The sequence below is a fragment of the Pseudodesulfovibrio sp. genome (assembly GCF_028692895.1).
GTDB lineage: Bacteria > Desulfobacterota > Desulfovibrionia > Desulfovibrionales > Desulfovibrionaceae > Pseudodesulfovibrio.
In genome coordinates this window covers 1-44673 of the sequence record NZ_JAQUWN010000008.1, presented here as the reverse complement: position 1 = coordinate 44673, position 44673 = coordinate 1, and the positions used below count along the sequence as shown (strand labels likewise).

General features: G+C 68.2%; 30 protein-coding genes. 15 read left to right on the top strand and 15 right to left on the bottom strand.

The genetic code is table 11. The features are described from left to right. The first annotated feature begins 7 nt into the window (after nucleotides 1-7). Both PHP91_RS03505 and PHP91_RS03500 read left to right on the top strand, forming a co-directional pair. Complete coding sequence (locus tag PHP91_RS03505) at nucleotides 8-5170, top strand: cadherin-like domain-containing protein (RefSeq protein WP_300136934.1); 5163 nt, start codon at nucleotides 8-10, stop codon at nucleotides 5168-5170. 109 nt (nucleotides 5171-5279) lie between these two features. Next, nucleotides 5280-6632, top strand: a complete 1353-nt coding sequence (locus PHP91_RS03500; protein ID WP_300136931.1) for a TolC family outer membrane protein — start codon at nucleotides 5280-5282, stop codon at nucleotides 6630-6632. Nucleotides 6633-6735: 103 nt separating this feature from the next. Here the strand turns inward: PHP91_RS03500 and PHP91_RS03495 are convergent, their stop codons facing one another. The 9 genes from PHP91_RS03495 to PHP91_RS03455 all read right to left on the bottom strand — a co-directional run bounded on the left by PHP91_RS03495 (nucleotide 6736) and on the right by PHP91_RS03455 (nucleotide 22576). After that, nucleotides 6736-8112 (bottom strand): MATE family efflux transporter, encoded by a 1377-nt coding sequence (locus PHP91_RS03495; protein ID WP_300136928.1) that lies wholly within the window; start codon nucleotides 8110-8112, stop codon nucleotides 6736-6738. A 250-nt stretch (nucleotides 8113-8362) separates the two neighbouring features. Further along, on the bottom strand, nucleotides 8363-10447 hold the full coding sequence (locus PHP91_RS03490) for an HD domain-containing phosphohydrolase (protein ID WP_300136925.1): 2085 nt from the start codon (nucleotides 10445-10447) through the stop codon (nucleotides 8363-8365). A 49-nt stretch (nucleotides 10448-10496) separates the two neighbouring features. After that, the gene (locus PHP91_RS03485) at nucleotides 10497-11213 is read right to left on the bottom strand and encodes a transglutaminase-like cysteine peptidase (RefSeq protein ID WP_300136923.1); all 717 of its coding nucleotides are present in this window, start codon (nucleotides 11211-11213) and stop codon (nucleotides 10497-10499) included. A gap of 13 nt (nucleotides 11214-11226) precedes the next feature. Continuing rightward, a complete protein-coding gene (locus PHP91_RS03480) occupies nucleotides 11227-12555 on the bottom strand; it encodes an HlyD family type I secretion periplasmic adaptor subunit (RefSeq protein WP_300136920.1) in 1329 nt (442 codons plus the stop codon). Nucleotides 12556-12562: 7 nt separating this feature from the next. Then, complete coding sequence (locus tag PHP91_RS03475) at nucleotides 12563-14710, bottom strand: type I secretion system permease/ATPase (protein WP_300137024.1); 2148 nt, start codon at nucleotides 14708-14710, stop codon at nucleotides 12563-12565. Between the two features lie 619 nt (nucleotides 14711-15329). Further along, nucleotides 15330-16325, bottom strand: a complete 996-nt coding sequence (locus PHP91_RS03470; RefSeq protein ID WP_300136917.1) for a zinc-binding dehydrogenase — start codon at nucleotides 16323-16325, stop codon at nucleotides 15330-15332. 81 nt (nucleotides 16326-16406) lie between these two features. Beyond that, entirely contained in the window at nucleotides 16407-17540 is a 1134-nt protein-coding gene (locus tag PHP91_RS03465; RefSeq protein WP_300136915.1) for an ABC transporter substrate-binding protein, read from the bottom strand. Then, entirely contained in the window at nucleotides 17537-20395 is a 2859-nt protein-coding gene (locus tag PHP91_RS03460; protein ID WP_300136912.1) for an NHLP bacteriocin export ABC transporter permease/ATPase subunit, read from the bottom strand. Before PHP91_RS03460 ends, PHP91_RS03465 begins: the two co-directional genes overlap by 4 nt. After that, nucleotides 20396-22576, bottom strand: coding sequence for an NHLP family bacteriocin export ABC transporter peptidase/permease/ATPase subunit (locus PHP91_RS03455; protein WP_300136909.1), 2181 nt, complete (start codon nucleotides 22574-22576; stop codon nucleotides 20396-20398). Nucleotides 22577-22755: 179 nt separating this feature from the next. Between PHP91_RS03455 and PHP91_RS03450 the strand changes: the two genes are divergently transcribed. Then, entirely contained in the window at nucleotides 22756-23025 is a 270-nt protein-coding gene (locus PHP91_RS03450) for a hypothetical protein (RefSeq protein ID WP_300136906.1), read from the top strand. Between the two features lie 172 nt (nucleotides 23026-23197). On the opposite strand, the gene PHP91_RS03445 is transcribed toward PHP91_RS03450, so the two are convergent. Further along, nucleotides 23198-23722 (bottom strand): RNA polymerase sigma factor, encoded by a 525-nt coding sequence (locus PHP91_RS03445; protein WP_300136903.1) that lies wholly within the window; start codon nucleotides 23720-23722, stop codon nucleotides 23198-23200. Continuing rightward, nucleotides 23719-24969, bottom strand: a complete 1251-nt coding sequence (locus PHP91_RS03440; RefSeq protein ID WP_300136900.1) for an NHLP bacteriocin system secretion protein — start codon at nucleotides 24967-24969, stop codon at nucleotides 23719-23721. The genes PHP91_RS03445 and PHP91_RS03440 overlap by 4 nt, the downstream gene beginning before the upstream one ends. A 200-nt stretch (nucleotides 24970-25169) precedes the next feature. Here PHP91_RS03440 and PHP91_RS03435 point away from each other — a divergent pair, with 200 nt between their 5' ends. The 6 genes from PHP91_RS03435 to PHP91_RS03410 all read left to right on the top strand — a co-directional run bounded on the left by PHP91_RS03435 (nucleotide 25170) and on the right by PHP91_RS03410 (nucleotide 30574). Beyond that, nucleotides 25170-25508 (top strand): MGMT family protein, encoded by a 339-nt coding sequence (locus PHP91_RS03435; RefSeq protein ID WP_300136897.1) that lies wholly within the window; start codon nucleotides 25170-25172, stop codon nucleotides 25506-25508. 591 nt (nucleotides 25509-26099) lie between these two features. Beyond that, complete coding sequence (proV, locus tag PHP91_RS03430; RefSeq protein ID WP_300136893.1) at nucleotides 26100-27320, top strand: glycine betaine/L-proline ABC transporter ATP-binding protein ProV; 1221 nt, start codon at nucleotides 26100-26102, stop codon at nucleotides 27318-27320. Next, on the top strand, nucleotides 27320-28150 hold the full coding sequence (locus PHP91_RS03425) for a proline/glycine betaine ABC transporter permease (protein WP_300136890.1): 831 nt from the start codon (nucleotides 27320-27322) through the stop codon (nucleotides 28148-28150). Before proV ends, PHP91_RS03425 begins: the two co-directional genes overlap by 1 nt. Nucleotides 28151-28171: 21 nt before the next feature. Continuing rightward, nucleotides 28172-29206 carry a glycine betaine/L-proline ABC transporter substrate-binding protein ProX gene (gene proX / locus PHP91_RS03420; protein WP_300136887.1) on the top strand — a complete coding sequence of 345 codons (1035 nt, stop codon included), beginning with the start codon at nucleotides 28172-28174 and terminating at the stop codon, nucleotides 29204-29206. Between the two features lie 140 nt (nucleotides 29207-29346). Continuing rightward, nucleotides 29347-30117, top strand: coding sequence for a hypothetical protein (locus PHP91_RS03415; protein WP_300136884.1), 771 nt, complete (start codon nucleotides 29347-29349; stop codon nucleotides 30115-30117). A 139-nt stretch (nucleotides 30118-30256) separates the two neighbouring features. Further along, entirely contained in the window at nucleotides 30257-30574 is a 318-nt protein-coding gene (locus PHP91_RS03410) for a hypothetical protein (RefSeq protein WP_300136881.1), read from the top strand. A 42-nt stretch (nucleotides 30575-30616) separates the two neighbouring features. On the opposite strand, the gene PHP91_RS03405 is transcribed toward PHP91_RS03410, so the two are convergent. Genes PHP91_RS03405 through PHP91_RS03390 form a run of 4 tightly spaced genes read right to left on the bottom strand, consistent with a single transcriptional unit; the run spans nucleotide 30617 to nucleotide 36731 of the window. Next, nucleotides 30617-30829, bottom strand: coding sequence for a hypothetical protein (locus PHP91_RS03405; RefSeq protein WP_300136878.1), 213 nt, complete (start codon nucleotides 30827-30829; stop codon nucleotides 30617-30619). Further along, nucleotides 30826-33987 carry an efflux RND transporter permease subunit gene (locus PHP91_RS03400; protein WP_300136875.1) on the bottom strand — a complete coding sequence of 1054 codons (3162 nt, stop codon included), beginning with the start codon at nucleotides 33985-33987 and terminating at the stop codon, nucleotides 30826-30828. Before PHP91_RS03400 ends, PHP91_RS03405 begins: the two co-directional genes overlap by 4 nt. Then, the gene (locus tag PHP91_RS03395; RefSeq protein ID WP_300136872.1) at nucleotides 33977-35242 is read right to left on the bottom strand and encodes an efflux RND transporter periplasmic adaptor subunit; all 1266 of its coding nucleotides are present in this window, start codon (nucleotides 35240-35242) and stop codon (nucleotides 33977-33979) included. Before PHP91_RS03395 ends, PHP91_RS03400 begins: the two co-directional genes overlap by 11 nt. A 4-nt stretch (nucleotides 35243-35246) precedes the next feature. After that, a complete protein-coding gene (locus PHP91_RS03390) occupies nucleotides 35247-36731 on the bottom strand; it encodes an efflux transporter outer membrane subunit (protein ID WP_300136869.1) in 1485 nt (494 codons plus the stop codon). Nucleotides 36732-36860: 129 nt separating this feature from the next. On the opposite strand from PHP91_RS03390, the gene PHP91_RS03385 reads away from it, so the two are divergent. The 6 genes from PHP91_RS03385 to speB all read left to right on the top strand — a co-directional run bounded on the left by PHP91_RS03385 (nucleotide 36861) and on the right by speB (nucleotide 44311). Beyond that, complete coding sequence (locus PHP91_RS03385; RefSeq protein ID WP_300136866.1) at nucleotides 36861-37565, top strand: response regulator transcription factor; 705 nt, start codon at nucleotides 36861-36863, stop codon at nucleotides 37563-37565. Beyond that, nucleotides 37565-38932 (top strand): HAMP domain-containing sensor histidine kinase, encoded by a 1368-nt coding sequence (locus PHP91_RS03380; protein WP_300136863.1) that lies wholly within the window; start codon nucleotides 37565-37567, stop codon nucleotides 38930-38932. The genes PHP91_RS03385 and PHP91_RS03380 overlap by 1 nt, the downstream gene beginning before the upstream one ends. A gap of 195 nt (nucleotides 38933-39127) precedes the next feature. Continuing rightward, nucleotides 39128-41041 carry a biosynthetic arginine decarboxylase gene (gene speA, locus PHP91_RS03375; protein ID WP_300136860.1) on the top strand — a complete coding sequence of 638 codons (1914 nt, stop codon included), beginning with the start codon at nucleotides 39128-39130 and terminating at the stop codon, nucleotides 41039-41041. Nucleotides 41042-41083: 42 nt separating this feature from the next. After that, nucleotides 41084-42274, top strand: a complete 1191-nt coding sequence (locus PHP91_RS03370; RefSeq protein ID WP_300136857.1) for a saccharopine dehydrogenase family protein — start codon at nucleotides 41084-41086, stop codon at nucleotides 42272-42274. Continuing rightward, a complete protein-coding gene (gene nspC / locus PHP91_RS03365) occupies nucleotides 42274-43443 on the top strand; it encodes a carboxynorspermidine decarboxylase (protein WP_300136854.1) in 1170 nt (389 codons plus the stop codon). Before PHP91_RS03370 ends, nspC begins: the two co-directional genes overlap by 1 nt. A 13-nt stretch (nucleotides 43444-43456) precedes the next feature. Then, nucleotides 43457-44311: an agmatinase gene (speB, locus tag PHP91_RS03360; protein WP_300136851.1), complete on the top strand. Its 855-nt coding sequence runs from the start codon at nucleotides 43457-43459 to the stop codon at nucleotides 44309-44311. The last annotated feature ends 362 nt before the right edge of the window (nucleotides 44312-44673 follow it).

Below are 44673 nucleotides of genomic sequence, written 5' to 3'. Positions count from 1 at the left end.
GTTCTCCATGGACGGCGACAAGGTGGTGGCCGCCGCCGGGCTCGACTACGAGACCGCCGGCCAGTACCACATCAGCGTCACCGCCTCGGACGGCGTCCACGACAGCAACACCGTCGAATTCGACGTGGACGTGGACAACCTCAACGACAACGCGCCCACGGTCGGCGACGCCCTCGTCCTCACCGGAACGAACGAGGACACCCCCATCACCATCCACGCCGCCGACCTCCTGGAGGGAGCCTCTGACGCGGATCATGACGGGCTGTCCGTGACCAACCTGGCCGTCAGCGCCGAGCAGGGCGCCCTGCACGACAACGGCGACGGGTCCTGGACCTTCACCCCGGCCGCCGACTTCAACGGCGACGCCACGTTCACCTACTCCGTAAGCGACGGCGAGCACGCCACGCCGCAGAGCGCCACCCTGGCCGTGGCCGCGGTCAACGACGCGCCCGCCCTCGACCTGGACGGCGGCAGCCACCTGCAGGTCACCTTCGCCGGGGAAAGCGCCGCCTACAACAACATCATGGGCGTCTACGTCGTGGACGCGGACGGCAACAACGCCTCCGACCCGCAGATAATCGTCTACAACCAGAACGCGGGCATCGCGGAAGGCACCGTCCTGACCACGCTGGCGGAAGGCGAGCACTACGAGTACTTCATCATTGCGAACGGCGCGAACACCTACGACGCTCTCACCGACAGCCAGCTCTCGTTCTCCCATGCGGGAGACGGCACCCTGATCCTGAACGTCGACGGCTCCCCGTCCACGGCCCATGTCTACTTCTCGCAGTCGGAGAATGATCCGGACAACCTCGAGGGCGGCCACTTCATCATCACCGAGAACGCGGACGGCTCCACGACCGTCAGCGTCGAGGACCTCTGGAACGGCGGGGACAAGGACTTCGCCGACGTGGTCCTGAACATCCAGCCCGTTGACGGCTCCGAAGGCACCGGCTACGCGGCCACCTTCGTCGAAGGGACGAGCGGCGCGCACGTCGCGTCCGCCGGCGTCACCATCACCGACGCCGAAGGCCCCATCTCCGAAGCGACCGTCACCCTGACCAACGCGCAGGACGGCGACATCCTGAACGTCGGCAACCTGCCCGACGGCATCACCGCCAGCTCGGCGACCAACCCCGTCACCGGCGCGATCACCGTCACCCTGACGGCGACCGGCGGCTCCGCCTCCCCGGCGGACTTCGAGACCGCCATCCAGGCCGTGACCTTCGCCAACACCTCGGATGACCCGGACACCACGCCGCGCGACATCGCCGTGACCGTCACGGACGACGGCGGCCTGAGCGCCAGCGCCCAGACCTCCATCACCGTCGTGTCGGTCAACGACAGCCCGGTGGCCGTTAACGACCAGTTCGCCGTCACCGAGGACACCGCCAGGGTCTTCACCTTCGCCGAACTGCTGGGCAACGACAGCGACCCCGAGGACTCCATCGGCGACCTGAAGATCATCACCGCGGCCACTGACGAGAACACCCACGGCACCGTGGTCGTCGACGAAGCCGCGCGGACTGTGACCTTCACCCCCGACGCTGACTACTCGGGCCCCGCCGCCTTCGTCTACGGCGTGCAGGACACCGATGGCGGTTACAGCAGCGCCACCGTCAGCCTGACCGTGGAATCCGTCAACGACGCCCCCACCATCGACGGCGCAGTGACCTTGGAGGCCACCGACGAGGACACCGCCATCGTCATCACCGCCGGCCAGCTCCTGGCCGGAGCCTCGGACGTGGACGGCGACGCCCTGTCCGTGACCAACCTGACCGTCAGCGCCGACCAGGGCTCCCTGGAGGACAACGGCGACGGCACCTGGACCTTCACCCCGGCCGAGAACTTCAACGGCACCGCCGAGTTCTCCTACTCCGTGAGCGACGGCTCCGCCTCGGTCAGCCAGTCCGCCGCCATGACCGTCAACGCGGTCAACAACGCCCCCACGGCCGGCGACGATGTGCTCGGATCGACGGCCTACACCCCGAGCGAAACCATCGCCGCCACCACCGACGCGACCATAACCAACGTCAACCAGGTGGCCGCCGACTGGGCGGCCGAGGGCATCACGGTCCGCGCCATGGTCGGCAACGGGCTGAACTCCAGCACCTGGCAGGATTCGGTGCTGAGCAGCAAGAACGTCTCCTTCACCGAGGCGGGCACGCAATACGCGTACTCCGGGTTCGGCGTCCACGCCGCCAACGGCATCGACGGCGGTGAGATCGACACCATCAACGGCAACGAGAACTACACGGAATTCGTGAACCTGACGTTTGATCGGCCCATGAGCTCCGTGACCGTCACCCTCTCCGCCCTGTTTGACGGCGTGCAGGACCTGACCACCCTCGAGGACGACGCCGGTCCCTATGATATCGGCTACATCGAGACGGCGCGGCTGGCGGCCTACAGCGCCAACGGCGAACTGATCGGCTACGTGGACGTGTCGGGCACCCCCAACGGCCTGGTCACGGTCACCCTCGACGCCGATTCGCTGCACTCCAGCACGCCCATCGCCGAGGTGGTCGTCATGCCGCTCGACGACGGCGCGCACAACTCGGGCAACAACAGCGACTTCCTGGTCAACAGCGTCACCGGCGAGACCTCGGCGCAGGTCGACGGCGTCTACTTCGAGGACCAGGCCATCGACATCAACCCGACGGTTCTGCTGTCCAACGACAGCGACAGCGACGGCGGCGCCTTGACCATCACCGCGGTGAGCGACGCCCAGCACGGCACGGTCACCATGGACGCGTCCGGCATCCACTTCGTGCCCGATGCCGAATACAACGGCCAGGCCAGCTTCGCCTACACGGTGAGCGACGGCCAGGGCGGCACGGCCACGGCCACCGTCACCCTGAACATCACCGCCGTCGACGATGCGCCCGTCGCGGGCAATGTCGACCTGACCGTGGTTGAGGACGGCACCCTGACCATCTCCCAAAGCGACATCACTTCCCACGTGACGGAGGTCGACGGCGACGCGCTGACCGTCACCGACCTGACCGTCAGCGGCGGCGCCCTGGAGGACAACGGCAACGGCACATGGACCTTCACCCCGGACGCCGACTGGAACGGCGACCTGAACCTGAGCTACACCGTGACCGACGGCACAACCTCGGTCACGGGTTCCGGCACCATCGCGGTCACTGCGGACAACGATGCGCCGGTCCTGGGCATCGACGGCTCCGAAACCACCTACGACACCGCCTACACGGTGGGCGGCTCCGAGGTCTCCATCGCGGGCGACATCCACATCACCGACATCGACTCCGACATGCTCGGCAAGGCCGTCATCACCCTGGCCAACACCCAGGAAGGCGACGTCCTGAACACCGACGGCATCTCCGGCGGCCTGTTCGTGCAGGTGGACCACAACGGCGACGACACGATCATCACCCTGAGCGGCGACGCCACGGCCTCGGAATACGAGAGCGCCATCAAGGCGATCACCTTCTCCACCACCGGCGACGCGGGCGTGAACCGTGTCGTCACCGTGCAGGTGACCGACGCCGAGGGCACGCAGTCCGACGCCAGCAACACCGCGACCACCGTCATCGCCGTGGCCCACCCCACCGACGATCCCGTGATCGACATGGACGTCCACGGCCAGGAGGTCAGCATCGAGGGGCGCAACGCGAGCTACGCCAACATGCTCGGCGTCTACACCGTGGACGACCAGGGCGACCCGAGCAACCCGGAGATCATCCTGGCCAACGCGGACAGCGTGAAGCTGAACGAGGTCCTCAAGGTCTTCGCCGAGGACGAGCAGATCCGCTTCTTCCTCATCGCCGACGGCGGCAACAAGGGGCTCGACCTCAACGCCGACATGCACTTCGTCAGGGATAACGGCCAGTGGGCCCTGGCCCTGGCCGGAGCAGGCGGGGTCACAAACCTCGTCGACGTGCGCTTCGACGACGCCACCTACAACCCGAACGGCGAGGAAGCCTCCTTCGAATTCCCGAGGGGCGAGGACGCCGGGGTCACCGTGGGCGGCCGGGGCGAACCCAACGACATCCACATCGGCGTGGACGACCAGCTCGGCTCGCCGAGCGGCCCGAACGGGCATGACCCCGACCCCTACAAGGACAACAAGGGCCAGGACGATGACGACGACTTCAACGACCTGAAGATCGACGTACACTACTCCAACAACGGCGTCTTCCACGGCGGGAACAACAACGACGAGGCCAACGGCGGCGTCGGCAGCGACACCCTCTACGGATACGACGGCAACGACTTCCTGGCCGGAGACAACCACGCGGACGTGCTATACGGCGGCGCGGGCAACGACACCCTGTACGGCGGGAGCGACGCCGACACCCTGTACGGCGACGCCGGACACGACACCATGTACGGCGGGAGCGGGGATGACTCCCTTCACGGCGGCGGCGGCAACGACCTCATGTACGGCGACCTGAACAACGACAACGCCGGCGGCGCGGACCACATGTACGGCGACGCCGGACACGACACCATGTACGGCGGCCAGGGCGACGACAGCATGTACGGCGGCCACGGCGACGACTACATGCAGGGCAACGCGGACAACGACCTGCTGGTCGGCGGCAGCGGCGACGACACCCTGCTCGGCGGCGGCGACTTCATGAACGGCGCCGACGGCGCCAACACCCTGCACGGCGGCCACGGCGACGACCTGCTGGTGGGCGGCGACCACGTCGACCTCTTGACCGGCGGCAGCGGCGACGACACCCTGTACGGCGGCGACGGCCACCACGGCGGCGCGGACGGCAACCGGATGTACGGCGGCGACGGCAACGACCTGCTGGTCGGCGGCGACGGCCACGACACCCTTGTGGCCTCCACCGGGCACGACACCATGTACACCGGCTCCGGCGACGACCACATCTTCATCGACCAGTCCGTCCTCGCCACCAACACCGAAGGCGGCAACGAGCTGTTCGTCGCCGACTTCGACACCGCCCACGACCGGCTCAACCTGGACCCCGGCATGGTGGCCACCATCCTCGACAACACCGACGGCCAGGTGCACCTCGACGTGACCGACGGCTCCCACCACTTGACCGTCATCCTCGAAGGAGCGAACATCTCCTCCTTTGACGTGAACCAGCATGTGGACTACACCGACAACAGCACCGACCAGGTGATCCAGATGATTATCAACGCCAACAACAACAGCGATTACTAGACCTCGCGGGAAACGGCCCGGCTTGACGGCAAGCCGGGCCTTTCCGCGAAGGCCTATTGCATTCCCGAACGGATGCAGATAAGAATGATTGACAATGACGATTTACCCCATGGCAGCTAAACGACACCTCTCCACCCTTCCGGCGCTCCTGGCGCTCTTCGTCCTTTTGCTTTCCGGGCAGGCCCTTGCGGGCACGGACGGGAACACGACCCTCATCGAGTCGGTCAAGAAAGCCGTGGGGCACCACTCCCAGATCAAGGCCATGACCTTCAATCGGGAAGCGGTCAGCCGCGACCTGGCCTCGGCGCTGGGCCGGTTCTTCCCCTCGCTCGACCTTACCAGCGACTACGGCTTCCAGAAATACAACACCAGCAGCGCCCGGGCCCTCGGCAACGAGGACCGGACCCGCACCGCCTCGGACTCCAAGGCCACCCTGACCCAGAACCTCTTTGACGGCATGTACCGGATCAGCGACTACTATGGGTCCAAGGCCCGGCTGACCTCGGCCGAATACCGCCTGCTCGACAACGTGGAGACCGTCGCCCTGGACGCCATCCGCGCCCATGTGGACGTGGTCCGGCTGCGCAAGCTGGTCACCCTGGCCGAGGAGAACGTCACCTCCCACCAGGAGGTCCTGGAATCCATAGCCGAACGCGTGGCGGGCGGCGCGGGCAGCATGGCCGACGAGATGCAGGCCAGGGGCCGCGTGGCCCGGGCCGAGACTACCCTCATTACCTACAAGGGCGACCTGAGCTCCGCCGAGGCCCAGTACTTCCGGGTGGTCGGCAACGAGCCCGGCCCCTTGGAGGCCATCGGATTCCATGAGGAAATGGTCCCCAAGGAACGGACGCCCTACATGGACGTCGTCCTCAGGGAAAACCCCAAGGTCAAGGTCTACCAGGCCGAGGTCGAGGCCAAACGCGAGGACAAGGGCATGACCGGCGCATCCATGATGCCCAACGTGGACGTCCAGGTCAGCAGCCGCTACACCGACCACCTGGACGGCGCCAGCACCTACCTGCGCGACGACCGCGCCATGCTCGCCCTCTCCTGGAACCTGTTCAACGGCACCTCGGACTTTCAGGACATCAAGGCCGCCCAGGCCAGGGTCGACCAGGCCAAGGCCGACCTCCAGGACACCATGGACGAGCTCGGCCGCGAGGCCAGCACCACCTGGACCGACTACCAGACCGCCCTGGGCCAGGTGGGCAAGCACCAGGAGGCCCTGCAGTACAGCATGGAATCCCGGGACATGTACCTCATGCAGTTCAACGTGGGCCAGCGCTCCCTGCTTGACGTGCTCGACGCCATCAACGAGGTGTTCAGCAACAGCGTGCAGCTCGAAACCGCCCTTTCCAACCGCGACTTCACCATCTACAAGTTCCTGGCCCTGGAGGGCAACCTGGTGAAGACCCTCGACATCGCCGAGGCCGCCACCGAAGGCCAGGCATCCGAAAAATAGCCTCCCCCCCAAAAAACAAATGAGGCCGGAAGCGCAACCCGCTTCCGGCCTCTTCTTTTCGTCCCGGCGTCCATCCGGCCGCTCTCCGCAGCCGGCTCCCGGCTCATTCCTCGATCAGCCGGATGGACCGCCACGGCCCACGGCGGAACCGGACCATGAAGCTCACGGCCAGGAATATGACGTAGGAGAGCAGACAGGCCCACGGCGCGTGCAGGGAGGTCACCCCCAGGCGAGTGAGCAGGGTCAGGGGAATGACCACGCAGCCCATGGAGCCGACGGCCATGGTCAGCATGATGAAGCGCGTGTCCCCGGCCCCCTTGAGCCCGCCCATGTAGGTGATGGCCACGGCGTCGAGCAGAGTGAAGGCGGCGATGTAGCGCATCAGCACCACGCCCAGGGAAAGGACCCGGCCGAACTCCGCGCCCGCGTCCCCCCGCGCCCGGAAGAGCTCCATGAGCCACTCCGGAAAGCATATGAAGAGAATGGCCATGCTTCCCATGTAGAGGAGGGCTATGCGCAGCACGCTGCCGGTGGCGTAGGCCGCCCGGTCCGGCTGGCCCGCGCCCATGGCCTGGCCCACCATGATGCTCACGGCGATGTGCATCCCGATCATCGGCAGGAAGGCCAGGGTCTCGATGGAGATGGCCGCGTTGGTGGCGGCCAGCTCGGCCGCGCCGATGCGCCCCACCATGAAGACGAAGAAGGTCACCGCGAACATGTCCACGAAAAACTGGATGCCGCCCGGCAGGCCGAAGCGCAGGAAGCGGCGGAACAGCTCCGGGTCGAACCGCCAGGCCGAGCGCACGCGGAAGACCGCCTCGTTCTCGCGGGTGAAAATGAGCAGGGAGTAGCAGACGCCCGGCAGCACGTAGCCGATGAGGGTGGCGATGCCCGCCCCGACGATGCCCATCTCGGGGAACGGCCCGTAGCCGTTGATCATGCAGTAGTCGAGCGGGATGTTCAGGGCGGTGGCGGCCAACTGGACCACCATGACCGGCTTGGTCAGCCCTCGCCCGGAGAAGAAGCTGGACAGGCAGGCCCCCACCAGGAACGGCCCGCCGCCCACGGTGAGGATGCGGAAATAGGCCACCTCCTGCTCGCGCACGGCTGGCGGATGCCCGGCCAGGTCGAAAAGCGGCCCGGCCAGGAACCAGAGGGCGGCCAGGAACAGCCCGGCGGGCAGGCAGAACCACAGCCCCTGCCACATGGCCGCGCCCACCCGCTCGTGGCGGGCGGCCCCGGTGTACTGGGAGACGAACACCCCCACGTACTCCACCACCCCGAAAAAGAAGGACAGGAACAGGAAGGCGCTGACGTTGGCCGGAAACGACGCGGCCAGAGACTCCAGGGAATAGTGTCCCAGGAAGATGCGGTCGGTGAAGGTCATCACCGTGGAGGAGAGCATGCTGACCACCAGGGGGAACCCGATGACCAGGGACTCCCGGTAGCCGTTTTTCGCTGCCCAGCGCTGAATCTTCATTTTCGTTTCCGTGTCGGCGTTGTTCGGGGGAAGGGGGCTATACGCCACAAGCCCGGTGGTGGCAACCTGCCCTGCCGGACCTGGGGGAAATGACGGGACCGCCGTCCACAGGATCCAGACATAGCCCCGAAAGGCGCAATCCTCAAGCCGTCCGGCCACGCCCCCCCGCCTGGGCCCGGCCCTTGCGGCAGGCGAAAAAAGGGCCCCGGCGATGCGCCGGGGCCCTGTGCAACCGGATGGAGCGCGGCCGCTATTCCCTTGTCTCCACGAGCTTCTCGCCCGCCGGGGTCTTGAGCACCCCGGACAGGGCGCTCACCACTGCGGCGTCGTATCGGACGGCCTCGCCCGCCAGGATTTCCAGGGCCGCCTGCGGCGCCTTGGCCCCCCGGTAGGAGCGGGGGCGGATCATGGCGCAGAACACATTGAGCGCAGAAAGGATGCGGGCGGCCAGGCTGATCTCGTCGTACTTGAGGTGCTTGGGATAGCCCGAGCCGTCGAGGCGCTCGTTCATCTGGTAGATGGCGTTGAGCACGCCCTCGGCGATGTCGATGTCCTTGAGGATGCGATAGGCGTGCTCAACGTGCTGCTCCATGACGCCCATCTCCTCGTCGGTGAGGCGGCCGGGCTTGGTCAGGATCGCGTTGGGCACGAACATCTTGCCGATCTGCGAGAGATTGGCGGCGGTCTCCAGCTCGGCGATGTCGCCGTCGCCCAGGCCCATGGCCTTGCCCACGGCCACGGAGAGGCGGGCCAGGAGCTTGGTGTGGCCGCCCAGGTACGGGTCGGCGGCCTCGATGGTGGAGCCCAGGGCCTCCATGGCGCGCTGGATCAGCCGCCGGTTCTTCTCCTGCACGGCCACGAACTCGGTGATGTCGCGGTAGACCTCGACAATGCCCTCGCAGCCCCCCTCGGCCGTGTGGTACGGGGCCTTTGATATCTGGAACTCGTAGCGCTGCGAGTGCAGGAAGATGGGCTCGTTGATGGTGATCTTGCGGTTCTGGTCGCACACCGCGGCGTCCTTGGCCGACAGGCGCTTGGCCGTGTCGAAGCCGAACACGGCGGCCGCGTCCATGCCGATGAGCTCCTCCTTGTCGCGGCCCACGGCCTTGGCGAAGGCGTCGTTGACGTAGGTGTACCTGCCCTCCATGTCCTTGAGGGTGATGAACTCGTCGATGTTGGCGTTGATGGAGTCGATGAACCGCTTCTGGATGTCGATCTGGGAGGCGAGGTTGCGGAACTCCTCGGCGATGCGCTGGCTCTGCACGCCGGTGAGGACCCACCAGGCCAGCCCGGCCACCAGGAAGGCGGTCAGGATGCCCAGCCCGGCCACGATCCAGACAGTGCGGGTGAAGCTCTCCACCGGCTTCATGGCCGTGGCGTAGTCGGACTCCTGCACCACCCACCAGACCTGCCCCGGCACCTTGACGCCCAGGGAGTAGACCTCGCGGTCGTTCTCGGAGAGTGAAGTCCGGGCGGCGAAGGCCAGGTTGCCGTTGTCGCCGAAATCAAGCTTGGCCGTGACGTCCGTGAACCCCCGGGAGGTCCAGGGCGTGACCTCGCGGAAGCGGTCGCCCTCCTTCTGCATCAGCCGGGTCCGCTCCCCCTTGGCCGAAAGCGAGGAGTTGGACATCAGCTCGGTGATGGTGCCGGTGATCTGCCGGGTCATCATCAGCGCGCCGATGGCCGGATCGCGGTCCTCGCGCGCGTCGGGCGGGAACACGGGCACGAAGACGTCCATCTCCAGCCCCTGCGCGGTTTTGCGCAGCGGCGAGAACGCGGCCTTCCGGGCCTTGATCGCCTCCATGGCCAGGGCCAGTTGGTCATCCTCCATGGGAGGCAGGTGACCGTCGGTGGCGATGTAGACCTCGCCCTTGGCGTTGAGGATGCGGGCGGTGGTGAAGCCGGAGTAGGTGGAGAACTCCCGGAGCATGTTCTGCATCATGGGCAGTTGGGCGGCCAGGGCGGCTCCCTCGTTGCCCGAGTCCACGTCCTCGGGCGAGACCGCGCCGAAGATGGCGGTCAGGTCCCCCTTGAGATCGTTCACCTCGGCGGCATAGAGCCGGAACAGCTCGGACTTGATGAGCCGGTCGCCCTGCCGGGAGAGATTGGTCAGCCAGGCCGAGACCATCTCCGCCCGGCTATGGGAGAGGAGCCCGAGCCGCTTTTCCTGGTTCTCCAGGCTCTCGGTCTCCTTGTTGCCCACCGCCCGGCTGGCCAGGATCAGGATGCCCGCCGAAATGACCAGGACAAAGGCCAGCACCACGCCGATCTTGACGCCCGCCTTGGCCCCTCCGAGGTTCTTCGGCACCTCGTTCGCCTTGTTCTGCTGTGCCATGGTTCACTCCATCTGGTTGTTTTCGGACCGGCGCGAAGACCTCGGCCCGTCATTGCTTCTTGGCGCGCTGGAAGGCCGTGTTCTTGCTCACGGGCACGTGCATCCAGCGGAACTTCTCGTTCACGGAATACTGCGGCATGTAGTGCTTGTACCGGACGTCCGGCAGCACCATGACCGTCTGGTTGTCGAGGATGTAAATGTTGTCGGGCAGATAGACGGCCAGGATCGCATGTCCGATGTTCCGGATCATGTCGCGGACCGCCACGATGCGCATCCTTTCCTCGGAGAAGCCCAGCTCCTTCAGCGCATAGTACTTGGCGATGGCGTAGTCTTCGCAATCACCTGATTTCTTGATGAATTCCTGTGGCGAGGCCCAGTAGTCGCTCTCACCGTAGTTGGCCGCGTCCAGCCGGTAGGGCCACTGGTTGAAGAACTTGTTCACGCCCTTGAGCTTGTCCATTTCCGGCTTGTCCGCAAGCTCGGCCTTGAGCTTCACCCAGGCGTTCCTGGACGGCAGCTTGGCCATGTCCGGGGAGTTGAAGTATCCCTTCCAGATCGCCATCTTCTTGAGCACGCCGGTCCACTTGGGCAGTTTTTCCAGGTTGCCCTTGAACTCCACGGTCCCGAAGAGGCGGGGCCCGGCGGACTTGCCGTCCGCGGGCGGGGCCGGGGCCCCGGCCGACGCCCCCCGAGCCAGGCAAAGGGCCAGCAGCAGCGCGCAGAACGCCCCGGTGACCGCCTGGTGTATGGATGCGGCGCGGGCCATGGACGTCCCCTCGCTAGCGTTCCCGCAGCGCGTTCTGCTTGGCCTTGAGGATGGGTTTGAGCAGGTAGTCGAGCACGGACTTCTTTCCGGTCAGGATGTCCACCTGGGCGGTCATGCCCGGCATGATGGGCAGCCGCTCGCCCCGATAGAGGATGGCGTTGTTCTTGGTGCGCACCTTGACCAGGTAAAAGCTCTCGCCCTTTTCGTTCTGGATGGTGTCCGCGCTGATGTTCTCCACCGTGCCGTCCAGCCCGCCGTAGATGGAGAAGTCGTAGGCCGTGATCTTGACCTTGGCCTTCTGCTGCGGGTGGAGGAAGGCGATGTCCGAGGGCTTGATGTTGGCCTCGACCAGGAGGGAGTCGTCGAGCGGCACCACCTCCATGATGGACTCGCCCGGCTTGACCACGCCGCCCAGGGTGTTGATGAGGATGTGCTTGACCACGCCCTTGACCGGCGAGCGCACGTCGGTGCGGGTCACCCGGTCGCCCCCGGCGGCCAGGGTCTCGTTGATGGAGAGCAGTTCGCGCCGCCGCTCGTTGATCTCCTCCAGGGCCTGGCTCCGGAACTCGGCCTTGCGCTGCTCGATGCGGCCCAGGGCCTCCTTGGCCGCCCGCCGGGTCCGGGGCAGCCCCAGGGTCAGGGCGTCCACGTCGCCCTTGAGCTCCAGCACCTTCTGCTCCAGGGCCAGGTAGTCCAGCTCGGAGTGGATGTGCTTCTCCACCAGGGGCTTTGCGATGTCGCGCTGCTTCTGGGCCACCTCCAGGGATTTCTTGAGCTGCTTGCGCCGCCCTTCCATCTCGGTGACTTCCGATTCCTTCTGTTCGTACTGGTCCCTCAGGACGCCGAGCTCGATGGCGAGCTGGTCCTTCTGGGCATGAAAGATGCGCAACTGGTCCTGGAGGAGCTGCGGGGCCTTTTCCTTGAGCTCCGGATCGAAGACCGGGGCGTGGTCCTCTACCACGGCGGTGAGCCGGACGATGGCGGCCCGGTGCTCCAGCGCCTTGGTCTGGGCGTCGCGCAGGAAGCTCGCGGCCTGCTCGTTGCGCAGCCGGCAGAGCAGGTCGTCCTTCTGCACGATTTGGCCTTCCTGGACGTAGATCTCGCTCAGGATGCCGCCCTCCAGGTTCTGAATCTCCTGCACCCGCTGGGACGGGATGACCTTGCCGAAGCCGCGCGTGACCTCGTCGAGCACGGCCAGCTTGGCCCAGACCAGGAAGCCCGCCAGCATGAACAGGATGGCGGTGGACAGCATGTAGGCCATGCGGCGGCCCCGGCCGTACATGGCCTGGTCCACCTCGGACATGAACAGCAGCGTTTCCCTAGCGAATTTTTCCTTGCGCATGCCCACCTCACATGACCCGGATCCTGCCGGACCTCAGCCCGTCCAGGACCTGCTGCTTCGGGCCGTCCACCACGACGCGCCCCTTGTCCATGATCACCAGCCGATCCACCATGTCGAGCATGGAGTGGCGGTGGGTGATGACCAGGACGGTCTTGTCCTTGATGAACGGCTCCAGCTTGGCCTTGAACCGGTACTCCGACTGGTTGTCCATGTTGCTGGAGGGCTCGTCCATTATCAGGATCTCCGGATCGGGCAGGATGGCCCGGGCGATGGACACGGCCTGTCGCTGCCCGCCGGACAGCGAGGAGCCGCGCTCGCCCACCATCATGCCGTACCCGGCCGGGTGGTCCTTGACGAAATCCGTGACGCCCGCGATCTCGGCCGCGTGCTTGATGGACTGGTCGTCCGCCTCGGGCAGGCCGAAGGCGATGTTGTCCCTCAGCGTGCCGTAGAAGAGCAGCGAATCCTGGGAGATGTAGCCCACCTTGCGCCGCAGCACCGCGGTGTCGAGCTGGCGCAGGTCGATGTTGCCCACCTTCACCGCGCCCTGCACGGGCTGGTAGAGGCCGACGATGAGCTTGCCCAGCGAGGACTTGCCCGCGCCGGTGCGCCCCACCACGCCGACCTTCTCTCCCGGCCGGATGAGCAGGTTGACCTCGTTCAGGACCGCCTTGTCCGTGCCGGGATAGCTGAAGGAGACGTTCTCCACCTGGATGGAGGGCTCCATGTCGCCGTAGTGGAAGGTCTCCTTGTCCTCGGGCCGTTCGGAGGGCATCTCCATCAGCAGGTCCAGGGCCTTGAGGGCCATGCGCGACTGCTGGAACCGGGCCAGCAGACCGGCCACGGCCGAAAGCGGGGCCATGGACCGTCCCGCCAGGATGTTGCAGGCGATGAGCCCGCCCACGGTCAGTTCGCCCTTGCCGATGAGGTAGACGCCGGTGATGACGATGGCCACGGAGACCACCTGGGTGACGAAGACCGAGAAGGTGATGGAGAGGTTGGCCATGACCTTGGTCCGGCTGTTGGACAGGGCGGTCAGGCCGACCACGTTCTCCCAGCGCGCCTGCATTCGGCCCTCGGCCATGGACGTCTTGATGGTCTCCAGTCCCTGGACGATCTCGTAGAGCAGCGCGTATTTCTGGGTGGATTCCTTGTAGTGGCTCTCGATGATGTGCTGGAACGGCACCTGGAGGAAGAGCCCGAAGAGGACCACCACGGGCACGGCGATGAAGACCGGCCAGGCCACGGGTCCGCCGATGTAGTGGATCAGCCCGATGAACATGAACAGGAACGGCAGGTCGATGAGCGCCACCAGGGAGGAGGAGCTGAAGAACTCTCGCAGCGACTCGAACTCGCGCACGTTGTTGGCCACCGCTCCCGCGGATTCCGGCATGTAGTCGAGCCGGGCGGACATGAGGTGCTGCATGATCCGGCTGCCGATGAGCACGTCCGCGTTGCGGCCCGCCACGTCCACGAAATAGGAGCGCAGGTTCTTGAGCAGGAAGTCGAAGACGTAGGCGATGCCGATGCCCAGCGCCAGGACCCAGAGGGTGTCCGTGGCGTTGTTCGGGATGACCCGGTCGTACACGTTCATGGTGAACAGCGGCGCGGCGATGATGATCAGGTTGGTCATGATCGAGGCCGCGAAGACGTGGCGGTAGATGGGCCAGAAGCGGAGGATGACGCCCCAGAACCAGCGCTTGGTCTTGACCAGCTTGAGCTCGCTGGCGCGCTTGTCCAGCTTGGACATGCGGTGGCAGAAGATGGCGTAGCCGGTGTATTCCTCCTCCAGCTTTTCCAGCGGGGTCTCGGTCTCGTCCATGCCGTGGCCGGGAATGACCACGCGGGCAGTCTTCTCGTCGGTATCCAGGAGCACGCAGGCGTTGCCGCCGCGCAGGAGCAGGATGCAGGGCATGACCAGCTTGGTGATCTTGCGCAGGCTCTCGCGGTGCACGGTCTTGGCCGTGATGCCGATGCGCTCGGCCGCCCGGACGATGGCGGCGGCCGTGATGACCCCGCCCTGCTGCGGGATGCCCGCCTTGAGGGTGGCCGAGGAGACGGGCTTGCCCATCAACCGGCTGATGATGGACAGGCAGATGACCAGGGGCGGCTGATAGTCGATGTCCTTGGGCGAGAGGCGCTCGTCGTTGTCCATGTCCGGCGCGGCCGGACGCTGGCCCGCGCCCTGTCCCGGACCGCCCTGGCCGGCGGCCTGCCCTCCGGCGGGTCCGCCGGGAGCCGGGTTCGGCGCGGCCGCCGGAGCGGCCTTGGGGGCCGGCCCCTTGGCCACCTCCGCCGCCTGCGGCCCGGAGGCCGGGGCGGGCTTCGCCGCCGGGGAGGCGGACGCCTGGGCCTGCGGGCCGGGCTTGCCGTCGGCAGCGGGCCTGGTCTGCGCCTGACCGCCTGCCGGAGCCTTCGCGCCGCCGGGCGCAACCGGAGCCGGCCTGTCGCCGGGCCGGGCCTGCGCGGCCTCCCCTGCGGCGGGTTTCGCCCCCGGCGACGGCTTGCCGGCGTCCGGGAAAAGTTCGTCCTGGATGTTCTGGATGCTCTTCTTGTCGTCTGCTGCCATACGTCTCACTTCGGCCCCGGCGGGGCGACCTTGCGGCCCGCAACGGGGCGCGTCGTCCATCACTCCTTAGAGTAGCAATCCCAACTGTTTACCCAGGCATGTTTTTTGTCAAGTTCCATTTGGGATTTATGCAAGCAATACCGCCGGTTCCGGGAGTTTTCCACAACGTTGCCGGTGGGGATTCCACGGGATGCCCTCACCGGCCCTAGCCGCCCACGGTGAGGAGGATCTTGCCCATGGCCTGGCCCGAGGCCCAGTAGCGGTGGGCCTCGGCCACCTCGGTGTAGTCGAAGCGCGCGCCGTCCAGGAGCACTGCCAGGTCGTCGTCATCCACCATCCCCGCGATCTCGTGGAGAATCCGGCCATAGAGGGGCCGCCCGTCGCCGGTGACGAGCGGCAGGAGCATGAAGACCACGTGCAGGGTCAGCCCCTTGGCGTGCATGGCCGAGAGGTCATGGCTGGAGCGGGTCGAGGTGGAGACCACCTGGCCGCCCAATGCCGCCGCCTCGAAGGACTGGTCCAGGCACTTGCCGCCCACGGTGTCGAAGACCACGTCGAACCCCTCGCCGCCCGTGTGCTCGGCCACGTAGTCGGCCACGGAGACCTCGCGATAGGGAATGGGCGTGGCCCCCATGCTCTCGACCACGGCGGCCTTGTCCTCGTTCGAGACCGTGGCGAAGACCTTGGCCCCGGCGTGCTGGGCGAGCTGCACGGCCAGGTGGCCCACCCCGCCAGCGCCGCCGTGGACCAGCAGGGTCCGGCAGGGCTTGAGGTTCGCCCGCTCGAACAGGGCGAGCCAGGCGGTGATGGAGACCAGCGGGAGCGCGGCCGCCTCGGCCAGGTCCATGCACTTGGGCGCGGGGGCCAGGAGCCGCTCGTCGGCCACCATGTATTCGGCCAGCGCGCCGGGCATGTCGGCCACCCCGCCCGCGCAGCCGAAGACCCGGTCGCCCGGCTGGAACCGGGACATGGAGTGCGGGATGTCCTCGACCACGCCGGAGACGTCCAGCCCCGGCACGGCGGGCAGCGCGGGCGCGAACCCGAGCTTGCCGCCCAGGGCGGCGATCTTGTTGTCGATGGGATTGAAGCTGGACCCGGCGACCTTGATAAGAACCTCGCCGGGCCGGGGTTCCGGCCGCTCGATGTCGCGGAGGGCGAAGGAAGGGGCTTCGCCGAACCGCTCCAGCATCATCGCTTTCATGGCTTGTACCTCCCGGTATCGCGCGCCACGATAGCCCGCGCCGCGCTTTTTGTAAATTGCGCTCCGGAAAGCGGACGGTGGTCAGAACTCGACGAACCGGGGCGGGCGCTTGACCGCGCAGCCGCGCGCGTCGAAGCGCAGGGTCCCGGACAGGGAGCCGGGAACGCCCTTGCGCAGGGCATCGGCCACCTTCGCCGGCACGCAGGTCCCGGCGCGGGAGGCCGCCCGGCCCAGCAGGAGCACGGCGTCGCACCCGAGCAGGGCGTCGCGCCCCGGCGGGCGGCGGAAGCGCGCCTCATACTCCCCGGCAAAGGCCGCGTACCCCTCGGACGGGTCCTGCTCCGGGCAGTAGAGGACGCCGTAAAGCGGGCGGCTGGCCGGGGCGATCTCGGGCCGCTCGCCGAGAAAGACGAAGGGGCAGCCCATGCCCACGGCCCGGCAGGCGGCCACGAGGGGCAGCTCGTCCGCGCGGCCCACGCCCAGGAACACGGCGTCCAGGTCCAGCTCGCGCCGCCAGCGCGCCATGTGCCGGGCCACGCCCGAGCCCCTGCCCTCGAAACCGAAGGAGAGGGCCACCCGCAGGCCGCGCTTGTCCGCCAGCGACTCGAACTCGCGGGCCCGGCGCGCGCCCTGGTCGCCCGCGCCGTAAATCAGCCCCACCCGCTTCCAGCCCTTGCGCAGGGCCAGGTCCAAGGCGGCCCGGCCGACATCGGCCGGGTCCATGGCGTTGCCGAAGACCAGGGGAAACGCGCCGGTGGAGTAGCCCGTGCCCGCCGTGTTGGGCGAGAGCGCGAGCACGCCGTAAAAGGCGTAGTTCTGGGCCACCCCGGCCAGGAGCCGGAGGCTGGTGTGGCCGACCACGAAGGGAATGGCCGGGTCCAGGGCGAAGGCCTGGGCCGCCTCCAGCGCGCCCTCGCCGGCGCCGTGGTCGTCGCGCAAGGCCAGGACGACCTTGCGGCCCAGCACGCCGCCCTCGGCGTTGAGCCGGGCGGCGGCCAGCTCGGCCCCGCGCAGGATGTCGGGATGGGCCGAGAAGTCGCCCGCCACGCCGATGCGCAGCTCCCCGCCCGACGCGGCGGCCAGGGCCAGACGGTCCTCCAGGACGTGGTGGAAGACGTGGTCCTCGCGCAGCTCGTCGCGCACGCCGCCCCCGATCCAGACCAGGCAGGCCAGGGCCGAGAGGCCGAAGACGATCCAGGCGGCCAGCCCCCTCATCGCCCGCTCCCGTCCATCTGGCGCGAGGCCAGCCGGGCGAACAGCCCGTCCCGCTCCATGAGCTGGCCGAAGGTGCCGGACTCCACCACCGCGCCCCGGTCCATGACGTAGATGCGGTCCGCGTCGCGCACGGTGGAGAGGCGGTGGGCGACCACGATTCGCGTGGCGTTGAGGCCGCGCAGGTTGCGCATGACCGTGGCCTGGCTGGCGTTGTCCAGGCTGGAGGTGGCCTCGTCCAGCAGGAAGACGCGCGGCTTCCGCGACAGGGCGCGGGCGAGCATGATCCGCTGCCTCTGCCCGCCGGAGAAGGTCGAGCCGCCGTGGGGCACGAAGGTGTGCATCCCCATGGGCATGGCCCGGATGTCGTCGTCCACGGCCGCGAGCCGGGCCGCCTCCCAGGCGTCCTCCTCGTCCGCGTCCCTGGCCGCGCCCATGATGTTGAAATAGATGTTGCCCTGGATGAGCTCGCCGTTCTGGATGACCGAGCCGATCTGGCGACGGACCTTGACCGGGTCCAGGCGGCGCAGGGGCTTGCCGTCGTAGAGCACGGCCCCGGCCGAGGGCTGGTGGAACCCGAGCAGGAGCTTGAGCAGCGTGGACTTGCCGGACCCGCTGGGCCCGACGATGGCCACGAACTCGCCGGGCGCGGCCCGGAAGCCGACCTGGCGCAGGGTGGGCCCGGCCGCGCCGGGGTAGGCGAAGTCCACGCCCACGGCCTCCACCGCGCCCAGGAGCGGGCCGGGGTCCTCCAGGGCGGCGTGGCTCTCGGGCCGGGCCTCCAGAATGGGTTTGGCCCGGCGGTACAGGGGCTGGAGGAAAAGGAGCGACGTCCCGGCCTGGGCCAGGGAAGCCACGGCTCCGGTGAGCTGGCCCAGGGCGGCGTTGAAGCAGAGGAAGCTGCCGAGCGAGAGCTCCCGGTACAGTCCGGAGAGGATGAACAGGCCGAAGACCGCGATGGAGCAGAAGAGCGGCAGCCCCGTGGCGTGGACCGTGACCGCGTTGCGGCCCCGGCCGATGGCGTAGGCGATCCGGCGCAGCTCCGCGAAGTTCTCCATCCAGCGGGCGAAGGCCCCGGCCTCGGCCCCGGCGGCGCGCAGCTTGTTGACGCCGGTGACGAGCTGGAGCTCCAGCCCGGCCAGGTGGCCGATGGCGTCCTGGGCCCGGCCCTGGGCGCGAGCTTGGCGCTTCAGGGACAGCCCGGTCAGGGCCAGGGAGGCGGCGACGATGCCGAGCACGACCAGCGACAGCTTCCAGGAAAAGACGGCCAGAAGCGCCAGGCTGGTCAGGGCGAAGGCCGAGGAGAGCAGTCCGGCGAGCATGGTCCCGGACAGGGAGTGGCGGATGTCGTCCACGGCCATGGCCCGGTTGGAAAGGTCGCCCGCCGCGAACCGCCGGTGGAACGCCATGGGCAGCCGGAGCAGCCGCCCGAACATGGCCGACTGGAGGGCCACCTGGGCCAGGGTCTGGCCGCGCAGCAGGGCCGCGCTCTTGACCATCCGGAACACGCCCGCGCCCAGGGCGAGCATGAGCAGGCCGAAGACGATCTGGCCGAGCATGCCGTATTCGCCGTTGGCGATGACCCGGTCCACGGTGGCGGACATGGCCAGGGGCAGGCCGAACCCGGCCAGCCCGCCGAAGAACCCCATGGCCGCCACCAGCGCGAGCTCGCGGCCGCAGCCCCGGCAGGCGAACCGGGCCAGGGCCAGGGGCGAGTCCGCCCCGTCGGGCAACGGAGGATAGAACTGGAGCGCCCGGCCCTCCAGGGCGGCGGCGAGCTCGGGGGTGACCTTCCGGCGGCCGCCCGACGGATCGGCCAGGACGTACCCCTTGCGCCCGGGCAGCAGGGCCACGGCCTCCCGGCCCCTGCCCGACGCCATGAAGCCGAGCAGCGGCCCGCTGTCGTCCGCGAACCACTCGCCCGACAGGTCCACCTCGCGGGAGAAGAATCCGTTGCGGGACAGGATGTCCTCGACCTGACCGTCCAGGTCCGGCCGCAGCCGGGGCGGCGCTTCCACTCTTGCCCCCAGCCGCCCGGCCACCAGGCGCACGGCCTCGATGGCCCCCGGCGCGCCCGCTCCGGCCCCGGCCGCCGGGTCCACCACGGCGGCGGCCCGGCCCAGGGCGCGGGAGAACGCCTCGCCGCGATGGCGCGAGCTCTCCACCAGGTGGCGGAGCTTCGCCAGCGCCATGCCGGAAAACCGCTCGAAGGTCATGGCCACGGCCATGGCCGCGAAGCCGGAAAAGGCGTCGAGGAAGGTCCCGTCCCGGATCACGTCCCCGGTGGAGACGCAGGCCAGCCGCCCGTCCCCGGCCATCTCCACCCAGAGGTTGCCCGCCAGGGGGTGGAAGCCGTCTCGGCCGAGCCGCCCCAGGGCCTCGCTCCCGCCGTAGGCCGCGCTCCCCTCCTCCACCCGGAACCACAGCTCGGACAGGGCCGCGGCCCGCGCGCCGGAGGGCAGGCGGAACTCTCCGCCGGGCGCGAGGATCTTGGCCACGGACGGCGGCGGAATGTCCGGGCTGACGTGGGCGGCCACCTGGCGCACCGCGCCGGAGAGCATGGCGGCCGCCTCCTCCGGATTGTCCCGGCAGCGGCGGACGAAGTCCTCGGCCATCATGGGGACCAGCCGGGTGCCGGGCGAGGATTCGAGAAACACGCGGACGCGGCCCGAAAGGACGCCAGAGGAAAAACCGAAGATGCAGTCCCCCTCCCGCGCCTGGCGCAGGGTCGCGGAGGCGCGCGGCAGGTCCGCCTCGGGCGCGGGCTCGACCATGACGCTGGCCGCCCCGGCCTCGACACGCCAGACCATGCCGGTGTCGTCCAGCTCGATGCGCCGCCTCGGCGCCGCGCGGACCATCTACCGGCCCTCCGAGCGGACGAGTTCGGCGTAGCGGCCGCCCAGGGCCATGAGGGACTCGTGGGTGCCCCGCTCCGCCACCCGGCCGCGGTCCAGGACGAGGATCTCGTCCGCGTCGCGGATGGTGGAAAGCCGGTGGGCCACCATGAGGCAGGTGCAGCCGCGCTGGCGGATATTGTAGTCCACCTCGGCCTCCTTGACCGTGTCCAGGGAGTTGGTGGCCTCGTCCAGGATGAGGATGGCCGGGGCGCTGACCAGGGCGCGGGCGATCTCCAGGCACTGGCGCTGCCCGCCCGAAAGGTTGGCCCCGTTCTCCAGGAGCGCGCCGTCCATGCCGCCGGGCAGCCCGGCCACAACGTCGTAGACGCCCGCGTCCTGGCAGGCGCGCACCAGGGCGTCGTCTGCCACGGTGGGGTCCCACAGGGTCAGGTTCTCGCGCACGGTGCCGGAAAAGAGAAAAATTTGCTGGTCCACCATCTGCACGGCGTCGCGGACCACGAAGGACGGCAGGTCCTCGCGCGGAACGCCGTCGATGCGCACCGCGCCGGACCACGGCTTGTAGAGCCCGGCCGCCAGCCGGGCCAGGGTGGACTTGCCCGAGCCCGAGCCGCCCACCAGGGCCACCCGCGCGCCAGGCGCGAGCGAGAGGGAAAAGCGCTCGATGAGCGGTGGCCCGAGGGGGCTGTAGCCGAAGGTGACGTCGTCGAACTCCAGGCCGCCGTTCACCGCGCCCGCCGCGAACAGGACGGTCTCGCCGTCGGCCAGGAGCGACGCGGGGTCGGCCTCGGCCGGGTGTTTGAGGACGTCGTCCAGCCGCCGCATGGACGCGCCCGCGTCCTGCAGGGCCCCGGCCAGGGCGGTCAGCTCGCCCACCGGGGCGAAGAGCATGGCCGCAAAGGCCTGGAAGGCCACCAGCTCGCCCAGGGTCAGGTGCCCCTGCATGACCCGCACGGCCCCGGCCCCGAGGATGGCCACGGCGGCCAGGGTGGTCAGGACGACCGGGACCAGGCCCATGAGGTTGGAGAGCGCGCCCAGCCGCTGGGCCGAGCGGACCGCGCCCGCGTGGTGCCCGGCCCAGAAGGCGAAGACGTCCTCCTCCATGCCCTGGGCCTTGATGGTGTCCACGGTCTGGAGCGCGGCCATGGCCATGGCGTCCACCTTGCCCTGCTCCTGGGCCAGGCGCATGAACTCGTCGTGCCGCCGGGGGGCGGCCGCCCGGAGCACCGCCGCGTCGAGCGCCACGGCGGCCAGGGCGAACAGGGTGAGCAGCCAGTCGTAGAAGAACATGGCCGCCACATAGAAGCCCGCCAGGAAGAGGTTGAGCACGCCGGTGGTGAACCGGGCCGAGAGCAGCCCGGCCACGGTCTCGTTGAGGCGGCAGCGCTGGGTGATCTCCGGGGCGTAGCGCTGGGCGAAGAACCGGGCCGGGAGCCGCAGGACGTGCCACAGGAACCGGCTGGACGACGTCAGCGTCAGCTTGGTCTGCATCTTGAGGATGTAGTGCTGCTGTATCCAGGACAGGGAGCCCTGGACGAGCAGGGTCAGGACCATGGCGAAGACCAGGGGGGCCGCCCAGTCCAGGTGGCGGCCCACCAGCACCTTGTCCACGAAAACCCGGGAGAATACCGGGATGGTCAGGGCGGGCAGGACCAGGAGCAGGGAGAGGGCGACGATGAGCCACAGGGCCTCGTGCTCTCCGGCCAGCCGCTCCCGCAGCCCCGCCCAGAGGCGGTAGGGCGCGCCGCCCTTGCGGAAATCCGGGCCGGGCGCGAGCTCCAGGACCACCCCGGAATAGTCGCGGACCAGCTCCTCGCGGGTGATGCGGCGGTGGCCGCTGGCCGGGTCGTTCAGGTGGACGTGCCGCTCGTCCGCGCCCTCCAGGACCACGAAGTGGGAGTGCCGCCAGAAGAGGATGGCCGGGAGGGCGGTCTTTTCGAGCATGGTCTCGGCGTCGCGCCGGAACCCCTGGGCCTCCAGGCCGTGGAGCCTGGCCGCGCGCAGCACGTTGGCCGCGCGGGAGCCGTCGCGGTTGACGCCGCATTCCTCGCGCAGGGTGGAGAGCGGGACGTATGCGCCATGGTAGCCGAGCACGGAGCCGAGGGCGGCGGCCCCGCATTCCACCGCCTCCATCTGGAGCACGGTCGGGGTCCTCGCCCGTTTCGGTTGTCCGGTCTTGCGCATGCCATATCGCAGGGAAAAGGTTGACGATTGGCCCAAATTGAATCAGAGCGTACGTTTTGTCAAACCCCATTCTTTTTTGGGGCAACGTGAAACTTTTTCCGCAACCGGCGCATCACCTGGATCGACACCGAGGATTCTCACCGTCCGGGAACGCCCTGGCAAGGCAAGGCCGAATCAACATGGCTAACGATTTCAATCAAGACGAAGACCGATCGCTCCTCGCGGAACTGCTGCGCGACGTGGACGACCCCAAGGAGGCCGAGGCCCTGCGCCGGGCATGGGAAGCCACGGCCCGCCTCCGTGACGAGTCCCCGCCCGCCCCGCCGCTGTCGCGGGAGCTGGAGGCCGCCCTCAAGCGGGTGGACGAAGCCCTTTCCGACGACGACCTGGACATGCTGGCGGCAGCCGGGACGTACCCTCCCGGCCACGACGACACGGACCTCTTCTGACGGCGTTCCGGCCTGCCGCAAGGCCGCCGAGCCGGGCGCGGCCTGAAACTATCGGGCCGCCCGCCGCATCTCCGGAGTACAAGGGCGGCACGACCAGCCGTCCGCAACCTACCTCTCAGAGAGGGCCGGAATCCTGTCGTGGGGTTCCGGCCTTCCGGGTTTTCGGGAAAATCTACAGGGAATCGAGGCCGAGTTCCGCCGCCATGGCCAGAAGGCCCCGGCGGACACGGGTCTTGACCGTATTCTCGGGCACGCCGAGGACGTCGGCGGCCTCGCGGAACTTCAGGTTCTCCATGCGCACCAGGAGCACGGCCTCGCGCTGCTCGTCGGGCAGGGCGTCCAGCGCGTCCAGCGCCCGGGCCAGCTCCTGGCGGTCCTGCGCCTGACGCTCGGGCGAGGGACGGCCGGACTCGGCCTCCACCGACTCCACGGCCAGGGGCCGGAGCCGCCGCTTGCGCTGGCGCAGCACGTTCAGGGCGATGGTATAGACCCAAGGCTTGAAGGCAGCCTCCTCGCGCAGGTCCGCGCGCTTCTCCCAGGCCTTGAGGAAGGCGTCCTGGACGACGCCCTCGGCCTCTGCCGCGTCGCCGCGCAGGCAGCGCGTCAGGTAGGCGCACAGCGGCCCGGCATGCTCGCGGTAGAGCCGATGGAACACGGCCTGGCTCAGGGGGGTGCGGGCGGCGGGCGGCATCCTCATGGTTCGGCCAGCCCCAGCATCCCGGAAAATTTCGGGAAGACCAAATCCACGGGGCGGCTGCGCCGGAGCACCACGTTGCCCGTGCAGACCGTGCCCGCGTCGATGGCGACGTCCTGCGGCCCGTCGGACGAGGACCACTTGAAGCCCGTGGCCGTCTCCGGGTCGCGCAAAAGGGAGACGCGGGCCATGATCGTCACCCCCTGCCCGAGCAGCGAGCTGACCAGTTGCCGGGAACCGATGGACTTCATCAGCGACTCGGCCGAGGCCGGGTACTCGCCCACCGAGGAGACCAGGCCGTAAATGCAACCGTACTCCTCCTTGGACGCGGTGGAGGGATAGACGTAGGCCACCATGCCGGGCCTGATCCGCTTGCCAACCTCGGCCGGAAAGAGCAGCGAGGCTTCCAGGGGCGACTCCACGGGCCGCAGCGTGAGCAGGGACATGCCCGGCGAGACATAGTCGCCCCGCTCCACGTCCATGTCCACCACCACCCCGTCGTAGGGGCTGCGCACCTTGGTGAAAAGCTGCAACCGCCGCTCCACGCCTTCCAGGGCGAGCTCCAGCTCGCTCTCCTGGCGACGGCCCTCCAGGGCGTCACGCTCGGCCCTGCCCTCCAGGTCGAGCCCGGCGGCCCGGACCTCGGCGATCCTCAGCTTGCAGTCGTTGATGTCGGCCAGCACGGACTGCATGTCCTTGCGTCCGGCCTCGACCTCCCCGGCGGAGGAACGGTCTTGCCCCCCTGCCTCGGGAGTCTTTTTTTGAAGGGAATCGAAATATTGCTGGAGGTACGCCATGCGGGAACGAAGCTGGCGGATGCGCTCGTCGCCGTTGCGGCCCTGCATGTCCAGGGCCAGGGCGTAATGTCGCTCGCGCTCGGCGGTCCGGAGCTTGGCGTTCCGGAGCCCGGCCAGTATGGACTGGCGCTCGGACTCCAGCTCGGGCATGGAGACGCGGGCCAGGATGTCGCCGCTCGACACGGTGTCGCCGGGGGCCGCGTCCACCTCGGTCAGTTGGCCCCGGCCCAGGGCGACCACGTCCATGAGCCCGTCGGGCGGGACCAGGATGCCCGAGCCCAGCACCATCTCCGGCACGGACCCGAAGACGCTCCAGCCCACCAGGACCACGGCCAGGAGAATGCCCGCCGCCACCGCGAACTTGCCCTTGGCGTCCACGATGGCAATGCGTCGCGAAAGCTCCTCCGGGGAAGCCAGGGGGTTGCCCCGCCGTTTCCGTTCCTGCTCGTTCATGGGATGTCCCGCCAAAAGGTTGCCGACGCCCTGCCCGATACCGATTCTGCCGGTAACGTATGAATTATGCGCTACAATTGCAACATGTGAATGTCTAAAGAAGCATAATCCCCCCTCTCTTCCTCCGGCCCCGCTCGACAAGCCGCCCCCATCCGTGGGATGGTGCCGGACCGTCCCGCCGGACCGGGACCGGAGGGAACATGCCGCTCACCCCCTTTTCCGAACGGGCCATCGCCGTCATCCGCGCCATCCCCGAAGGGCGCGTGGCCACCTATGGCCAGGTGGCCGCCCTGGCGGGCAACCGGCGCGCGGCCCGGCAGGTGGCCCGGCTGCTCCACTCCTCCTCCCACGCCCGCCTGCTCCCCTGGCAGCGCGTGGTCGGCGCCGGGGGGCGCATTTCCCTGCCCGGCGCGGGCGGCGACCGCCAGCGCCGCCTTCTGGAAAAGGAGGGCGTCGCCTTCGGCCCCTCGGGCCGCATCGACCTCTCCGTCCACCAGTGGCTCCCCGGCCCGGAACCGGGCGGCCCGCTCCTCGGCTGACGCCTCCCCGCCTCTCCCCATTCCCCTCCGAAGCCCGCAGCCGAGCCGCCGTACGCCGTATCGCCGCGCCCGCACGGCCCCCCGTTCGCGCGGCGGGAATGCCGCGTCATTCCCAGCCATCTTCCATCGAAATATTTTTAAAATTGTTTGCCAATTGTCATAGCAAAATATGAAAATGATATACTGTTTGACAACATAAATATTTTTTCATAGCTTAAAACGCTAAATATGAAAAACAGTGCATTTTCCCGTTGTTTTACACTGCAACACTGACGATTTCAGTAAAATGACTGTTGAATTTCATTACTGCATTGAGATTCAACTGATATACGGAAAAAACACTGTAAAAACTCTAAATGCATTAATGCAAAAACATCCGTATTCCCAAGTGACGGAGCGCTGCTTGCCGCTTCCGTCCCGGCGCCATGTCCGCACCGAAAGTTCGCCCGTCCCCGGGCGGCCCGGGGCCACCCTGCCCTGCGGACTGCGCGACCGCATCCCCCTGTCCTAGGCCCCTGCGCCGCCCCCCCGTTCCCGGTCCCCGCGCCGACGCGCGCCGGGATTCGCCGTTTCATTCATTTTGGAGAAAACATGGAAAAAATCCGCGTAGAGAACCTCTACAAAATTTTCGGCAACAAGCCGCGCCTGGCCCTGAAGCTGCTCGGGGAAGGGTACGACAAGGCGTCGGTCCTGGAGCGGACCGGCATGACCGTCGGCGTCAACAACGCCTCCTTCGAAATCCGCTCGGGCGAGATTTTCGTCATCATGGGCCTCTCCGGCTCGGGCAAGTCCACCATCGTGCGTATGCTCAACCGGCTCATCGAGCCCACTGCCGGCCGGGTCCTGGTGGACGGCGAGGACATCACCGCCATGAACGCGGAGGAGCTGGTCAGGTTCCGGCTGCACAACATGAGCATGGTCTTCCAGTCCTTCGCCCTGATGCCGCACCAGACCGTGCTGGACAACGCCGCATTCGGCCTCGAACTGGCCGGGGTGGACAAGGCCAGACGCCGCGCCAGGGCCCGCGAGGCCCTGGAGCAGGTCGGCCTGGCGGGATGGGAGGACCAGTACCCGTCCCAGCTCTCGGGCGGGATGCAGCAGCGCGTCGGCCTGGCGCGAGGCCTGGCCGTGGACCCGGAAATCCTGCTCATGGACGAGGCCTTCTCGGCCCTGGACCCGCTCATCCGCACCGAGATGCAGGACGAACTGCTCAAGCTCCAGGAGGAGGACCAGCGGACCATCGTCTTCATCTCCCACGACCTGGACGAGGCCCTGCGCATCGGCGACCGCATCGCCATCATGGAGGGCGGCAACGTGGTCCAGGTGGGCACGCCCGACGAAATTCTCCAGAACCCGGCCAACGACTACGTGCGCGCCTTCTTCCGAGGCGTGGACCCCACCGGCGTCATCAGCGCGGGCGACATCGCGCGCGACAGCCACCCCACCCTGGTGGTCACCCGCGCGGGCAGCCTGCGCGCCGCCCATGAGATCCTGAGCGGCAGCGAGCGGGATTTCGGCTACGCCCTGGACGCCCGCCACCGCTTCCTGGGCGTGGTCTCCACGGACTCCATCCGCGACGCCCTGGAGACGGGCGAGCCAGCCAACCCGCTCAGCCGCGCCTTCCTGCCCGGCGCGCGGGCCGCCGCCGCCGCCGACTCCATGCAGGACATCCTGCCCATGGTCGCCTCCAGCCCCTGGCCCGTGCCCGTGGCGGATGAAAACGGCGTGTACCGGGGCGTGGTCTCCAAGACCCGATTCCTGCGCATCCTGCACCGCACCGAAGCCAACCTCGAAGAAGGAGGGATCAACTGATGTTCGACAACTACGTCATCCCCCTGGACCGGTGGGTCTCGGACGCCGTGGAGTGGCTGGTGGACAACTACCGGGAATTCTTTCAGATGCTCAAATGGCCGGTGGAGCGGCTCCTGAACGGCTTCGACCACGGCCTGAACGCCGCGCACCCGGCGGTGATCATCGCCGTGGTCTGCCTGGCGGCCTGGCGGTTCTCGGGCAAGCGGCTGGCCCTGTTCTCGCTTACGGCCATGCTCCTGGTGGGCTACCTCGGGCTGTGGGGCGAGACCATGACCACCCTCGCCATGGTCCTTTCCTCGGTGGTCGTCTGCGCCGTGGCCGGCGTGCCGCTGGGCATCATGTCCGGCCGCAGCGACCGGTTCGAGGCGGGGCTGCGCCCGGTGCTGGACGCCATGCAGACCACCCCCGCCTTCGTCTACCTGGTGCCCATCGTCATGCTCTTTTCCGTGGGCAACGTGGCGGGCGTGCTGGCCACCATCATCTTCGCCCTGCCGCCCATCATCCGGCTGACCGGCCTGGGCATCCGGGGCGTGCACCCGGAGCTGGTGGAGGCCGCCCTGGCCTTCGGGGCCACCCGCCGCCAGGTCCTCTTCAAGGTCCAGATCCCTCTGGCCATGCCCACCATCCTGGCCGGGCTCAACCAGACCATCATGATGGCCCTGTCCATGGTCGTCATCGCCGCCCTTATCGGCGCGGGCGGCCTGGGCTCCCCGGTCATCCTCGGCCTGAACACCCTGGACATCGGCCGCGCCGTGGTCGGCGGCCTGGGCATCGTGCTCATGGCCATCGTCCTCGACCGCATTACCCAGTCCATGGCGCAAAAAAAGTAACCAAGAATCCCAGGAGGTTCCATGAAACGACTGCTGCAACTGACCCTGGCCGCGCTGCTCACGGCCGCGCTGGCCGCCAACGCCCTGGCCCTGAACACGACCCCCGGCGAGGGCGTGACCGTCCGGCCCGCGCGGGCCACCTGGAACACCGGCTTCTTCCAGGAGGCGCTGATCCGCAAGGCGCTGACCGAGCTGGGCTACGACGTCGAAAAGCCCAAGGACCTGACCAACCCCATCTTCTACAAGTCCGTCACCCTGGGCGACGTGGACTACTGGGCCAACGGCTGGTTCCCCATGCACGACGCCCAACTGCCCAAAAACTTCGACGCCAAGGCCGAGAAGATCGGATACGTGGCCAAGGCGGGCGGCATGCAGGGCTACCTGGTCTCCAAACGCGAGGTGGAGAAGTTCAACATCAAGTCCCTGGACGACTTCAAGCGGCCCGAGGTCGTCAAGGCCTTTGACCAGAACGGCGACGGCAAGGCCGACCTGACCGCCTGCCCCCCCGGCTGGGGCTGCGAGAAGGTCATCGCCCACCACATGAAGGTCTACGGCCTGGACAAGTACATCGACCCGGTCAAGGCCTCCTACGAGGCGGGCATGGCCGCCGCCCTCGGGGCCTACAAGTCGGGCAAGCCCGTCTTCTTCTACACCTGGACGCCCAACTGGACCGTGTTCAAGTTCAAGCCCGGCCAGGACGTCATGTGGATCAACGTGCCCGGGATCAAGCCCACCGAGGCCCAGGCCATGGCCGTTGACCGGATGACCGTGTCCGGCGTGGAGGGCGCGGTCTCCAACCCGCTCAAGGCGGGCTTCGTGGTCTCGGACATCCGCTGCGTGGCCAACAGGAAGTTCCTGGCCGCCAACCCGGCCGCCGCGAAATTCCTGGAGGAGTTCACCCTGTCGCTCTCGGACATCAGCGAGCAGAACACCCGGATGAACGAGGGCGAGAAGTCCGAAAAGGACATCGCCCGCCACGCCGACGAATGGATCGCCAGGCACCAGGACTTGTGGAACAAGTGGCTCACGGCCGCCCGTGAGGCCGCCGCGAAGTAATCCCTTCCCTCAAGCCCTCCAGGGGGAGTCCGGCCTCGCCGGGCTCCCTTTTTTTCGCGCCCGCGTCCGCTCCGCCCCTTTCCGCCGCCGGGCCGGGTGTGATAGGCACGATTGAGCAACCCTCGCCAAAGGAGCCCTCCATGCCGAGCCGTCACATCCTGCCCGCCCTTGTCCTCGCCGCCCTGCTCGCCACCCTGGCCGCCGTCCCCGCCCCGGCGGGCGCGGAGGGCGTCCCCGCCTGGATGGCGTCCTGCCGCCAGTTGGTGGTGGTCACCGCGCCGGACTGGGACAGCCAAGCCGGCTCCCTGAGTTGGTACGAACGGCGCGACGGCGGGCCCTGGCGCGCGGCCGGAGGCCCGGTGCGCGCGGACCTCGGCGTGCACGGCCTGGGCTGGGGCGTCGGGCTGCACGGGCCGGACGCCGCCCTGTCCGGCGAACCGATCAAGAAGGAGGGGGACGGCAAGGCCCCGTCCGGGGCCTTCGGCCTGCCCCTGGCCTTCGCCTACGACCCCGCCGACCTGGCGGGAACCGGCCTGCCGGTCATGGGCGTGGGGCCGGACCTCTACTGCGTGGACGACGTGGCGTCGAACCACTACAACTCCCTGGTCCGGCTGCCCGGCCCGGGGCCCAAGCCGTGGAAGAGCGCGGAGACCATGCTCCGGCCCGACGGCGTCTACCGCATCGGCCTGCTGGTGGCCCACAACCTGAGCCGCCCGGCTCCCGGCCGGGGGTCCTGCATCTTCATGCACCTGCTCAAGCCCGACGACGCGCCCACCTCCGGGTGCACGGCCCTGAACGGCGAGGCCCTGCAAAAGCTCATCCTCTGGCTCGACCCGGCTGCCCGGCCCGTGCTGGTCCAGCTCCCCGAGGCGGCCCACGCCCGGCTGCGCGCACCCTGGGCCCTGCCCTGACCCGCTCCCCGATCAACCGGGTCCCTTACATTTATCAAGACGGCGCAAAACACCGTCCAACAATTCGCGGCCAGGATCGGCCTCAGGCCGAAACACCGTGGGCGAGCGCCCTCGCCCCACCCCCAACCGCGAGACATCCATGCAACGATTCCCGATGATTCTCCTGCTGGTGGCCCTGGCCGTCCGGCCCATCCTTGAAGATGAGCACGGGAAGAAAACCAAGCCGACAAAGGGAATCGAGAGCGACTCCAGCCTGGACCGCCGCCAGGAGCTGGAAGACCTGGATTGGACCGTCATCAAGCAGCTCTCCCGCCACCTGGACCGGAAGCAGCTCAACGAATACTGCAACCTCCCGGACGAGGAGGCCAAGGCCCGGCAACGGGGCGGGCCGGGGCGGGGCGGCGTCTCGGGCGGCGCCGGCGGCGGGGTCAAGATCGTGCCCGAAAGCGGCGGCTAGCCCCCTTTTCCGGGCCTCTTCGCCTGCATCCCGACCCGCGACCTATCCGGCCAGCCGCCCCAGCAGGCAGAGGGCGCAGGCATCCATCTCGTTCGGGGTCAAGGTCCCGGGCGGCAGCTCCAGTCCCCGTTCCTCCAGGAGCAGGATCAGGGAGCAGACCGAATGGCCGCGCAGGGGGCAGCCCGCTCCCCGGCGGTCCTTGCCCGGCTCCTCGGCCGCGCGTCCTTCTCCGGGCGTCGCGTCGAGGCGGGTCATGCGTCGGCCTCCCGGTTCGCCCGGCTCCCGGCCCGCCGGGCTCCGAGGCGGCCCACGCCCTCCCGGACGTCCTCCAGGGCCATGTACAGGGCGGGCACCAGGATCAGGGTGATGCCGGTGGCGAAGAGGATGCCGAAGCCGAGCGAGATGGCCATGGGGATGAGGAACTGGGCCTGGCGCGAGGTCTCCAGGATCATGGGGGCCAGGCCGCCGAAGGTGGTCAGGGTGGTCAGCATGATCGGCCGGAAGCGCGCGGTCCCCGCCTCCAGCACGGCGTCGTGGGCGCAGTGCCCCAGGGTGCGCTGGCGGTTGGCGTATTCGATGAACACCAGGGAGTCGTTGACCACCACGCCCGCCAGGGCCACGATGCCGAGCATGCTGTTCAGGCTCAGCGGATAGCCCATGAGCAGGTGGCCCAGCACGGCTCCCACGGTGCCGAAGGGGATGCTGACCATGATGATGATCGGCTGGACGTAGCTCTTGAAGGGAATGGCCAGGAGCGCGTAGATGCCGAGCAACGCCAGGAACAGGCCGGTGTACAGGCTGTCCATGCCCTCGCTCATGTCGCCCTGGTGGCCCTCGATGGAGTAGCCCAGGCCGGGGTGCCTGGCCTGGAGCTTCGGCATGGCGTCGCGCAGGACCTCGGTCAGGACCTGCCCGGCCTCGTTGCGCGGCGTGACGTCGCAGCCGACCACCAGGGAGCGGCGGCCGTCCACGTGCTTGATGGAGGTGTAGGCCCGGCCGCGGGTCACGTCCACCACCTCGCGCAGGGGCACGTCCTTGCCGTCCGGGGTGCGGACCATGAACTCCTCCAGGTCGAACTCGGACTCGCGCTCGGACTCGGGGCGGCGCACCAGGACCTTGACCTCGTTGCGGCCGCGCTGCTGGCGCAGGACCTCCTTGCCGTAGTAGGCGGCGCGGACCTGGCTGGCGATGTCCTGGGCGGTGAGGCCCAGGCTCTCGCCCTCGGGCCGGATCTTGAAGTCGAGCTGCTGCTTGCCGGGCGAAAAGCCGTCGTCGATGTCCTTGACCTTGGGGAAGTAGGACAGGGCCTCGGCAAGTTCGGCGGCCGCCTGCTTCAGCGTCTCCTCGTCGCTGTGGGTGAGCTGGATTTCCAGCTCGTTGCCCGCTCCGGGCCCGCCCTGGTCCGACTGGAAGGTCAGGTTCTCCAGGCCGGGGATGACCCCGGCCTCCCGCCGCCACGCCTGCACGAACTCCTCGGTGGAGATGGGCCGCGTGTCCGCGCCGGTCAGGTAGATCTGGACGCTGACCACATGGCTGCCCGAGATGTCGCGCCCGGCCCCGCCGATCTTGGCGTAGGTGCCCAGGCGCAGCCTGTCGCCGCCGTTCACCGCCACCACGCGCTCGGCCGCGTCCAGGAGCTTGTCGCGCACGGCCTCGGTCCGGGCCACGGGCGAGCCGTAGGGCAGCTCGGCCATGGCGTAGGCGTAGTCGGACTCGATGCGGGGCATCAGGGTCATGCCCAGCCGCCCGCTCAGGGCGTAGGCCGCGCTGAGCAGGAGCAGGGCCACCCCGGCGGCCAGGGTGACGTAGCGCCAGGTCAGGCAGCGGTCCAGGAACGGCCGGTAGACGTTGCGGATGAAGGACAGGAGCCCGTCGCCGATCCGCTTCTGGCGGGCGGCGGCCCAGCTCAGAAACCGGCCAGGCCCGCGCTCGCTCACGTGGGCCAGGTGGGCGGGCAGGATGAACAGGCTCTCGATGAGCGAGACCGCGAACACGCTGATGACCACCACCGGGATGCAGTACATCATCTTGCCCATCATGCCCGGAATGAACATGAGCGGCAGGAAGGTCACGATGTTGGTCAGCACGCTGAAGACAACGGGCAGGGCTATCTCGCGCGCGCCCCTGATGGCGGCCCTCAGCGGCGACATGCCCTGCTGGCGCATGGTGAAGACGTTCTCGCCCACCACGATGGCGTCGTCCACCACGATGCCCAGCGCGATGAGGAAGGCGAACATTGAGATCATGTTCACGCTCACCCCGGCGGCCTTGAGCGCGATGAACGAGCCGAGGAAGGAGACCGGGATGCCCATGGCCACCCAGAAGGCGAGCCGGGCGTCCAGGAAGACGGCCAGGAGGATGAAGACCAGGACCAGGCCCATGCAGCCGTTGCCGATGAGCAGGTCCATGCGCTGGTTGAAGATTTCGGAGGAGTCGTTGAGGACCACGACGTGCACCGAGGAAGGGAGCCGCAGCTCGAACTCGGCCAGGACCTTGCGGGCGGCCGCGGCCACCGAGCCGGGAGTCTGGTCGCCGATGCGGAAGACGTCCAGGCGCACGGCGGGCTGGCCGTTGTATCGGGTGATGATGTCGTCGTCCTGGAACCCGTCGGCCACGGAGCCGATGTCGCCGAGCAGGACCTGGGCGCCGTCCGGGCCCGTGACCACCGGGATGTTCGCGAACTCGTGCGCCCAGTCCCGGCGCTCGCGCATGCGCACCAGCACCTCGCCCGCGGAGGTCTTGATGGACCCGCCGGGCATGTCCAGGGCGGCGTCGCCCAGGGTCTCGGCCACGGTGGAGAGGGTCAGGTTGTGGGCGCGCAGCTTGGCCTCGGGGACCTCCACGCTGATCTGAAGCCCGCTGACCTCCTTGAGCTCGGCCTGGGTGATGCCGGAGGAGGCCAGCAACTCCTCGCGCAACTGCTCGGCCAGTTCGCGCAGGGCCAGTTCGTCCTGCTTGCCGTAGATCATCAGGGAGAGGACGTCGCGGCGGTGGGTTCCCTCGGAAATGACCGGCTCCTCCGCCTCCTCGGGCAGGGAGGTGATGCCGTCCACCTCGCTCTTCACGTCCTGGAGCAGCCGCTGGACGTTCGCGCCCTCCAGGGCCTCGACCACGATGCTGGCCTGGCCCTCGCTGGAGGTGGAGGTGACCTCCTTGACGCCCTCGATGCCCTGGACCGCCTGCTCCACGGCCAGGGTGACGCCCTGCTCCACCTCCTCCGGGCTCGCGCCCGGGTAGGCGATGGAGATGGAGACGGTGTCGGTCTCGAACTCGGGAAAGACCTCCTGCTTGACCTGGAAGGCGAAGATCAGCCCGCCCACCAGGAAGAGGACCATCATCAGGTTGGCGGCGATGGAGTTGCCCGCCATCCAGGCGATGGCGCCGCGCTCGGCGCGTCCGGGCCTAGTTGTCATGGCTGCCGCCCTCCGGGGTCGCGTTGGCCACGTCCGACCCGCCGCCGGGTTCCGGGCTCGCGGCCGCCTTCACGGACGCGGACTCCAGGCGCATGCCGTCGAGCGGCGCGTTGATGGAGGAGAGGACCACCTGCTCGCCCTCGGCCAGCCCTTCGGTGAGCAGCACGGTCTCGGCGTCGCGCCAGACCGGGGCGACGCTGCGGATTTCCATCTTGCCGTCGCTCCCCAGGACCCAGATTTTGCCGTTGTCGCGGAACGCCTTGCGCGGGATGGCGAAGGAGTCCGTCACCTCGCCGCCGTCGATGAGCACCTTGACGTAGCTGCCGAGCAGCAGCGGCCGCACGGACGGGTCGCCCTTGATGTTCAGGGGGTCGCGCACCGAGACGAGCACGCGGGCCATGCGCCCCTCGCTCTCCAGAGAGGGAAGCAGCCGGATGACCGCGCCCGCGCGCCGGGAGGTCAGGCCGTTGGTCCCGCTGACGACCACGGCGTCGGCCCCGGCCGCGTTGTCCGCGCCGGGCAGGCGGATGCGGTCCAGCCGGTCCACGGGCACGGTGGCCTGGACCCAGAATTCCTCGGTGCCCACCAGGGTGGCCAGGGTCTCCTGCTTGGAGACCGTGGCCCCGAGGTTGGCGGCCACGGACTCGACCACGGCCGGGAAGGGCGCGACAATGGTGGTGCGCGAGAGGTCGAGCTCGGCCTGGGCCAGCCTGGCCCGCGCCGCCTCCAGGTCCGCCTTGGCCTTTTCCAGGTGGGGCTTGCGCAGGGCCAGGTCGGCGTCCTGCATGGTCCCCTTGGCCGACTGCCGGAGCAGCTTCCACTCGCGGGCGGCCACGTTCTGGTAGCCGAGCTCCACCTTGAGGTCGTATTCGGCGTCGGCCACGTCGGCCTTCACCTCGCGCAGGGCCAGCTCGTAGTCGCTGGGGTCGATGCGCAGCATCTCCTCGCCCTTGGCGAAGAACCCGCCGGGCACGAAGGCCTTGGCCGTCTCGACGATCTTGCCCTCCACCTGGGGCGTGAGCGAAATCTCGTGGGCGGCCACCACCGTGCCCATGACCGAGAGGGTCACCGGATGGCTCCCGCGCGTGAAGGCGGCGGTCTCCACCGTGGGCGCGGCCGTCACCGGCGGCATCCGCCGGGCCTTGGGCGCGGTGGCGATCAGGGCGTAGCCCCCGGCGCCCGCCAGGATGAGGATGACGAGGGGGACGGCTATCTTGAGGCCTGTTCCGGCCGAAAATCGCGAAAAAAGCGTCATGGGACTATCCCTTGTTCGGTGTTTGCCCGGCGGCGTCCGTTTCGGACCCGGCCGGGGGTTGCAGTGCGTCGGCCCAGGCCCCGCCCAGGGCGCGGTGCAGGGAGACGCGATAGAGGAGCAGGTCCTCCTGGTCGGTCACGTCCGAAAGCTCCAGGTTCTGGACCGAAAGCAGGGCCGTGAGCACGGGCAGGTAGTCGTCCAGCCCCTGGACGTAGCGAGACAGGGCCTCGCGCAGGTTGACGCGGGCGGCCGCGAGCTGGCCGTGGCGGGCCTCGATGTAGCGCTGCTGCCACTTTTCCCTGGTCAGGGCGTCCTCCACCTCCTTGAAGGCGGTCAGGACCGCGGACTTGTAGGCGGCCAGCCGCTCGTCCACCACGCCCCTGGCCTTCTCCACCTCGGCCTTGCGGTAGCCGCCGTCGAAGATGGGCCCGGCCACCGAGGCCGCCAGGGTCAGTATCCAGTTGTCGAACACCGTGGCCAGTTGCGCCCCGCTGAAGGCCCCGGAGCCCGACAGAGTCAGGCTCGGCAGCCGGTCGGCCCTGGCCGCGGCCACGGCCCAGTCGGACGATCGCAGGGAGAGCCCGGCCGAACGCACGTCGGGCCGGTTGGCCAGCAGGTCTGCGGGCAGCCCCACGCCGGGCAGGGGCGGCAGGGCGGGCGGCTCTTCCCCGGACAAAGCCACGGCCCCGGCCGGGCGGCCCAGCAGCGCGGCCAGCTCGTGCAGAAGCACCCGCTCCTCGGACTCCACGGGCGGAATCTGCGCCTTGACCTTGGCCAAGGACTCGCGCTGCTGGTAGACGTCCAGCGCCGTGGCCAGGGAGTTGCGGAACCGCAGCTCGATCAGCTCCAGGTAGGTCTCGTTGGCCTTGACCTGCTCCTGCAATATCTGCCTCTCCCGCCGCCGGGCCTGGATCTCGATCCAGCGGTCGACCACCTCGGCGGCCACGGTCATGGCCGAGGCGCGCAGGTCCTCCAGCCCGGCCTGCGCGTCCAGCGCGCCCGAGGCCGCCTCGGCCCCCACCCGGCCCCAGAGGTCCACCTCGTAGGCGGCGCTCAGGCCCAGGGAATGGCTGTCGGCGTCGGTGGTCTTCTTGCCGCCGCTCCCGGCGTCCGCGCGCTGGCGGGTGTGCGAATAACCCGCGTCGCCGTCCAGGGAGGGATAGCGGTCCGCCCCGGACTGCACGGCGCCGGCCCTGGCCTGGCGCAGCCTGGCCCAGGCCTGGCGGATGTCCAGGTTTTCGGCCAGGGCGGTCTCCACCAGCCGGTTCAGCTCGGCGCTGCCGAACCCTTCCCACCACTTGCCGGTGGCCGTGGCGTTGTCGGAATAGAGGGAAAAGCAGGGGGGCAGCATGTCGGCGTTGAAGTCGCGGGGCGCGGGCCTGAAGGGCGAGCACCCCCCGGCCGCCAGCAGCAGGACGAGGGCCAGGACCGTCGCCGCGGGGAGCGACGCCGGTCTTTTGGGGGATATGGGTGTGTTGTTCTTGCGCATGATCTGTGCTCCCCTTCTATCCGCCGGGGGGGCCGGATTGTTTTTCGCGCGTGATAAAAGATGTTAAAAGCTGTTAAAGAAGACGGAGGCGGCTTTTCAGGCCGCGCCGCAATGCGTAAGGAAGGAGCCATGGACAACGCCCATCTCCTGCTGCTCGTGGACGACGACGAGGAACTCTGCGCCCTGATCCGGGAATACCTGGAGGGATACGGCTTCTTGGTGCTGACCCTGCCCTCGGGCGAGAAGGTGGCCGAGACCGTGGCCGAGCGCTCGCCCGCCCTGGTCATCCTGGACGTGATGATGCCCGGCAGGAACGGGCTGGAGGTCCTGGCCGACCTGCGCACCCGGTCCACGGTGCCGGTCATCATGCTCACGGCCAAGGGCGAGGACACGGACCGCATCGTCGGCCTGGAGCTGGGCGCGGACGACTACATGCCCAAGCCCTTCAACCCGCGCGAACTGCTGGCCCGGATCAAGGCCGTGCTCCGCCGCCACGAGATGGGCTCGGGCAGGCCCGGCGAACGGCCGGACCGGTTCGTCCGCTGCGGCGGCCTGGCCCTGGACACCGGGCGGCAGGTTCTGGTGGCGGAGGGCGACGAGATCGAACTCTCGGCCACCGAATACCGCCTGCTCAAGGTCTTCATGGAAAACCCGGACACGGCCATGACCCGTGACGAGCTGATGACCCTGGTCTGGGACAAGGACTTCAACGCCTACGACCGGTCCATCGACGTCCACGTCCACAAGCTGCGCTCCCTGCTCAAGCCCTACGACGCCCACCGGGAGCGGATCAAGACCGTCTGGGGCACCGGCTACCTCTTCCTGGGGGCGTGATGCGCGTAAGCAAGCTCTACCTCAAGATTTTCCTCGCCTTCCTGGCCGTGCTCATCGCGGCCGAGAGCGCGGTCTTCATCTTCGTCCTCTCGGGCAGGCCGCCCTCCCCCTTCATCCGCACCGTGGTCGGCGAGACGGTCATGGCGGACCGGCTCATCCGCAAGGAGCTGGCCGAGGCCCCGGCCGGGGCCAACGCGGCCGCCCGCCTCGGCCCGGTCATGCGCATCCTGGACAGGGAGCACCGCCGCCTCTGGGTCAGCGACGCCAATGGCGCGACCCTGGCCGCCAGCTTCGACGGCCGGCCCCCGGTCATGGACATGGCCCTGGACCCGGTGGAGCTGGCCGAAGGCGAGCCGGTGCGCATGTTCAAGGCCGAAGGCCGCCACTTCAAGGCCATCTACCTGGAGTCGGACATCATTGCGCCCGGCGGCGCGCCCCTCCTGCTCCACGTCCTCATCGACCGGCCGCACCACAACGAGGAGACCTGGTTCCTCAAGGGGCTGCTCCTGCTCACCGTGCTCGGCGCGCTGTTCATCCTGCCCGTGGCCCTGCGCATCATCCGGCCCGTCCGCAAGCTGGCCGAGGCCGCCGACCGCCTGGGCCACGGCGACTTCTCCCAGCGCGTGCCCGTCACCGGCCGGGACGAGGTAGCCGACCTGGCCAACAAGTTCAACAACATGGCCGGGCGGCTCCAGAAGCTCGTCCTCTCGGGCCGGGAGCTGACCGCCCAGCTCTCCCACGAGCTGCGCACCCCGCTCGCCCGTATGCGCATCTCGCTCCAGATGGCCATGGAGCGCGGGGCCGAGGGCGGCGCGGACCGCCGATACCTGGACAAGATCGGCGACGAGATCGAGAACATGGACCGGATCATCGGCTCCATCCTGGACCTCTCCAAGCTGGACATGCAGGAGGCCCCGCCGCGCACGGACCGGGTGGACGTCTCCGCCCGCCTGGCCGAGCTGCTGGAGACCTACGGCCCCATGGTCGAGCGACACGGTTTCGCCCTGACGGCCGAGCTCGGCGCCACCCCGGCCCTGCGCTGCAACGCCCACGCCCTGGACGTGCTGCTGAACAACATTCTGGCCAACGCCATGAAGTACACCGACGAGGGCGGGGCCATCGAGGTCCGCGCCCTGGCCGGGACCGAAGGCCTCGTCGTTGAGGTGGCCAACGCCCACCCGCCCCTGTCGGACAAGGACCTCGCCGACATGTTCACCCCCTTCCACCGCCTCTACCGGGGCAAGGAGGCGGGCACCGGCCTGGGGTTGACCACGGCCCGGCGCATGGCCGAGATGCACGGCGGGACCATCGAGTCCTCCTGGGCCGACGGCCGGGTCCGCATCCGGGTCGAACTCCCCCTGGGCTGACCGGCTTGATCCCGCGCCGGACGGGGGCTTCCGCCGCTGCGAAAAAAAGAATATCCTTCTTGACCGAACGGCGGTTGACTTTTACCACACTAAACCATAAATCGCCGTTTCCACTTGGTGGACGGGCTCTGGATTTCCGTCCGCCAGTCACCCGGGTATTCCCCGAATCCGCTTTTGGATATGGAGGATTTATGAGTGACCCCTTCTCTGGAAAGATGGACCGTTGAACGGTCCACGGAACTCTACGGCGTCCGTGAATGGGGCGCCGGATTCTTCGGTATTTCCCCTTCGGGCGAGCTGCAGGTAACTGCCGAGCCCGGCAAATTCGAAAACGCGGTTTCCATCCCCGAAATCATCGAGGGCATCCAGGCCAGAGGCCTGGACATGCCGGTGCTCCTGCGCATCGAGAACATCCTCGACACCCAGATCTCCCTGCTCAACGAAAGCTTCCAGGACGCCATCCGCAGCCTGGACTACAAGGGAACGTATCTCGGGGCCTATCCCATCAAGGTCAACCAGCAACAGCAGGTGGTGGAGGCCGTGACCCGTCACGGCAAGAAGTACCACCACGGCCTGGAAGCGGGCAGCAAGGCCGAACTCATCGCGGCCATGGGCATGTTGCGCGACACCGAGGCCGTGCTCGTGTGCAACGGCTACAAGGACCAGGAGTTCATCGACCTGGGCCTGCACGCCACGCGTCTCGGATTCACCTGCATCATGGTCGTCGAGATGCCGGGCGAGCTGCCGCTGATCATCGAGCGCTCCAAGGTCCTCGGCGTGGAGCCCATCCTGGGCGTCCGCGTCAAGCTCTCGACCCAGGCGGGCGGTCTCTGGACCGAGTCCGGCGGCGACCGCTCCATCTTCGGCCTCAACGCGGCCCAGATCATCGACGTCATCGACGCCCTCAAGGAAGCGGACATGCTGGACCGGCTCCAGCTCCTCCACTACCACCTCGGCTCGCAGATCCCGAACATCCGGGAGATCCGCAGCGCCGTGGCCGAGGCGAGCCGCGTCTACGCGGGCCTCGTGGCCGAGGGCGCGGGAATGCGCTACCTGGACCTTGGCGGCGGCCTGGCCGTGGACTACGACGGCACCCAGACCAACTTCATGTCCAGCCGCAACTACTCCGTCAACGAGTACTGCGTGGACGTGGTCGAAGGCGTCATGACCGTGCTCGACGAGCAGAAGGTCCCCCACCCGACCATCATCACCGAGTCCGGCCGCGCCCTGGTGGCCTACTACTCCATGCTCCTGTTCAACGTGCTGGACTTCGCCCGGTTCGAGCCCGAGCCCCTGCCCGAGAAGCTCCCGCCGGACACCCACATCCAGGTCCAGCACCTCTTCGAAGCGCTCCAGGCCCTCAACCTGCGCACCATCCAGGAGTGCTTCAACGACTCCCTCTACTACCGCGACGAAGTCCGCCAGGCCTTCAGCAACGGCAAGATGTCGTTCCGCCAGCGCGCCCTGGCCGACAACGTGTTCTGGGAGATCATCCGGCGCATCGCCGTGCTCTCCAAGGACCTGCCCGCCCTGCCCCACGACCTGGAAAACGTGGGCCAGGCCCTCTCGGACATCTACTACTGCAACTTCAGCGTGTTCCAGTCCCTGCCGGACGCCTGGGCCATCGGCCAGCTCTTCCCGGTCATGCCCGTCCACCGGCTGGGCGAGGAGCCCACCCGCGAAGGACTGCTGGCCGACATCACCTGCGACTGCGACGGCAAGATCGACCGGTTCATCGACAGCCAGGGCGTCAAGCGCTCCATGCCGCTGCACGAGCTGAAGGAAAACGAGGAATACTACCTCGGAGCCTTCCTCGTGGGCGCGTACCAGGAGACCCTGGGCGACCTGCACAACCTGCTGGGCGACACCAACGTGGTCACCATCCGCATCCGCCAGGGAGGCCAGTACGACTTCGTCGGCGAGCTGGAGGGCGACTCGGTGGAGGACGTCCTCACCTACGTGGAATACGACCCCAAGGCGCTCCTGGCCCGGTTCCGCGAGACGGCGGAAAACGCCGTCCGCCACGGCCGGATCACCCCGTCCGAACGGCGCGAGACCCTCTCGGCCTACCGGAGCGGCCTCCAGGGATACACCTACTTCGAACGCTAAACCGCCGCCCCCTCCCCGGGGGCGCGCAGTAAGGAGACGTCAATGTCCAAGGTATTGATCATCGGCGCCGGAGGCGTCGGCAGCGTGGCGGTGCACAAGTGCGCCCAGGTCCCCGAGGTGTTCTCCGAAATCCACCTGGCCAGCCGCACCAAGGCCAAATGCGACGCCATCGCCGCGTCCGTGAAGCAGCGCACCGGCCGCGACGTGGCCACCCACGCCGTGGACGCGGACGACGTGGCCGAGACCGTCAGGCTCATCAACCAGGTCAAGCCCGACCTGCTGGTCAACCTGGCCCTGCCCTACCAGGACCTGCCGCTCATGGACGCCTGCCTCGAAACCGGCGTCAACTACCTCGACACCGCCAACTACGAGCCGCCCACCGAGGCCAAGTTCGAATACAAGTGGCAGTGGGCCTACCGCGAACGGTTCGAAAAGGCCGGGCTCATGGCCCTGCTCGGCTCCGGCTTCGACCCGGGCGTCACCAACGTCTTCGCGGCCCACGCCATGAAGCACCACTTCGACGAAATCCACGTCCTGGACATTATCGACTGCAACGCGGGCGACCACGGACAGGCGTTCGCCACCAACTTCAACCCGGAGATCAACATCCGGGAGATCACCCAGCGCGGCCGCTACTGGGAACGCGGCGAATGGGTCGAGACCGACCCGCTCTCCTGGTCCATGAGCTACGACTTCCCCGAAGGCATCGGGCAAAAGAAGTGCTACCTCATGTACCACGAGGAGCTCGAATCCCTGGTCATGCACCTCAAGGGGCTCAGGCGCGCCCGGTTCTGGATGACCTTCGGCGACCAGTACCTGACCCACCTGCGCGTGCTGGAAGGCGTCGGCATGACCTCCATCAAGCCCGTCGACTACAACGGCCAGATGATCCAGCCCCTCCAGTTCCTCAAGGCCGTGCTGCCCGAGCCCGGTTCCCTCGGCCCGCTGACCAAGGGCCGGACCTGCATCGGCAACGTCATGCGCGGCGTCAAGGACGGCAGGGAAAAGACCCTCTACGTCTACAACGTGTGCAGCCACGAGGCCGCCTACGAGGAAGTGGGCTCCCAGGCCATCTCCTACACCACCGGCGTCCCGGCCATGATCGGGGCCATGATGATGCTCACCGGCAAGTGGTCCGGCAAGGGCGTGTTCCACATGGAGCAGCTCGACCCCGACCCGTTCATGGCGGCCCTGAACAAGCACGGCCTGCCCTGGACCGAAGTGGAGCTGTAGTGAACGGCCGGCTCGCCTGCCGATTCGACCCGAACACGGTCGAAACCCCCGCCTACGTCACCGACGAGGGCCTCCTGGCCGACAACCTGGAGGTCCTCGCCTCGGTCAAGCGGAGCACGGGCTGCAAGATCCTGCTCGCCCTCAAGTGCTTCTCCATGTTCAGCCTCTTCCCCCTGATCCGGGAAACCCTGGACGGCGTCTGCGCCAGCTCGCCCCATGAGGCGCGCCTCGGCCGCGAGGAGTTCGGCCGCGAGGTCCACACCTTCGCCGCAGCCTTCTCCGAACCCGACGTCCGCGAGCTCTGCGAAACCAGCGACCACCTGGTCTTCAACTCCTTCGCCCAGCTCAACCGCTTCCGTCCCCTGGTGCGCCGGCTCGCCGCCGCAAGCGGCCGCGACATCGAACTCGGCCTGCGCATCAACCCCGAGCACTCCGAGGGCGCGACCCCCATCTACGACCCCTGCTCCCCCGGCTCGCGCCTCGGCATCCGCCGCGCCCAGTTCAATCCCGACGACCTGGACGACATCTCCGGCCTGCACTGGCACAACCTCTGCGAACAGGACGCCGACTGCCTGGAACGGACCATCAAAGCCGTGGAAACCCAGTTCGCCGACGTGCTGCCGCGGATGCGCTACGTCAACTTCGGCGGCGGACACCACATCACCCGGCCCGGCTACGACGTGGACCTCCTCGTCCGCCTCATCAACGACTTCCAGCAGAAATGGAACGTCCAGGTCTACCTGGAACCCGGCGAGGCCGTGGCCCTCAACGCGGGCTACCTGGTCGCCACCGTGCTCGACGTGGTCCAGGCCGACATGCCCATCGCCATCATGGACTCGGCCGTGCCCTGCCACATGCCCGACGTCATCGAAATGCCTTACCGCCCCCTCATCGTCGGCTCGGCCGAACCCGGCGAAAAGGCCTGGACCTGCCGCATCGGCGGCCCCTCCTGCCTGGCCGGAGACGTGGCGGGCGAATATTCCTTTGACAAGCCCCTCGCCTCGGGAGACAAACTCGTGTTCACGGACATGGCCATCTACACCATGGTCAAAACCAACACGTTCAACGGAATCCGGCTGCCCTCGATCTACCGCTACGAACCCGGCGAAAAACTGATGACGCCGGTCCGTTCGTTCGGCTACGATGACTTCCGAAACCGTCTCTCCTAGGGAGGAAGACCCCATGGCTGCGCATTTTCTCGAAGGCGAAATCCCCAACGCCAAACCCGAGGACGCCGCGTTCCACATCATCCCGGTCCCGCTCGAATCCACCGTCTCCTACGGCGGCGGCACCGCAAACGGCCCGGCCGCGCTCATCGACGCCTCCATCCAGCTCGAACTCTGGGACGGCAAGGACAAACCCGGCCTGCTCGGCGTCCATACCGCCGCCCCCGTGGACTGCTCCGGACCCATCGTCAAGACCTTGGACCGCATCGAAGACGCCGTGTCCTACGCCCTCGAATGCGAAGCACTGCCCCTCGTCGTCGGCGGCGAACATACCGTCACCCTCGGGGCCCTGCGCGCCATGAAACAACGATACGGCAAACTCGGCGTCGTCCAGTTCGACGCCCACGCCGACCTGCGCAATACCTACGAAGGCTCGCCCTACAGCCACGCCTGCGTCATGCGCCGCGCCGTGGACGACCTCGGCCTCCCCCTCTTCCAGATCGGCGTGCGCGCCCTCTGCGACGAAGAGGAAACCTTCCGCAAAACCAACGACATCCCCCACCTCGACGCCCGCGAACTCTTCCAAAAGGGCATCCCCGGCCGACTCCTGCCGCCCGACTTCCCCAACCGCATCTACATCACCTTCGACGTCGACGGCCTCGACCCCTCCGTCATCCGCGCCACCGGCACCCCCGTGCCCGGCGGCATCGGCTGGCAAGAAGCCCTCACCCTCCTCAATACCGTCCTCCAAGGCCGTACCCTCGTCGGCGCGGACGTCGTCGAACTCGCCCCCGCTCCCGGTGACCACGCCTCCGACTTCGCCGCCGCCCAACTCGCCTACACGCTGATGGGACTCGCGCCCAAGGAATAGCGCGAAGGATCGGCGGAGGAGGAATGCCTCCGGCGGCCCTCCGGGGGCCACTTCGTGGAGACCAGGGCGCTGCCCTATCGCTGCTGTCGACGGCTCTAAGACCGAGCAAGCTCGGCCTAAGACCCGACGCGGCCCCGCCAAAGGCAACGCCTTTGGAATCCATTCGCCGCTTTCGCAGGGGCATAGCCTGACCAGACGACTCACGCCCGCGGGGACGGACTGCCCGCTCGCCCACGCCCTGCCGGTTAACGGCTGGGGTGTTTTTAGGGGGAAAGAAACCGGACAGTTCTCAAATCAAGAACCCCGGCCCTGCCAATGTCCCAGACGCCGTAACGACAGACTTTTCAAATCTTCACCAAGCA

Excerpts from the sequence above, each read along its gene's own strand:
- PHP91_RS03470 (WP_300136917.1), bottom strand. The coding sequence starts at position 16,325 with ATGAAAGCGATGATGCTGGAGCGGTTCGGCGAAGCCCCTTCCTTCGCC.
- PHP91_RS03435 (WP_300136897.1), top strand. The coding sequence starts at position 25,170 with ATGCCGCTCACCCCCTTTTCCGAACGGGCCATCGCCGTCATCCGCGCC.
- PHP91_RS03385 (WP_300136866.1), top strand. The coding sequence starts at position 36,861 with ATGGACAACGCCCATCTCCTGCTGCTCGTGGACGACGACGAGGAACTC.
- PHP91_RS03460 (WP_300136912.1), bottom strand. The coding sequence starts at position 20,395 with ATGGTCCGCGCGGCGCCGAGGCGGCGCATCGAGCTGGACGACACCGGC.
- PHP91_RS03390 (WP_300136869.1), bottom strand. The coding sequence starts at position 36,731 with ATGCGCAAGAACAACACACCCATATCCCCCAAAAGACCGGCGTCGCTC.
- PHP91_RS03480 (WP_300136920.1), bottom strand. The coding sequence starts at position 12,555 with ATGCGCAAGGAAAAATTCGCTAGGGAAACGCTGCTGTTCATGTCCGAG.
- PHP91_RS03485 (WP_300136923.1), bottom strand. The coding sequence starts at position 11,213 with ATGGCCCGCGCCGCATCCATACACCAGGCGGTCACCGGGGCGTTCTGC.
- proV (WP_300136893.1), top strand. The coding sequence starts at position 26,100 with ATGGAAAAAATCCGCGTAGAGAACCTCTACAAAATTTTCGGCAACAAG.
- PHP91_RS03380 (WP_300136863.1), top strand. The coding sequence starts at position 37,565 with ATGCGCGTAAGCAAGCTCTACCTCAAGATTTTCCTCGCCTTCCTGGCC.
- PHP91_RS03410 (WP_300136881.1), top strand. The coding sequence starts at position 30,257 with ATGCAACGATTCCCGATGATTCTCCTGCTGGTGGCCCTGGCCGTCCGG.
- proX (WP_300136887.1), top strand. The coding sequence starts at position 28,172 with ATGAAACGACTGCTGCAACTGACCCTGGCCGCGCTGCTCACGGCCGCG.
- PHP91_RS03465 (WP_300136915.1), bottom strand. The coding sequence starts at position 17,540 with ATGAGGGGGCTGGCCGCCTGGATCGTCTTCGGCCTCTCGGCCCTGGCC.
- PHP91_RS03490 (WP_300136925.1), bottom strand. The coding sequence starts at position 10,447 with ATGGCACAGCAGAACAAGGCGAACGAGGTGCCGAAGAACCTCGGAGGG.
- PHP91_RS03495 (WP_300136928.1), bottom strand. The coding sequence starts at position 8,112 with ATGAAGATTCAGCGCTGGGCAGCGAAAAACGGCTACCGGGAGTCCCTG.
- PHP91_RS03450 (WP_300136906.1), top strand. The coding sequence starts at position 22,756 with ATGGCTAACGATTTCAATCAAGACGAAGACCGATCGCTCCTCGCGGAA.
- PHP91_RS03400 (WP_300136875.1), bottom strand. The coding sequence starts at position 33,987 with ATGACAACTAGGCCCGGACGCGCCGAGCGCGGCGCCATCGCCTGGATG.
- PHP91_RS03405 (WP_300136878.1), bottom strand. The coding sequence starts at position 30,829 with ATGACCCGCCTCGACGCGACGCCCGGAGAAGGACGCGCGGCCGAGGAG.
- PHP91_RS03455 (WP_300136909.1), bottom strand. The coding sequence starts at position 22,576 with ATGCGCAAGACCGGACAACCGAAACGGGCGAGGACCCCGACCGTGCTC.
- PHP91_RS03415 (WP_300136884.1), top strand. The coding sequence starts at position 29,347 with ATGCCGAGCCGTCACATCCTGCCCGCCCTTGTCCTCGCCGCCCTGCTC.
- PHP91_RS03440 (WP_300136900.1), bottom strand. The coding sequence starts at position 24,969 with ATGAACGAGCAGGAACGGAAACGGCGGGGCAACCCCCTGGCTTCCCCG.
- PHP91_RS03500 (WP_300136931.1), top strand. The coding sequence starts at position 5,280 with ATGGCAGCTAAACGACACCTCTCCACCCTTCCGGCGCTCCTGGCGCTC.
- speB (WP_300136851.1), top strand. The coding sequence starts at position 43,457 with ATGGCTGCGCATTTTCTCGAAGGCGAAATCCCCAACGCCAAACCCGAG.
- PHP91_RS03505 (WP_300136934.1), top strand. The coding sequence starts at position 8 with ATGGACGGCGACAAGGTGGTGGCCGCCGCCGGGCTCGACTACGAGACC.
- PHP91_RS03475 (WP_300137024.1), bottom strand. The coding sequence starts at position 14,710 with ATGGACAACGACGAGCGCCTCTCGCCCAAGGACATCGACTATCAGCCG.
- PHP91_RS03370 (WP_300136857.1), top strand. The coding sequence starts at position 41,084 with ATGTCCAAGGTATTGATCATCGGCGCCGGAGGCGTCGGCAGCGTGGCG.
- PHP91_RS03425 (WP_300136890.1), top strand. The coding sequence starts at position 27,320 with ATGTTCGACAACTACGTCATCCCCCTGGACCGGTGGGTCTCGGACGCC.
- PHP91_RS03395 (WP_300136872.1), bottom strand. The coding sequence starts at position 35,242 with ATGACGCTTTTTTCGCGATTTTCGGCCGGAACAGGCCTCAAGATAGCC.
- PHP91_RS03445 (WP_300136903.1), bottom strand. The coding sequence starts at position 23,722 with ATGAGGATGCCGCCCGCCGCCCGCACCCCCCTGAGCCAGGCCGTGTTC.